The organism is Microbacterium sp. NPDC003461, from assembly GCF_053588335.1.
Genome location: NZ_JBSFPT010000017.1, coordinates 1 through 55,698 on the forward strand (window position 1 = coordinate 1; position 55,698 = coordinate 55,698).

At 73.4% G+C, this 55,698-nt stretch carries 50 protein-coding genes and 2 pseudogenes (1 of these 52 only partly in view); 28 read left to right on the forward strand and 24 right to left on the reverse strand.

Features of this window, described 5'->3' with window-relative positions; translation table 11 throughout:
• Nucleotides 1-465: 465 nt before the first annotated feature.
• On the forward strand, nt 466-1,407 hold the full coding sequence (locus ACWDR7_RS08255; RefSeq protein WP_449854442.1) for an NADP-dependent oxidoreductase: 942 nt from the start codon (nt 466-468) through the stop codon (nt 1,405-1,407).
• Nucleotides 1,408-1,420: 13 nt separating this feature from the next.
• Here ACWDR7_RS08255 and ACWDR7_RS08260 read toward each other — a convergent pair whose 3' ends face one another.
• Nucleotides 1,421-2,284: a hypothetical protein gene (locus tag ACWDR7_RS08260; RefSeq protein WP_449854443.1), complete on the reverse strand. Its 864-nt coding sequence runs from the start codon at nt 2,282-2,284 to the stop codon at nt 1,421-1,423.
• A gap of 105 nt (nt 2,285-2,389) precedes the next feature.
• On the opposite strand from ACWDR7_RS08260, the gene ACWDR7_RS08265 reads away from it, so the two are divergent.
• The 5 genes from ACWDR7_RS08265 (at nt 2,390) to ACWDR7_RS08285 (ending at nt 7,899) form a co-directional block, all read left to right on the forward strand.
• Nucleotides 2,390-3,703: an O-acetylhomoserine aminocarboxypropyltransferase/cysteine synthase family protein gene (locus ACWDR7_RS08265; RefSeq protein WP_449854444.1), complete on the forward strand. Its 1,314-nt coding sequence runs from the start codon at nt 2,390-2,392 to the stop codon at nt 3,701-3,703.
• Nucleotides 3,704-3,755: 52 nt separating this feature from the next.
• A complete protein-coding gene (locus ACWDR7_RS08270) occupies nt 3,756-4,781 on the forward strand; it encodes a Gfo/Idh/MocA family protein (RefSeq protein WP_449854445.1) in 1,026 nt (341 codons plus the stop codon).
• Between the two features lie 44 nt (nt 4,782-4,825).
• The gene (locus ACWDR7_RS08275; RefSeq protein ID WP_449854493.1) at nt 4,826-5,755 is read left to right on the forward strand and encodes an NYN domain-containing protein; all 930 of its coding nucleotides are present in this window, start codon (nt 4,826-4,828) and stop codon (nt 5,753-5,755) included.
• Between the two features lie 81 nt (nt 5,756-5,836).
• Complete coding sequence (locus ACWDR7_RS08280; RefSeq protein ID WP_449854446.1) at nt 5,837-6,232, forward strand: ArsR/SmtB family transcription factor; 396 nt, start codon at nt 5,837-5,839, stop codon at nt 6,230-6,232.
• Entirely contained in the window at nt 6,229-7,899 is a 1,671-nt protein-coding gene (locus ACWDR7_RS08285; RefSeq protein ID WP_449854447.1) for a SulP family inorganic anion transporter, read from the forward strand. The genes ACWDR7_RS08280 and ACWDR7_RS08285 overlap by 4 nt, the downstream gene beginning before the upstream one ends.
• A gap of 7 nt (nt 7,900-7,906) precedes the next feature.
• On the opposite strand, the gene ACWDR7_RS08290 is transcribed toward ACWDR7_RS08285, so the two are convergent.
• Both ACWDR7_RS08290 and ACWDR7_RS08295 read right to left on the reverse strand, forming a co-directional pair.
• Nucleotides 7,907-8,854, reverse strand: a complete 948-nt coding sequence (locus ACWDR7_RS08290; RefSeq protein WP_449854448.1) for a nucleoside hydrolase — start codon at nt 8,852-8,854, stop codon at nt 7,907-7,909.
• Nucleotides 8,855-8,961: 107 nt separating this feature from the next.
• Complete coding sequence (locus ACWDR7_RS08295) at nt 8,962-11,469, reverse strand: ATP-dependent Clp protease ATP-binding subunit (protein ID WP_449854449.1); 2,508 nt, start codon at nt 11,467-11,469, stop codon at nt 8,962-8,964.
• A 164-nt stretch (nt 11,470-11,633) separates the two neighbouring features.
• On the opposite strand from ACWDR7_RS08295, the gene ACWDR7_RS08300 reads away from it, so the two are divergent.
• The 3 genes from ACWDR7_RS08300 to ACWDR7_RS08310 are packed head-to-tail and all read left to right on the forward strand — an operon-like array spanning nt 11,634 to nt 14,166.
• Entirely contained in the window at nt 11,634-12,008 is a 375-nt protein-coding gene (locus ACWDR7_RS08300) for a PadR family transcriptional regulator (RefSeq protein ID WP_449854450.1), read from the forward strand.
• The gene (locus ACWDR7_RS08305; protein ID WP_449854451.1) at nt 12,008-13,375 is read left to right on the forward strand and encodes a permease prefix domain 1-containing protein; all 1,368 of its coding nucleotides are present in this window, start codon (nt 12,008-12,010) and stop codon (nt 13,373-13,375) included. The genes ACWDR7_RS08300 and ACWDR7_RS08305 overlap by 1 nt, the downstream gene beginning before the upstream one ends.
• Before the next feature lie 20 nt (nt 13,376-13,395).
• On the forward strand, nt 13,396-14,166 hold the full coding sequence (locus ACWDR7_RS08310) for an EI24 domain-containing protein (RefSeq protein WP_449854452.1): 771 nt from the start codon (nt 13,396-13,398) through the stop codon (nt 14,164-14,166).
• On the opposite strand, the gene ACWDR7_RS08315 is transcribed toward ACWDR7_RS08310, so the two are convergent.
• A complete protein-coding gene (locus ACWDR7_RS08315) occupies nt 14,120-14,515 on the reverse strand; it encodes a histidine kinase (RefSeq protein WP_449854453.1) in 396 nt (131 codons plus the stop codon). The two genes, ACWDR7_RS08310 and ACWDR7_RS08315, sit on opposite strands and share 47 nt — an antisense overlap.
• A 189-nt stretch (nt 14,516-14,704) precedes the next feature.
• On the opposite strand from ACWDR7_RS08315, the gene ACWDR7_RS08320 reads away from it, so the two are divergent.
• Entirely contained in the window at nt 14,705-14,953 is a 249-nt protein-coding gene (locus tag ACWDR7_RS08320) for a WhiB family transcriptional regulator (protein ID WP_067025888.1), read from the forward strand.
• A 100-nt stretch (nt 14,954-15,053) separates the two neighbouring features.
• On the opposite strand, the gene ACWDR7_RS08325 is transcribed toward ACWDR7_RS08320, so the two are convergent.
• The 3 genes from ACWDR7_RS08325 to ACWDR7_RS08335 form a co-directional block, all read right to left on the reverse strand.
• Complete coding sequence (locus ACWDR7_RS08325; RefSeq protein WP_449854454.1) at nt 15,054-16,529, reverse strand: sensor histidine kinase; 1,476 nt, start codon at nt 16,527-16,529, stop codon at nt 15,054-15,056.
• Nucleotides 16,530-16,600: 71 nt separating this feature from the next.
• The gene (locus ACWDR7_RS08330) at nt 16,601-17,845 is read right to left on the reverse strand and encodes an AAA family ATPase (protein ID WP_449854455.1); all 1,245 of its coding nucleotides are present in this window, start codon (nt 17,843-17,845) and stop codon (nt 16,601-16,603) included.
• The gene (locus ACWDR7_RS08335; RefSeq protein ID WP_449854456.1) at nt 17,842-18,438 is read right to left on the reverse strand and encodes an SAF domain-containing protein; all 597 of its coding nucleotides are present in this window, start codon (nt 18,436-18,438) and stop codon (nt 17,842-17,844) included. The genes ACWDR7_RS08330 and ACWDR7_RS08335 overlap by 4 nt, the downstream gene beginning before the upstream one ends.
• A gap of 98 nt (nt 18,439-18,536) precedes the next feature.
• Between ACWDR7_RS08335 and ACWDR7_RS08340 the strand changes: the two genes are divergently transcribed.
• On the forward strand, nt 18,537-18,821 hold the full coding sequence (locus ACWDR7_RS08340; protein ID WP_449854457.1) for a helix-turn-helix domain-containing protein: 285 nt from the start codon (nt 18,537-18,539) through the stop codon (nt 18,819-18,821).
• Between the two features lie 5 nt (nt 18,822-18,826).
• Here the strand turns inward: ACWDR7_RS08340 and ACWDR7_RS08345 are convergent, their stop codons facing one another.
• Nucleotides 18,827-19,420, reverse strand: coding sequence for a hypothetical protein (locus ACWDR7_RS08345; RefSeq protein WP_449854458.1), 594 nt, complete (start codon nt 19,418-19,420; stop codon nt 18,827-18,829).
• Between the two features lie 161 nt (nt 19,421-19,581).
• Between ACWDR7_RS08345 and ACWDR7_RS08350 the strand changes: the two genes are divergently transcribed.
• Nucleotides 19,582-20,013: an Rv3235 family protein gene (locus ACWDR7_RS08350; protein WP_449854494.1), complete on the forward strand. Its 432-nt coding sequence runs from the start codon at nt 19,582-19,584 to the stop codon at nt 20,011-20,013.
• A gap of 91 nt (nt 20,014-20,104) precedes the next feature.
• Here the strand turns inward: ACWDR7_RS08350 and ACWDR7_RS08355 are convergent, their stop codons facing one another.
• Entirely contained in the window at nt 20,105-20,434 is a 330-nt protein-coding gene (locus ACWDR7_RS08355) for a MerR family transcriptional regulator (RefSeq protein WP_449854459.1), read from the reverse strand.
• A gap of 196 nt (nt 20,435-20,630) precedes the next feature.
• On the opposite strand from ACWDR7_RS08355, the gene ACWDR7_RS08360 reads away from it, so the two are divergent.
• Nucleotides 20,631-21,782 (forward strand): glycosyltransferase family 4 protein, encoded by a 1,152-nt coding sequence (locus ACWDR7_RS08360; RefSeq protein WP_449854460.1) that lies wholly within the window; start codon nt 20,631-20,633, stop codon nt 21,780-21,782.
• An 85-nt stretch (nt 21,783-21,867) separates the two neighbouring features.
• Here ACWDR7_RS08360 and ACWDR7_RS08365 read toward each other — a convergent pair whose 3' ends face one another.
• The 3 genes from ACWDR7_RS08365 to ACWDR7_RS08375 form a co-directional block, all read right to left on the reverse strand.
• Nucleotides 21,868-22,896 (reverse strand): 6-phosphofructokinase, encoded by a 1,029-nt coding sequence (locus ACWDR7_RS08365; protein ID WP_449854461.1) that lies wholly within the window; start codon nt 22,894-22,896, stop codon nt 21,868-21,870.
• A gap of 133 nt (nt 22,897-23,029) precedes the next feature.
• Nucleotides 23,030-25,180 (reverse strand): DEAD/DEAH box helicase, encoded by a 2,151-nt coding sequence (locus tag ACWDR7_RS08370; RefSeq protein ID WP_449854462.1) that lies wholly within the window; start codon nt 25,178-25,180, stop codon nt 23,030-23,032.
• A gap of 262 nt (nt 25,181-25,442) precedes the next feature.
• Nucleotides 25,443-27,701: a heavy metal translocating P-type ATPase gene (locus tag ACWDR7_RS08375; protein WP_449854463.1), complete on the reverse strand. Its 2,259-nt coding sequence runs from the start codon at nt 27,699-27,701 to the stop codon at nt 25,443-25,445.
• 83 nt (nt 27,702-27,784) lie between these two features.
• On the opposite strand from ACWDR7_RS08375, the gene deoC reads away from it, so the two are divergent.
• A complete protein-coding gene (deoC, locus tag ACWDR7_RS08380) occupies nt 27,785-28,504 on the forward strand; it encodes a deoxyribose-phosphate aldolase (RefSeq protein WP_449854464.1) in 720 nt (239 codons plus the stop codon).
• 4 nt (nt 28,505-28,508) lie between these two features.
• Here deoC and ACWDR7_RS08385 read toward each other — a convergent pair whose 3' ends face one another.
• The 5 genes from ACWDR7_RS08385 to ACWDR7_RS08405 form a co-directional block, all read right to left on the reverse strand.
• Nucleotides 28,509-29,468 carry a bifunctional riboflavin kinase/FAD synthetase gene (locus ACWDR7_RS08385; protein WP_449854465.1) on the reverse strand — a complete coding sequence of 320 codons (960 nt, stop codon included), beginning with the start codon at nt 29,466-29,468 and terminating at the stop codon, nt 28,509-28,511.
• Nucleotides 29,465-29,899 (reverse strand): hypothetical protein, encoded by a 435-nt coding sequence (locus ACWDR7_RS08390; protein WP_449854466.1) that lies wholly within the window; start codon nt 29,897-29,899, stop codon nt 29,465-29,467. The genes ACWDR7_RS08385 and ACWDR7_RS08390 overlap by 4 nt, the downstream gene beginning before the upstream one ends.
• Nucleotides 29,900-29,964: 65 nt before the next feature.
• Nucleotides 29,965-30,333 (reverse strand): hypothetical protein, encoded by a 369-nt coding sequence (locus ACWDR7_RS08395; protein ID WP_449854467.1) that lies wholly within the window; start codon nt 30,331-30,333, stop codon nt 29,965-29,967.
• A complete protein-coding gene (gene truB / locus ACWDR7_RS08400; protein ID WP_449854468.1) occupies nt 30,330-31,220 on the reverse strand; it encodes a tRNA pseudouridine(55) synthase TruB in 891 nt (296 codons plus the stop codon). The genes ACWDR7_RS08395 and truB overlap by 4 nt, the downstream gene beginning before the upstream one ends.
• 32 nt (nt 31,221-31,252) lie before the next feature.
• Complete coding sequence (locus ACWDR7_RS08405) at nt 31,253-31,891, reverse strand: hypothetical protein (protein ID WP_449854469.1); 639 nt, start codon at nt 31,889-31,891, stop codon at nt 31,253-31,255.
• 267 nt (nt 31,892-32,158) lie between these two features.
• On the opposite strand from ACWDR7_RS08405, the gene ACWDR7_RS08410 reads away from it, so the two are divergent.
• From ACWDR7_RS08410 to ACWDR7_RS08425, 4 genes and pseudogenes are all read left to right on the forward strand, one after another.
• On the forward strand, nt 32,159-33,037 hold the full coding sequence (locus ACWDR7_RS08410; RefSeq protein ID WP_449854470.1) for an A/G-specific adenine glycosylase: 879 nt from the start codon (nt 32,159-32,161) through the stop codon (nt 33,035-33,037).
• A 45-nt stretch (nt 33,038-33,082) separates the two neighbouring features.
• Nucleotides 33,083-33,733 (forward strand): TetR family transcriptional regulator, encoded by a 651-nt coding sequence (locus tag ACWDR7_RS08415; RefSeq protein ID WP_449854471.1) that lies wholly within the window; start codon nt 33,083-33,085, stop codon nt 33,731-33,733.
• Nucleotides 33,730-34,401, forward strand: a pseudogene (locus tag ACWDR7_RS08420) (ABC transporter ATP-binding protein); the annotation flags it as partial. The gene ACWDR7_RS08415 and the pseudogene ACWDR7_RS08420, both read left to right, overlap by 4 nt.
• Before the next feature lie 83 nt (nt 34,402-34,484).
• Nucleotides 34,485-36,122, forward strand: coding sequence for an ABC transporter permease (locus ACWDR7_RS08425; RefSeq protein ID WP_449854472.1), 1,638 nt, complete (start codon nt 34,485-34,487; stop codon nt 36,120-36,122).
• 33 nt (nt 36,123-36,155) lie between these two features.
• Here the strand turns inward: ACWDR7_RS08425 and rbfA are convergent, their stop codons facing one another.
• From rbfA to nusA, 4 genes are all read right to left on the reverse strand, one after another.
• Nucleotides 36,156-36,602, reverse strand: a complete 447-nt coding sequence (gene rbfA / locus ACWDR7_RS08430) for a 30S ribosome-binding factor RbfA (RefSeq protein ID WP_449854473.1) — start codon at nt 36,600-36,602, stop codon at nt 36,156-36,158.
• A 72-nt stretch (nt 36,603-36,674) separates the two neighbouring features.
• On the reverse strand, nt 36,675-39,491 hold the full coding sequence (gene infB, locus ACWDR7_RS08435) for a translation initiation factor IF-2 (protein WP_449854474.1): 2,817 nt from the start codon (nt 39,489-39,491) through the stop codon (nt 36,675-36,677).
• Between the two features lie 59 nt (nt 39,492-39,550).
• A complete protein-coding gene (locus ACWDR7_RS08440) occupies nt 39,551-39,757 on the reverse strand; it encodes a YlxR family protein (RefSeq protein ID WP_449854475.1) in 207 nt (68 codons plus the stop codon).
• Between the two features lie 199 nt (nt 39,758-39,956).
• Nucleotides 39,957-40,943: a transcription termination factor NusA gene (nusA, locus tag ACWDR7_RS08445; protein WP_449854476.1), complete on the reverse strand. Its 987-nt coding sequence runs from the start codon at nt 40,941-40,943 to the stop codon at nt 39,957-39,959.
• A gap of 163 nt (nt 40,944-41,106) precedes the next feature.
• Here nusA and ACWDR7_RS08450 point away from each other — a divergent pair.
• Nucleotides 41,107-42,173 (forward strand): annotated as a pseudogene (locus tag ACWDR7_RS08450) (alanine/glycine:cation symporter family protein).
• A gap of 63 nt (nt 42,174-42,236) precedes the next feature.
• Here the strand turns inward: ACWDR7_RS08450 and ACWDR7_RS08455 are convergent.
• A complete protein-coding gene (locus tag ACWDR7_RS08455) occupies nt 42,237-46,805 on the reverse strand; it encodes an ExeM/NucH family extracellular endonuclease (RefSeq protein WP_449854477.1) in 4,569 nt (1,522 codons plus the stop codon).
• A gap of 193 nt (nt 46,806-46,998) precedes the next feature.
• On the reverse strand, nt 46,999-48,765 hold the full coding sequence (locus ACWDR7_RS08460; protein WP_449854478.1) for a proline--tRNA ligase: 1,767 nt from the start codon (nt 48,763-48,765) through the stop codon (nt 46,999-47,001).
• 55 nt (nt 48,766-48,820) lie between these two features.
• On the opposite strand from ACWDR7_RS08460, the gene pcp reads away from it, so the two are divergent.
• The 7 genes from pcp (at nt 48,821) to ACWDR7_RS08495 (ending at nt 54,707) form a co-directional block, all read left to right on the forward strand.
• Entirely contained in the window at nt 48,821-49,459 is a 639-nt protein-coding gene (gene pcp / locus ACWDR7_RS08465; RefSeq protein ID WP_449854479.1) for a pyroglutamyl-peptidase I, read from the forward strand.
• A gap of 93 nt (nt 49,460-49,552) precedes the next feature.
• Nucleotides 49,553-50,992 carry an RNB domain-containing ribonuclease gene (locus tag ACWDR7_RS08470; RefSeq protein ID WP_449854480.1) on the forward strand — a complete coding sequence of 480 codons (1,440 nt, stop codon included), beginning with the start codon at nt 49,553-49,555 and terminating at the stop codon, nt 50,990-50,992.
• 118 nt (nt 50,993-51,110) lie between these two features.
• Nucleotides 51,111-52,016 carry an LLM class flavin-dependent oxidoreductase gene (locus ACWDR7_RS08475; protein WP_449854481.1) on the forward strand — a complete coding sequence of 302 codons (906 nt, stop codon included), beginning with the start codon at nt 51,111-51,113 and terminating at the stop codon, nt 52,014-52,016.
• 110 nt (nt 52,017-52,126) lie between these two features.
• The gene (locus ACWDR7_RS08480) at nt 52,127-52,480 is read left to right on the forward strand and encodes an ArsR/SmtB family transcription factor (RefSeq protein ID WP_449854482.1); all 354 of its coding nucleotides are present in this window, start codon (nt 52,127-52,129) and stop codon (nt 52,478-52,480) included.
• Nucleotides 52,477-53,472: a cation diffusion facilitator family transporter gene (locus ACWDR7_RS08485; RefSeq protein WP_449854483.1), complete on the forward strand. Its 996-nt coding sequence runs from the start codon at nt 52,477-52,479 to the stop codon at nt 53,470-53,472. Before ACWDR7_RS08480 ends, ACWDR7_RS08485 begins: the two co-directional genes overlap by 4 nt.
• Nucleotides 53,473-53,476: 4 nt before the next feature.
• The gene (locus tag ACWDR7_RS08490) at nt 53,477-54,304 is read left to right on the forward strand and encodes a PhzF family phenazine biosynthesis protein (protein ID WP_449854484.1); all 828 of its coding nucleotides are present in this window, start codon (nt 53,477-53,479) and stop codon (nt 54,302-54,304) included.
• Nucleotides 54,305-54,341: 37 nt separating this feature from the next.
• Nucleotides 54,342-54,707 carry a DUF5655 domain-containing protein gene (locus ACWDR7_RS08495; protein WP_449854485.1) on the forward strand — a complete coding sequence of 122 codons (366 nt, stop codon included), beginning with the start codon at nt 54,342-54,344 and terminating at the stop codon, nt 54,705-54,707.
• Nucleotide 54,708: 1 nt separating this feature from the next.
• On the opposite strand, the gene ACWDR7_RS08500 is transcribed toward ACWDR7_RS08495, so the two are convergent.
• A complete protein-coding gene (locus ACWDR7_RS08500) occupies nt 54,709-55,176 on the reverse strand; it encodes a GNAT family N-acetyltransferase (protein ID WP_449854486.1) in 468 nt (155 codons plus the stop codon).
• Nucleotides 55,177-55,243: 67 nt separating this feature from the next.
• Here ACWDR7_RS08500 and ACWDR7_RS08505 point away from each other — a divergent pair, with 67 nt between their 5' ends.
• Together ACWDR7_RS08505 and ACWDR7_RS08510 are read left to right on the forward strand one after the other, a co-directional pair.
• Entirely contained in the window at nt 55,244-55,450 is a 207-nt protein-coding gene (locus ACWDR7_RS08505) for a ribbon-helix-helix protein, CopG family (protein ID WP_449854487.1), read from the forward strand.
• Nucleotides 55,450-55,698: the 5' portion of a type II toxin-antitoxin system death-on-curing family toxin gene (locus ACWDR7_RS08510; protein ID WP_449854488.1), read on the forward strand. 120 nt of this gene lie beyond the right edge of the window; 249 of the gene's 369 nt are visible here — the first part of the coding sequence; it begins with the start codon at nt 55,450-55,452; its stop codon lies beyond the right edge, outside the window. Before ACWDR7_RS08505 ends, ACWDR7_RS08510 begins: the two co-directional genes overlap by 1 nt.

Here is a 55,698-nt window from a genome sequence, read left to right on the forward strand (position 1 = left end):
CTGCTGGACGACGGGATCGTGCAGCGCGCGGCCGTCCCGTCCGGCGCGTCGCTCGCGCTTCGCGCTCGCACAGTGATCGGTTCGAGTTGATCGGTTACTGAACGGAGCGGCGCAGGCGCGGAGATGAAGCGACCGCCGCAACCATCAAGGACTTGCGGTGGTCGCTTCATCTTCGTTCGCTGGCACTCACTTCGTTCAGCAACCGTGGGGTCGCACCCGATCGGTTCCGCGGCGCCTTGCTGACCGGCTGAGCCCATCGGTTGCTGGGCAGGTGCGACGCGTCCGCGGCTGGCAGCGGGGACGGAGGGGGTCCGTGGCCCAGTAGGGGGTGAGGGCCGAAGGCCCGAACCGGGCCCCCGCTGGGCTGCGGACCCCCGCAGTCCCCGCGGAACCGCATCGCGCCGACCCGCACTCGAAGCCCGCCGGCGGATGCGGGAGGGGGGTGGATCGGCTTAGGCTCGGAGCATGGCGCGAGCGGTTCAGTACAGCGAACTGGGTGGTCCCGAGGTCCTGAGCGTGGCGGAGGTCCCCGATCCCGTCGCCGGCCCCGGCCAGGTGACGATCCGGGTCGAGGCGGCCGGGGTGAATCCCATCGACAGCAAGCTGCGGCGCGGCATCCGCCCCTCCGGTCCGCTCACGAAGCCGCGCGGCACGGGGCAGGACGGCGCGGGCCACGTCACGGGCGTGGGCGAGGGCGTCGACGGCTTCCGCGTGGGCGACGCCGTCGTGTTCACCTCCGCCGGCGGCTCCTATGCCACCGACATCGCGATCGACGCGTCGCGCGTCACCTTCCGCCCGCCGGGCGTCTCGGCCGCCCAGGGCGCGGGCGTGCCGATCCCCTGCGGCACGGCCTACCAGGCGCTGCGCTCGCTCGGGGTGCGCGCCGACGACACGCTGCTCATCCACGGCGGGTCCGGATCGGTCGGGCAGGCCGCCATCCAGTTCGCCGTGCTGTGGGGCGCGCGCGTCATCGCGACCACGAGCAGCGAGCGCGCCGACCGCGTCGCCGGGCTCGGGGCCGAGCCGCTCCCCTACGGCGCCGGCCTCGTCGACGCCGTGCGCGGGGCGGCTCCCGACGGCGTCACCGTGATCCTCGACTGCGCGGGCACCGACGAGGCCCTCGCGCAGTCGCTCGAGCTGCTCGACGACCGCTCCCGCATCGCGACGATCGTGGCGGGACCGAAGGCCCCCGACCTCGGCATCCGCGCCTTCAGCGGCGGATCCCCCGAGCCGCTCACCGAGAGCCAGAACGCGCTGCGCGCCGAGGCGATCCCCGTGACGCTCGCCCTCATGGCCGCCGGCCGGTTCAGCATCGAACTCGGCGAGCGCTACCCGCTCGAGCGGGCCGCCGACGCGCAGCGCGCCAGCGAAGAGGGCGCGCCGGGCAAGCTCATCGTCGTCCCCTGACCCGCGCGCGGGCTCATTGCGCCTGGTCCGGCGCGGGCGTCGGCGCGGGCTCGAATCGCCACACCTCCACGACGTCGCCGTGCAGCTCGAAGCGCACGAAGGTGCCCGACTCGAGGCCGTCGATCTCGGCGCTGCCCCAGGTCATCGGGCTCTCGCCCGCCCACACGCTCGCCGTCGGGGTCGCGCCCGGTGGCGCGCAGTCCATCGTCCCCATGCTTCCGCCGATCTGCCCGCTCACCGGATCGAGCACGTCGTACACGACGGAGAGGCAGCTCACGTCGGGCGTCCGCGATGACTCGACCCGCACCCCGTGGTACTCCTCGTGCGCCCGGCCGTCCGTTCCCAGACCGTAGAGCCCGTATCGCACCTCGTCGTCGACGATCCGCAACTCCGCGTCGGGGGCTCCGCCCGCCGCCACCGCGGTGGCGATCGCGGCGGTGACGAGCATGCCGGCCGCCGCGCCGGCGGCGAGGAGCACGGCCGGGCGCGACCAGAACCGCCGCGCCGCCGATGACTCCGCCGGAGCCTCCCCGGGGGTCGTCGCGTCGCCAGGCTCCCTGTCCCTCTCGGCGCCGTCGCTCGCGCGGCGCGGGTCGACCGGCCAGGGCGCCGCGGGCGCGGCGAAAGCGGACGCGGGCGGGCCGGCAGGGTCGGGATCGGGCGCGGGCCGCCTCACCGCATCGGCCGCCGCGGGAGCAGCGGCCTCGGACGCCTGCTTCGCACCGCCCGCGGGCGCCGCCACGACGGGGGCGTCGGCCCGCCGCCGCCTCTCCCGCTCCTGCAGCTCCGCCAGCCGGCGGGCGCCCTCGGGATCGATGTCGCCGGCGGGCCCGTAGGCCCGTCGCTGCAGCTCCGCGAGCTCGGCCTCTTCGTCCACGCGCTCATTCAACCGCATGCGGCCATCCCGCGAGCGGCGCGATCCCGTGTCGCCGTATGACGATCCGGTTCCGGCACCGCCCGCGGCATCCCCCAGGATGGAAGCATGAGCGACGCGCTGCCCGAGGGATTCGTCACCGCCCAGCTGGGCGCCGGATACGAGCCGGGCGTCGCGGCGCCGCAGACCGTCGCGGTGCCGATCCACCAGTCGTCGGCGTACCAGTTCGCCTCGCTGCGGCAGGCGCGCGAGCGCTTCGCACTGCGCGAGAAGGGCTTCATCTACAGCCGCAACGCCCATCCCACGCAGGCCGTGCTGGAGCAGCGCGTGGCCGCGCTCGAGGGCGGCGTCGCCGCGGCGGCCACCGGATCGGGGCAGGCGGCCACCGCGGTCGCGACCCTCGCGCTGGCCGGCCGCGGCGGCCACATCGTGGCGGCCGATCAGCTCTACGGCGGCACGGTCGACCTCTTCCACGACACCTTCGCCGACCTCGGGATCGAGGTCACGTTCGTGGATCAGGACGACCTCGACGCGTGGCGCGCGGCCGTGCGCCCGCACACCCGGGCGTTCTTCGCCGAGAGCGTCGCCAACCCCGTCGCGCAGGTGCTCGACATGACCGCCGTCGCCGACATAGCGCACGCCGCCGGCGTGCCCCTCGTCATCGACAACACCGTCGCGACGCCCGCCCTGCTGCGCCCGAAGGAGTTCGGCGCCGACATCGTCGTGCACTCGGCCACGAAGTTCCTCGGCGGGCACGGCACCTCCCTCGGCGGCGTGGTCGTCGATCTCGGCACGTTCGACTTCGGCGCGCAGCCGGAGCGGTGGCCCGCGCTCACCGCGCCGCACGGGCGGTTCGGCGGCGTCTCGCTGTGGGAGGCGTTCGGGCGCGAGGGCGCGTTCACGACCCTCGTGAAGTCCAAGTACATCGCCGACCTCGGGCCGGCGCTGTCGCCGTTCAACGCCTTCCAGATCCTCGAGGGCGTCGAGACGCTCAATCTCCGCGTGGACCGCCACGCCGCCTCGGGCCTCGAGGTGGCGCGGTTCCTCGCCGATCACCCGGCCGTCGCCGCCGTGCACCACCCGGGGCTGGAGGCCAGCCCGTGGCACGCGCTCGCGGCGCGGTACCTGCCGCGCGGCGTGCCGTCGGTGTTCGCGTTCGAGCTGGAGCGCACGGGCGACGACGAGGCCGACTACGCGCGCGTCGAGACGGTCGTCGACGGGCTGCGGCTCGTGCGGCTCGTGGCGAACATCGGCGACGCGCGCTCGCTCGCGTGTCACCCGGCCACCATGACGCACAACCACCTCACGCGCGACCAGCTCGCGGCGACCGGCATCTCGTACGCCACGATCCGGCTCTCCATCGGCCTCGAGGATCCGGCCGCCCTCATCGCCGACCTCGCCCAGGCCCTCGACCGGCTCTGAGTGCTTCGGCGCCCTGCTCTCGACCCAGCGCCGACCGCGTAGGCTCGGGGACATGACAGGACTTCGCTGGGGAATCCTCGCAACGGGCCGCATCTCCGGGGTGTTCGCGGGCGATCTGCGCATCTCGGGGCGGGATCTGCGCGCCGTCGGCTCGCGCTCCGCGGCCAGCGCCGAGGCGTTCGCGCGCGAGTTCGACATCCCGCGCGCCCATGCCTCGTACGAGGCGCTCGTGGCCGACCCCGACATCGACATCGTCTACATCGGCACGCCGCACCCCATGCACTACGCCGCGGCGCGGCTCGCGCTCGAGCACGGCAAGCACGCGCTCGTCGAGAAGGCCTTCACGGTGAACCAGGCCGAGGCCGCCGCCCTGCGCGACCTGGCCGCCGAGAAGGGCCTGCTCGTCATGGAGGCGATGTGGACGCGGTGGCTGCCCCACATGGTGCGCATCCGCGAGCTCGTCGCCTCCGGCGCCCTCGGCGAGATCCGCGCGATGCACGCCGACCACACCCAGAAGCTGCCGAGCGACCCCGCCCACCGCCTCAACGCGCTCGCGCTCGGCGGCGGGGCCCTGCTGGACCTCGGCGTCTACCCGATCTCGTTCGTGTGGGACGTGCTCGGCGCGCCCACGAGCATCACCGCCACGGCCCGCCTGGGCGAGACCGGCGCCGACACCGAGGTCGCGACGATCATGACGCACGCCGGCGGCGCCCTCTCCACCACGCTCTCGTCGTCGCGTGCCGCCGGCCCCACGACCGCGCACATCATCGGCACCGAGGCGCGCATCGACATCGACCGCGCGTTCTACGGGCCCACCTCGTTCCGCCTGACCGACACCTCCGGCGAGGTGCTCGAGACCTACGAGAGCCGGATCGAGGGGCGCGGCATGCAGTTCGAGGCGCTCGCCGCCGAGCGGCTCGTCGCCGAGGGGAACCTCGCCGGCGACATCCTGCCCATCGACGAGACCGTGGAGATCATGGGCGCCCTCGACGAGATCCGCCGCCAGATCGGCGTCACCTACCCGTCGGAGTCGGCCCTGCCGGCCGACGCCCTCAGCGACCGAACGGAGCCGAAGTGACCGACACCCGCGTCGCCGTCTACCTGGACTTCGACAACATCGTCATGAGCTGGTACGACCGCGTCCACGGACGCAACTCGTACTCCCGCGACCGCTCGCGGATCGCGGACGACCCGACGGATCCGGAGATCGCCGAGCGCCTGCAGCGCGCCACGATCGACGTCGGCGCCATCATCGACTACGCCGCGTCGTTCGGCACCCTCGTGCTCACCCGCGCGTACGCCGACTGGTCCTCGCCCGTGAACGCCGAGTACCGGCAGCAGCTCGTGGCCCGCGCGGTCGACCTCGTGCAGCTGTTCCCCGCCGCGGCCTACGCCAAGAACGGCGCCGACATCCGCCTCGCGGTCGACACCGTGGAGGACATGTTCCGCCTGCCCGACCTCACCCACGTCGTGATCGTGGGCGGCGACAGCGACTACGTCCCCCTCGCCCAGCGCTGCCGCCGGCTCGGGCGCTACGTCGTCGGCGTGGGGGTCGCGGGCTCCACCGCCAAGTCGCTCGCCGCCGCGTGCGACGAGTTCGAGGCGTACGACACGCTGCCGGGCGTCACCGTGCCCGAGAAGCCGAAGGCCGCTCCCAAGGCCCCCGCGCCCGAGAAGGCGCCGGCCGACAAGGGCGAGCCCGCGCCGAAGGCGGACGGCGAGCCCAAGCGCAGCCGGCGGTCCTCGCGCGCCAAGCAGGAGCCGGTCGCGGAGGAGGACACCATGGTGCCCTTCGACGAGATCCCGCCCGAGGACCTGCACGCGGCCGCCTCGCGCCTGCTCGAGCGCGCGCTGCGCCTGGGCCGCGACAAGGGCGACGACGCCGAGTGGCTGCACACCTCCGCTGTGAAGCAGCACATGCGCCGGATGGATCCCTCCTTCAGCGAGAAGACGCTCGGCTTCCGCTCGTTCACCGACTTCGTGAAGTCCCGCGAGCAGCTCGCCGAGGTGCAGGAGAGCGGGCACGAGCGCCTCGTGCGCCTGAAGGACTGAGCCCCGCCACGCGCTGCTCGGTCGACGCAGGCGCTTTCTCGAATGTTCGTGAGATCTTTCGAATAAGGTATCGTCGACGAGGTGATCCATCACGAGCTGCCCGTCGCACAGCTGAAGGCCGAGTTGTTCAAGGCCCTCGCTCACCCTCTGCGGGTACGGGCCCTCGAGCAGCTGGTGCGGGGCGAACGAGCCGTCGGCGCGCTGGCCGACCTGCTCGACGTGGAGCTCGGCCAGCTCTCGTCGCAGCTGGGTGTGCTGCGCCGCGCCGGCGTGGTCGTGACGCGACGGGAGGGCACGACGATCCTGTACTCCGTGCGCGATCCCCTCATGGCGGACCTGCTGGGAATCGGGCGGCGGATGCTGGTCGAGAACCTGCGCGACTCCCGCGCCCTCCTCGACGACCTCGAGAACGCCCCGTCGACCGCTGATGCTTCCCCGCGCGACGACGACGCGCGCCGCACCGGATCCGCACGGTGAGCGACCGCGCCGCACGGACCCGCGCTCTCGCCCGGCGCGGGCTGTCGTTCCTCCCGAGCCTCGGCGATCTCGCAGCGGCTCGGCGCGCCCCCGGCCGCGACCTGCTCGCGGGACTGACGGTGGCGGTCGTCGCCCTCCCCCTCGCCCTCGCCTTCGGCGAGGCCTCGGGGCTGGGAGCGGGAGCCGGCATCACGACCGCCGTGATCGCGGGTGCGATCGCCGCGATCTTCGGCGGCAGCAACCTGCAGGTCTCCGGACCGACCGGCGCGATGACGGTCGTACTCGTGCCCGTCGTCGCCCAGTTCGGGTCACAGGGCGTGCTGCAGGTCGGACTCCTCGCCGGCGTGATCCTCGTGATCCTCGCCGTCAGCGGCGTCGGGCGCATCGTGCGCTTTCTCCCGGCGACGGTCGTCGAGGGCTTCACAGCGGGCATCGCCGTCGTGATCGCGCTGCAGCAGGCGCCCAATGCGCTCGGCATCGAGCCCTCGTCCGCCCACGAGGTGTGGCGCGTGGCCGGCGACGCCGTCCTGACGTGGGCCGCGGCTCCCGATCCGGTGCCGCCGCTGACCGCCCTCGCCGTCGCCGCCGTGATCATCGCCGGCTCGCGTTGGCGGCCCGGCGTGCCCTGGTCGCTCCTCGCGATCGCCGCCGCCACGGCCGCCGCCGTGTGGGCGCCGGGCCTGGAGCGCATCGGGGCCCTGCCACCCGCGTTGCCGGCACCAGACGCGTCGTTCGTCGATCCCGGCACGTGGCTCGCCCTCGCGCCATCCGCCTTCGCCGTGGCCGCCCTCGCGGCGCTCGAGAGCCTGCTGTGCGCGACCGTCGCCGACGGGATGCGCGTGGGCGAGCGACACGATCCGGATCGCGAACTGTTCGGCCAGGGGCTGGCCAACCTCGCCGTGCCCTTCTTCGGCGGGGTGCCCGCCACGGCTGCGATCGCACGTACCGCCGTCAACGTGCGCGCCGGCGCCCGCTCGCGGCTGGCCGCGCTGACGCATTCCCTCGTGCTGCTGGCGATCGTGCTGGCGCTCGGCCCCGTGGTCGGGCTCATCCCGCTCGCCGCCCTCGCGGGGGTGCTGCTCGCGACCACCGTGTCGATGATCGAGCTGCGCTCGCTCGTCGCGATGGCGCGCGCCACCCGTGCCGACGCGGCCGTGCTCATCCTCACCTTCGGCCTGACGGTCGTGTTCGATCTCATCCTGGCCGTGGTCGCGGGGCTCGCGATCGCGGGGCTGCTCGCGCTGCGCGACGTCTCACGCGCGGCGACACTCGAGCGCGTGCCGCTCGACGACCACGACCACGCGGACGAGGAGAACGAGCTGTTGCACGAGGGCATCGTCGCCTACCGCTTCGACGGCCCGGTGTTCTTCGGCGCCGCGCCGCGCTTCCTCGTCGAACTGACGGAGGTCGCCGACGTCAGGGCGCTCGTCCTGCGCATGAGCCGCGTCAGCTCTCTCGACGCGACCGGAGCGCTCATGCTGGACGACGCGATCCGCAACCTGGAGCGGCGCGGCATCGCGGTGTTCCTCTCCGGCGTGCAGGATCGCCACCGCTCCGTGCTGCGGCCCATCGGATCGCTCGCCGAGCTGAGCGCCCGTGACCGCGTCTTCGCGCGCACCCCCGACGCGATCGCCGCGGCGCGGGAGCATGTGCGCGCCCCGGGATAGCCGCCGGTCAGGCCCCGGCGAGCAGGCGCGTCATCCGGTCGGTGAACCCCGGCTCGGTCGCGAGCACGGCGCGGTGGCGCGCGCCGGCGACGGCGGGCCAGTCGTTGTGGATGCCGCGCAGGTCGGCGCTCGTGCGGCCGCGGTTCGGCCCGTCGGTGGTGTCGATCTCGATCGGCACCACCGGGGCGAGCGTCGCGGTGGCCAGGCCGGCGGCGATGCCCACGGCGAGCGCGTCGTGGTTGCCGGCGCAGCGACGCCCCGTCTCGCCGAGGTAGAAGTCGTAGTACGCATCGAGGATCCGGGCGCAGTAGCCCCCGATCGCGCCGCCGGCGGCGAGCGCGCGCAGGTGGTCCTCCTCGAGCATGTCGCGCATCGTCACGTCGAGCCCGACGAAGGTGCACGCCCACCCGGCCTCGACGACGCGCTGGGCCGCCTCCGGGTCGTGCCAGATGTTCGCCTCGGCGGCCGGGGTAATGTTGCCGGGCGCCAGGAAGCTGCCGCCCATGATCGTGACCTCGCGGATCCGCTCGGGCAGCGTCGGATCGGCCGCGAGCGCGTCGGCGAGGTTCGTGAGCGGGCCCACCGCGACGAGGTGCAGCTCGCCCGGCCGCTCGTGGCTCAGGCGGATGATGAGCTCGGGGGCCGTCTCGGCGGTGAGCGCGGGCACGAACGACGTGTCGGCCTGGCCGCCCTGGCCGTCCTCCCCGTGCACGTTCGTCGAGAACGACGCCGTGGCGCCGTTCGAGGGCCCCTCGGCGCCGCGCGCCACGGGCACATCCGATCGGCCCGCCATGTTCAGGACGAACGCCGTGTTGCGGGCGGCGGTGTCGACGTCCACGTTGCCCCACGTGGTGGTGCAGGCGACGAGCTCGATCTCGGGCGAGAGCGCGGCGGTGAGGATGGCGAGGGCGTCGTCCACCCCGGTGTCGACGTCGAGGATGATGCTGGTGGTCACCGACCGATCCTAGTTTCCGCGGGCGAAGGCGCCGAACCCGCCCCCGTTCGCCGAACCCGCGCCGGATCGGGCGCGGGGTGGCGGATCGAGGGCGGGTTCGCGGAGGGTCAGGCCGCGACCGGGGCGTCGGCCGTGACCAGGAGCTCGCCCGCGACGGCGTCGAGGCGCACGCGGCCGCCGTCCGCCAGGTCGCCCGCGACGAGGAGGTCGGCGATCCGGTCGTCCACCTCGCGCTGGATGAGGCGGCGCAGCGGGCGGGCGCCGTACTCGGGCTCGTACCCGTGCTCGGCCAGCCAGTCGATCGCCGCCTCGGAGACCTCGAGCGAGATCTCGCGGGCCTGAAGACGCGAGCGCGTGGCGCCGAGCAGCAGGTCGACGATGCGCCGCAGCTGCTCGCGGTCGAGCTTGCGGAACAGCACGATCTCGTCGATGCGGTTGAGGAACTCCGGGCGCATCGACTCGCGCAGCCGGCCCATCACCCGGTCGCGCAGGTCCTTCTCGTCGTACTCCGCGCCGCTCGCGGAGAACCCGATGGCGCCGCTGCGCGAGGCCAGGAACTCCGAGCCGAGGTTCGAGGTCATCACGACCACGGTGTTGCGGAAGTCGACCGTGCGTCCCTGGCCGTCGGTCAGGCGGCCGTCGTCGAGCACCTGCAGCAGCAGGTTGAACACGTCGGGGTGCGCTTTCTCGATCTCGTCGAACAGCACGATCGAGTACGGGTTGCGCCGCACGCGCTCGGTGAGCTGGCCCGCCTCGTCGTAGCCGACGTACCCGGGAGGGGCACCGACGAGGCGCGCGACGGTGTGCCGCTCGCCGAACTCGCTCATGTCGAAGCGGACGATCGCGCCCTCGTCGTCGAACAGGCTCGCCGCGAGGGCCTTCGCCAGCTCGGTCTTGCCGACGCCGGTGGGGCCGAGGAACAGGAACGAGCCGACGGGGCGGCGGGCATCGCCCATGCCGGTGCGGCTGCGGCGCACCGACCGCGCGACCGCGCGCACGGCGTCGTCCTGGCCGATGACGCGCGCGTGCAGCTCGTCCTCCAGGCCGGCCAGGCGCGCCCGCTCGGTCTCGGTGATCCGGCTGGCGGGGATGCCCGTGGCGCGGCTCACGACGGCCGCGATCTCGGGCTCGTCCACGACCGCGCCCGCGGGCGCGCCGCTCGTGGCGGCCTCGTCGAGGCGGCGCTGGACGTCGGCGATCTCGTCGCGCAGGCGCGAGGCCTCCTCGTACCGCTCGGCGGCGACGGCGGCGTTCTTCTCGGACTCGAGCGTGGCGAGCCGCTCCATGAGCGCGGCGGTGTCGACCGGTACGCCCAGGCGCAGCCGCAGTCGGGCGCCCGCCTGATCGATGAGGTCGATGGCCTTGTCGGGCAGCACGCGCTCCGTGAGGTAGCGGTCGCTCAGCTCCACGGCGGCGCGCAGCGCGTCGTCGGTGTACGTCACACCGTGGTGCTCCTCGTACGCCGGGCGCAGGCCGCGCAGGATCTCGACCGCGTCGGCGATCGACGGCTCACCCACGCGCACCGGCTGGAAGCGGCGCTCCAGCGCGGCGTCCTTCTCGATCGTGCGGTACTCCTTCAGCGTCGTGGCGCCGACGAGGTGCAGCTCGCCGCGCGCGAGGCGCGGCTTGAGGATGTTGCCGGCGTCCATGGCGCCCTCACCGCCGCCGCCCGCGCCGACGAGCGTGTGGATCTCGTCGAGGAACAGGATCAGCTCGCCGCGGTGCTCGGCGACCTCGTCGATCGTCTTGGTGAGGCGCTCCTCGAAGTCGCCGCGGAAGCGCGTGCCGGCGAGCATGCCGGGCAGATCGAGCGCGATGACGCGCTTGCCGCGCAGCTGCTCGGGCACCTCGCCCGCCACGATCGCGCGGGCCAGGCCCTCGACGATGGCGGTCTTGCCCACGCCGGCCTCACCGACGAGCACGGGGTTGTTCTTGGTGCGGCGCGAGAGGATCTCGATGGTCTGCTCGATCTCGTCGGCCCGGCCGATCACGGGGTCGAGCTCCCCGGCCTCGGCGCGCGCGGTCAGGTCGACGCCGTACTTCTCGAGCATCGATCCGCCGCCGGACGGCGCCTCCTCCGGCGCGCCCTGCGGCGAGACGGCCTCGCGGGCGCCCTGCGTGAGCGCCTCGGGCGTCACGCCGGCGCGCGAGAGGATCTGCCCGGCGGGCGAGTCCTGCGCCAGCACGAGCGCGAAGAACACGTGCTCCGGATCGATGTAGGTCGCGCCCGCGGAGCGCGCCACCTGGTACGCGTGGAACATCGCGCGCTGCACGGCGGGGGTGATCACCGCCTCGTCGCTGTGGACGGGGAGGCTCTCCTGCGGCAGGCGCTGCTCCGTCTCGGAGCGCAGCGCGTCGAGTTCGGCGCCGACGCGCGCGACCGCCCGGGCGACCGTGTCGTCGTCGAGGAGCACGCGCAGCACGTGGAGGGCGTCCATCTCCTGCTGGCCGCGGGCGTGCGCGAACGCGGCGGCGCGCTGCAGCAGGCTCTGCGTGCGCGCGCTGAGGAAGCGGCTGAGGTCGATCGACCGCGCCGAGCGGGCGCGCTCACCCTGCAGGTAGCGCGCGAGGAACTCGTCGAACGCGCCGAGACCGTCCTGGGGGAAGTCGGCCATTCCTTGTCTCCTAAAACTTGAGCGGTTCGCCATCAACTTTAGAAGTTGAGTGCGGTTGTATCAAGTTGAACGGCGCCGCATCCCGGCCTATTCCCAGCCCGAATCCATACCTAGATGCGCTAGGTTCAATTACCTAGAGGTACAAGGGATGAACGGAGGCGCGCATGCGCATCGACAAGGACCTCGTGGCGGCCTCCGCCACCCCGCTCGTGCTCGGCATCCTCGCCGACGGCGAGTTGTACGGCTACGCGATCCTGAAGCGCGTGAGCGAGCTGTCGGGCGGCCGGATGGAGTGGACGGACGGCATGCTCTATCCGCTGCTGCACCGGCTCGAGCGGGCGGGCCTGCTGTCCGCCACGTGGGGCGCCTCGGAGACGGGGCGTCGCCGCAAGCACTACGCGATCACGGACGCCGGCTGCGCCCTGCTCGAGGAGCGCCGGGCGCAGTGGGAGGTCGTGGCCGACGTCATGCGGAACGTCTGGGAGGCCCGCCCCGCCGGCCCGAACGCGGCAGGCACGACCGCGGGAGCGTGGGCGTGATGGCGCCGCGGGCGGAGGTCGAGGAGCAGATCGCCCAGTGGCGCGGCTACCTGCAGCGGCACCGCGCGATCGCCGCCGCCGATCTGGACGAGCTCGAGGATCACCTGCGCGCGCAGATCGACGACCTCTCCGCGGCGGGACTGGCCGACGACGAGGCCTTCCTCGTCGCGATCCGGCGGATGGGCGGCACCGACGCGATCTCGCGCGAGTTCGCCCGCGAGCACACCGAGCGGATGTGGAAGCAGCTGACGGCGGCCGATGGGCTCGCGGCGGATCGCCGCGAGCCCGTCGTCGCGATCGGGCTCGGCGCCGCCGCCGGCCTCACCGTTCTCGCGCTCATCCAGCTGTTCTCCTACGGCGCGCCGCTCGGCGGCGTCGAGGCCAATGCGGCGCTGTTCCGCGTGCTGCCGACCCTGGTGCTCGCGTTCCTCGCGGCGTACTTCGTGTGGAAGCGCCGGCCGGCCCCGCGCACGACCGTGGCGCTGGCCGTCGTGTTCGGCGTGCTCGTCGCGACGCAGGCCCTGATGCCGTTCCCCAGCGCGACGGGGGTCGGGGCGACGGAGCTGCTCACGACCATCCACCTGCCGATCGTCGCGTGGGGGCTCGTGGGCATCGCGTATGCGGCGGGGCGCTGGCGCGACCACGCGGCGCGGATGGATTTCGTGCGGTTCACGGGCGAATTCGCCGTGTACTTCGTGCTGCTCGCCCTCGGCGGCGGCGTGCTGATCGGCCTCACGAGCGCCGTGCTCTCGCTGACCGGCACGGACACGACCGTCGCGATCGGCGCGATCCTGCGGGTGTGCGTGCCGGGTGCCGTGCTCGTGGCCGCGTGGCTCGTCGAGGCGAAGCAGAACGTGATCGAGAACATCGTGCCCGTGCTCACGCGCGTGTTCACGCCGATCGTCACGCTCGCGCTGCTGTGGATGCTCGCCGCCCTCGCCACGGCGGGCTCGCTCGCCCTCGTCGACCGGGAGCTGCTGATCCTCATGGACGGCGTGCTCATCCTCGTGCTCGCACTGACCCTCTACACGATCTCCGCGCGCGAGGCGCTCGCGCCGGCCGGGCCGTTCGACGCTCTGCAGCTGGGCATGCTCGTCATCGCGATCGCGGTCGACCTCGTCGCGCTGACGGCCATGATCACCCGGATCGCGGAGTTCGGCGTGAGCGCCAACAAGACCGCTGCGCTCGGGCTCAACCTGCTGCTGCTCGTGCACCTGGCCGGGCAGGCGTGGCTCACGCTGCGCTTCCTGCGCCACCGGGCGGGGTTCGCGGCGCTGGAGCGCTGGCAGACCTCGTTCCTGCCGCTCTACCCGGTGTGGGCGGCCGTGGTCGCCCTCGCGTTCCCGTTCCTGTTCGCCTTCGCGTGAGCCATTCCTAGACTGACCCCATGCGGGAGTTCTGGCGGGGCGTGGCGACGCTGGGCCGCGGCTTCGCCTGGTGGCGGGCGCGACCGGGGCTGATGGCCACCGGGCTCGTGCCCGCCGCCGTCGTGGCGGTGGTGTTCTCGGCCGCCCTCCTGGCGCTCGGCTTCGCGCTGCCGGGCCTCGTGGAGTGGATGACGCCCTTCGCCGCGGGCTGGGATGCGTTCTGGGCGGGCGCGCTGCGCGTCCTCGTCGCGCTCGCGGTGCTCGCCGGCGCGATCGCGCTCGCCATCGCGACGTTCACCGCCGTCGTGCTGCTCGTGGGCGAGCCCGCGTACCAGCGGATCTGGTCCTCCGTCGAGCGCGACACCGGCGGCGGCGTCCCCGAGTCCCGCTACTCGCTGTGGCGCGCGGCGGGAGACGCGGTCTCGCTCGTGGCCCGCGGCGCCGGCATCGCGCTGCTGACGCTGCTGCTCGGCCTCATCCCGGTCGCGGGCACGGCGCTCGCGGCCGTGCTCGGCGTCGGCCTCACCGGCTGGACGCTGGCCGACGAGCTCACGCAGCGCGGACTGACGGCGCGCGGCATCGGCGCGGCCGGCCGCCGTCGCCTGCGGCGCGGATCCCGCGGGCGGATGCTCGGTTTCGGCGTCGCGACGCAGCTGTGCTTCCTCGTGCCCGGCGGCGCGATCGCCGTGATGCCCGCGGCCGTGGCGGGTGCCGCGTTGCTGGCGCGCGAGCTGGCGGAGGGGGCTAGCGTCCCGCCTCGGGAGCGGCGGCCTTCGCCGCCCGCGCGATGAGCACGAGCCCGATCACCGCGGGCACGGCCAAGACGAGCGCGACGAGCGGATGGGCGTACTGACCGGTGAGCGCCCCCAGCGCCACCGCGAGCACGAGCAGCTGCGTCACGATGCCGCCGGATCGGCCCCAGGACCGGTCGGTGAGCACCGCGTAGGCGAACGCTCCGACGCCGCCCGCAGCCACGATCGTGAAGACCAGGAGCGCGATCGCCGTCGGCAGCGACGCCGTGTCGCCACCGAGCATCGCGACCACCTGCCAGCCCGCCAGCACCAGCAGGGCGAGGGCCTCCAGCGCGAGCAGCGCGGCCGCCAGGCGCGCGGGAACGGGGGTGCCGGAGGGGGTCGTCATGGGCGTTCCGATTCTTGATCCATTCAGAAACCGTTGACTCATGTCTCCATCTGTAAGAGACTTGTTAACGGTATGTTTCCCCACAACGTGGTGGGAGCGAGCAGCGCTCGCGGCATATCCCAGCGTAGTGCTCACCCGAACAGCCGCTGGAATCGCATCTGTTTTCCCACCACATCTAGGAGCACCACCATGGACTGGCGCGACAAGGCCGCCTGCCTCACCGTCGACCCCGAGCTCTTCTTCCCCGTCGGGAACACCGGGCCGGCCATCGACCAGATCGAGAAGGCGAAGTCCGTCTGCGCCCGCTGCACCGTCACCGAGGTGTGCCTGCAGTACGCCCTCGAGACCGGCCAGGACTCGGGCGTGTGGGGCGGCCTCAGCGAGGACGAGCGCCGCGCCCTGAAGCGCCGCGCCGCCCGCGCCCGCCGCGCCAGCTGACACCGCGGCACACCCGCGCGATCACGGCCCCTGTCGCCGGGGGCCGTTTTTCGCGCCCGGCGTCAGCTGCCTGGCCTCAGCGCCCGGTGCTCGCCCGGCGTCAGCGCCCGATCCAGCGCAGCGGGATGTCGACGATCACCTCGGTGCCTCCCCCGTCGGGTGAGGTCCAGTCGATCGAGCCGCCCAGCTCGCCCTGGATGAGCGTCCGAACGATCTGCGTGCCCAGTCCCCTGCCCACCTGACCGGCCGGCAGACCAGCGCCGGTGTCGCGCACCCGCACCTCGAGGCGCTCCTCGCTGCGGTCCGCGCTGATCTCCACGTCGCCGTCCGAGTCCTTCAGACCGTGCTCGACCGCGTTGGTGACGATCTCGGTGAGCGCGAGCGCCAGCGGCGTCGCGTACTTGCTCGGCAGCACCCCGAACTCGCCGCTGCGGTGCGTGCGCGCGAGCGTGTTCGGCGCCGCGGCCACCTCCGCCACCAGGCGCAGCACGCGATCGAACACCACGTCGAAGTCGACGTTCTGGCTCAGACCCTCCGAGAGGGTGTCGTGCACGACGGCGATCGACGCCACGCGGCGCATCGCCTGCCCCAGCGCGTCGCGCGCCTCGTCGGACGGCGTGCGGCGGGCCTGGATCCGCAGCAGCGAGGCCACCGTCTGCAGGTTGTTCTTGACGCGGTGATGGATCTCGCGAATCGTGGCGTCCTTCGTCAGGATCTCCTGCTCCTGGTTGCGCAGCTCCGTCACGTCGCGCGAGAGCACGATGGCGCCGGTGCGCCTGCCGTTCTCGCTGAGCGGGATGGTGCGCAGCGCCACGGCCACGCCGCGCGCGTGGATGTCGGTGCGCCACGGGGCGCGACCCGACGCCACGACCGGCAGCGACTCGTCGGCGTCGATCGAGGCGTCGGAGAGCGCCGCCGTGACCTCGGCGAGCGACTCGCCCTCGAGCTCGTCGCCGAAGCCGAGGCGGGTGAACGCCGAGAGCGCGTTGGGGCTCGCGAACGTGACGACGCCGTCGGCGTCGAGCCGGATCAGCCCGTCGTTCGCGCGCGGCGCGCCCCGCCTCGCGCCCGTCGGGGCGTCGGCATCGGGGAAGCCGCCGGTGGCGATCATCGCGAAGATCTCGTCGGCGCACTCGTTGAACGTCAGCTGCTGCCGCGACGGCGCGCGCAGCTCGCCGAGGTTGCTGTGGCGCGTGAGCACGCCGAGCACGCGCCCGCCGTCCTCGTCGCGGCGCACGACCGGGACCGCGCGCACGCGCGTGGGGGTCTCCTCGAACCACTCCGGCGACGACGAGTCGACGACGCTCTGCGTCGTGACGGCCTCGCGCACCTGGCTCAGCCACTGCGGGCGCACGCGCTCCCCCACGATGTCGCGGTAGAACAGCGTCGCCGCCCCGCTGGGGCGCACGTGGGCCACGGCGAGATACGAGTCGTCGGCCGTCGGCGCCCACAGCACGATGTCGGCGAAGGACAGATCGGCCAGTAGCTGGCCGTCGGCCGCCACCTTGTGGAGCCATTCGATGTCCGATTCGCTCTGGATGCCCTGGGCCGAGACGAGATCGCTGAGGGTCGACACCGCTTCAGTCTAGGCGGGCCGCCGCCGCTTCCCGGGGCGCAGTCGCCGGCGAGAGACGCCGGTCGCGTCGCTCAGGCCGCCCGGCGCCGCAGTGCGCGCCGACCCGGCCTCGCCTCGTCGGGAGCGTGCCGCGCCGCCGCGGTCGGCGCCTCGATCCGCTCGGCCACGCGCCGCACCGCCTGAGCCAGCGACGAGCGCGGCGCGACCTCGCCCACCGGCCTCGCGGCCAGCAGCGCGGCGTCGGCGGCGCGCCCGTCATGCGGGACGAACGAGACCTCGCCGAGGCCGGCGAAGCGCTCCAGCGTGCGGCGCACCTGCCCGCGGGCGTCGACGCCGAGGGCGCCCGTGCGCAGCCGGTTCACGACCACGTGCACGGGCGTGGGCCCGACGAGCGCGCGCAGCTCGGCGTGCGCGCGGATGAACCGGCCGATGCCGACCGGATCGGCCGACGCGACGGCGACGATCCGATCCGCGCGCTCGAGCGCCGTGAGCGTGGCGGCGTTGCGGCGCGGGCCCTCGAGGTCGCTCACGATCTCCTCGTCGCGCTCGAGCGCCGCCGCGACATCGACGACGGTGTGGGCGGACCAGCCTCGGCACGCGTCCAGCACCGCGCCGAGGCGCGCGCCCGACAGCTCCGGCCACCGCGAGGGGCGGTTGAGGCCGGTCAGCACGTCGACGTGGGCCGCCGTGCCGCCGATGGGCACGCTGATGCGGCTGAGCTCCGGCGGGTCGATCCCCTCAGCGGCCCGTCGACACGCGGCGGCGACGCCGGGGCTCTCCTCCGGCAGGCCCAGTGCCACGGCGATCGCGGGCGCGTGCGTGTCGGCGTCGACCAGCGCCGCCCGCCGGTCGCGCGTGCCCAGCGCCACGGCCAGCTCGATGGCGAGGGCGGTGCGGCCCGGCGCCCCGTGCGGTCCCCACACCGCGGTCACGGTGCCGCCCGTGCCGGATGCGCCGTGCCCGATGCCGCCGCGCGCCGCCGCCACGATCGCGTCGCCGCGGGACTCGATCGGGAGGGGTTCGGCCAGGCCGAACGCGCGCGCCAGCCGCGCATCGGCGCCGCGCCCGGCGAGGGCCACGATCCGCACGGCGTGCCGGTCGCACGCGCGCACGAGGTCGGGGGTGAGCGCGGCGCGATCGAGCGCCACCGCCAGCAGGTCGGAGCCCGCGAGCGCCTCGTGCAGCCGCGAGTGCTCGTCCGCGGCCTCCCGTGCCACGAGCGCCACGGGCACCCCGAGCGCCTCGTGCCCTCCGCGCCGCAGCTCGGCGGCGATGCGCGCGCCGTGCGGCTCCTCGAGCGCGACGACGACCCTCATTCGCCGCTCCCCGTCGGCACGACCGACAGCGCGGAACCCGCCGCCACCGCGGCGAGCACATCGGCGACATCGGAGCGATCGACGACGAGCTCCACGCTCGTCTCGCCCGTCGCCATCACGGCCTCCGCGCGCACCACGGCGGCGACGGTGGCGTCGGCGACGAGCACGCGCGGCGCGTCGAAGCCGTCGTCGGTGGCCGGCGCCTCCCACAGCTCGACAGCGGTGCCCGCGGTCACCGCGCCGGGCACCTCGGCGGCGCTGCGGACGACGACGGTCGTCACGGTCGCCGACGATCCCACCGCCTCGATCGGCACGAGCTCGCCCGCGCCGATCGTGCGCGCCGCCACGAGCCCGTCCCCCAGCTCGTCGGGCGTCAGGTAGAGGCCGTCGGCCTGGCCGAGGCCGACGTCCACGACGCGCAGGTCGGCGGCCGTCACGGCCTGGCCCGGGACGATCGTGGACGACGCGGCGAGCACGGGCACGGTGTGCCGCGACGCGGCCACCACGCCCCAGACACCCGCCACCGATGCGGCGATGAGCGCGACGCCCACGAAGAATCGGGCGTCGCTCCAGAAGGCGCGCTTGCGGATCATGGCGTTCATGGTGCCAGGAGCGATCCCGAGCGCGTCGAAGTTATCCACAGACCCGTGCAGTTCATGCCCCGACCCGGGTAGAGACGGATAATGACCTCATGGCGGAACCCGGTCTCGGCGACGCACCTGTGGCCCGCCATCTGGCGCCGGCCCAGGTGGCGGAGCTGCTCGCGCTCGATGTCGACGCGGTCATGTCGCTGGTCCACGAGGGCCGGCTGAGCGGGGCGCGCCTCGGGGCACCGGCCGTGTGGCGCATCGAGCAGGCGAGCGTCGAGGCGTACCTCGACGAGCAGGCCGAGGAGGCCCGCCGGATCGCGCTGTGGCACGAGTCGCAGATCGCGAGCTTCCCCGAGGTGTGGGGCGCCCGCGGTCCGCGGGCCTGACGTCCTCACGTCAGCACGGAGCCGGCGTCGGCGTCGGCGCGGAGCCACGCGAGCGCCGCGAGGGGGACGATCCGGAAGCCCGCGACGTCGGCCGCGCGCCGGGGCGCGTCGAGGGCGTGCAGCGCGAGGTCCAGGTGGTCGGCGCCGACCCGGTCGAGGGTCCCCGTCGCCGTCCGGCCTCCCGACAGGCCGAGCGTCACGGGCACCCGCCGGCGGGCGAGATCCCGCAGCGCGAAGCCGAGCGTGACGCGCGCGGCCAGCCGATCCGCCTCCGCGAGCGCCCGTGCGCTGCGCAGCAGCTCGGGCTCCGGCACCCCGATCAGGCGCACGGCGGCGAGCGGCACGATCAGCACACCCGCCGTCTCCGGGCGGGCGGCGATCCAGTCCGCCCCGACGGCCGCGATCGCGGCGTCGTGCCGCGAGCCGTCGGCCAGCTCGAACGCGACGGGACCCGCGCCCACGAGGCCGCGCAGGCGGTCCCGCAGCGCCAGCCCGGCGATGCGCAGCCGCTCGGACTCGGAGTCCAGCGCCGCGCGCTCGGCGTCCCACTCCGCCGCGAGCTGATCCTCGAGGTCCTGGAAGAACCGTTCCCATCGCACGCGACGACGGTAGGGGATCCGGCGCCGCCGCGCCCTCCGTTCTCCACAACCTGCTTCCTGCACAGGCATCTATGCCTCGTGCCCGCCGCGCGAGGACCGTGCTGAACTGCTGGCCATCTGACCGGAGCAGGCGGCGGACACCGAGGGGAGGCGCCATGTCGATGCCGATGACGTCGCGGAGCGAGCGACGCCGCGCCCGCAGCGCGCTCGATGTGAGCGAGCTGTTCGCCCCGCAGCGCACGCCCACCGCGGAGCTGCCCGATCCGACGCCCCTGCTCGACGGGCTGGCGCGCGGTGTGCTCGAGGTCCTCGCCGGCGTGCGCGACGTCGATCAGCTCGCGCGGTGGCTGGCCGAGGAGCCGTACCGCTCGCTGCTCACGCGCGCCAACCTCGCCAAGCGCGCCCGCAGCGCGCGGCAGCAGCCGGCCAAGCACCCCGCCTACGCCATCCGGTCGGTGCGCTGGTCGTCGCCGTCCGAGGGCGCCGTCGAGGGCGTCGTGATCGTCGCCGCCCCCGCCCGCACGCGCGCCGTCGCCGTACGGCTGGAGGGCATGGACCGGCGCTGGCGCGCGACGTCGCTCGCGATCCTCTGATCCGCGAGACAGCAACCGCGCGCCGAGACCGTGGCGTCACGCCGCTGTCTCGGCGCGGGAATGCTGTCTCGCGGGTTTCCGGCGATGCGCCTCAGGACGCGGCGGACGGTGGCGCGTCGTCGGTCTGCCGGGCGAGGCGGTCCTCCAGCTCATCGACCCGGCGCCGCAGCTCGAGGATCTTGCGGACTCCGGGCAGGGTCACGCCCTCCTCCCCCAGCGCGAGCACCTCGCGGAGCCGCTCGATCTCGTCGGCCGAGTAGCGGCGCTGGTTGCCCCGCGAGCGGTCCGGCTGCACGATCTCGAGCGCATCCAGCCGGCGCAGCTGCGCGGCGGGCACACCCAGCAGGGTGGCCACCTGCCCGATGGTGTAGAACGGCTCATCCGAGAGGATGCGGTCCGTCGTCCTGGCGTCGTCGCCCACGGTGCTCCCTCGTCCCTCGTCGTCCGGCGCCGCCTCCGTCGCGCCGTTTCTTGCACTTTGATCGCGGCTATCTTATAACTTCACTTGCAGGTTTGCTTCGCTCCGATTCGGAGGCCGGCCTGCGCGATCCGCGGCGCCGCGCAAGCGGTTCTCGCTGTGCCCGCTGCGGCCGGCCTCCCCACCGCAGGGAGGTTCCATGTCGTTCACGACCACGTCCGCGCTCACGGCACCGACACCCGAGGCCGCCGCCTCGCCGCGCACGTCGTTGCGCATCGGGATGGTGGCCCCGCCCTGGTTCTCGCTGCCGCCCGCCGGCTACGGCGGGACGGAGGCCGTGGTCGCGGGCCTCGTCGACGCGCTGGTCGCGCGCGGACACGAGGTCGTGCTCGTGGGCGCGGGCGACAACGGCACGTGCGCGCAGGAGTTCCACGCCGTCTACGACGCTCCGCCCACAGGGCGACTGGGCGAGCCCATCCCCGAGGCGATCGCCGCCGCCTTCGCGCGCCGCACGCTCGAGGACGCCGGCGTCGACGTCGTGCACGACAACACGCTGTGCGGGCCGCTGCTGGCGGGGGGCCGCGCGGCTCCCACCGTCGTCACGATGCACGGCCCCGTCGCCGGCGAGAACGGCCGCTACCACGAGCTGCTCGGCCGCAGCGTGTCGGTCGTGGCGATCTCGGACGCGCAGCGCCGCGCCAACCCGCGCATCAACTGGTGCGGCACCGTGCACAACGCGGTCGATGTGGCGTCGTTCCCGATGCGCGAGCGCAAGGACGACCTCGTCCTGTGGATCGGGCGCTTCAGCCCCGACAAGGCCCCGCACCTCGCGATCGACGCGGTACGGGCGGCCGGCCGGCGGATCGTGCTGGCGGGCAAGCTCAACGAGCGCGCCGAGCACGCGTACTTCGACGCCGAGGTCCGCCCGCGCCTGGGCGCCGACGCCGAGTACGTCGGCGAGGCCGATGCCGCGCTGAAGCGCGAGCTGTTCGCCGCCGCGCGGGCACTGGTGTTCCCGATCCAGTGGGAGGAGCCGTTCGGCATGGTCATGGTGGAGGCCATGGCGTGCGGCACGCCCGTCGTCGCCACGCGGCGCGGCAGCGTGCCGGAGGTGGTCGCACACGGACGCACGGGCGTCGTCGTCGATCCGGACGCCGATGCCCGCGAGCTCGCGGCGGCGATCGTCGCGGCCGAGGAGCTGGACCCCCGGGAGTGCCGCCGCCACGCCGAGCGCCGCTTCGACCTCGCCGTGATGGCCGAGGGCTACGAGCGCGTCTACCGCTCCCTGCTCGAGCCGATGGAGCTGTACGAGGACGAGGGCCGCGACACGGCCGGCCTCGTCGCCGCCTGAAACCGGCGAGAAAGCAGCTGCGCGCCGAGACAGCGGCCAGAAGCCACTGTCTCGGCGCGCGAATGCTGTCTCGCGGGGCGCCGGATCAGCCGAACAGCGCCGCGGCCTCCTCGTAGCGCGCGAGCGGCACCGTGTTGAGCTCGCCGAGGGCGTCCTGGAACGGCACCCGCACGATGTCCGTCCCCTGCATCGCCACCATCTGGCCCCACGCGCCGTCCACGACGGCGTCGATCGCGTGCAGGCCGAGGCGCGTCGCGAGCACGCGGTCGAAGCCCGACGGCGCGCCGCCGCGCTGGATGTGCCCCAGCACGGTCGCGCGGGTCTCGATCCCCGTCTTCTGCTCGATCAGCGGCGCGAGCTGCTCGCCGATGCCGCCCAGGCGCGGGCGGTTGAAGGCGTCGAGGCCCTTGTCGCTGTAGGCCTCGTCCTGGCCCTTCATGATGAAGCCCTCGGCGACGACGACGAGCGGCGCGCGGCCACGCTCGTGGGCCGACATCACCTGCTCGCAGATCTCGTCGAGCGACAGCGGCACCTCGGGGATGCAGATGATGTGCGCGCCCGCGGCCATGCCGGAGTGCAGCGCGATCCAGCCGACGTGGCGGCCCATCACCTCGGCGACCATGCACCGCTGGTGCGAGTCGCCCGTCGTGCGCAGGCGGTCCATCGCCTCGGTCGCGATGTTCACGGCCGTGTCGAAGCCGAACGAGTAGTCCGTGGCGCGCAGGTCGTTGTCGATCGTCTTCGGCACGCCCAGCACGTTGATGCCGTCGTTGTAGAGGCGCTGGGCGGCCGCCAGGGTGCCCTCGCCGCCGATCGCGATGATGCCGTCGAGGCGGTGGCCGTACAGCGTCTTGGCGATGTTCTCCGGGCCGCCGCGCTCCCCCTCGTACGGGTTCGTCCGGCTGGTGCCGAGGATCGTGCCCCCGACCTTCGACAGGCCCTTGACCTCGTGACGCGTGAGCGGGAAGAAGTCCGCGTCCACGAGGCCGCGCCATCCGTCGCGGATGCCGACGAACTCGATGTCGTAGGTCTCGGTGCCCTTCAGGACCGCACCGCGGATGACCGCGTTCAGGCCGGGGCAGTCGCCTCCGGAGGTCAGGATTCCGATCTTCATGCGCGCCCCACAGCCGTTCGGGTCGACTGCCGCACGCAGGTGACGTTTCCGATCTTCATGGCGCCAGCCTAGAGCCTCCGACGCCGCGGCGGGCGCGGCCTGCCGGGCCGCGGCCCGGCTCGCCGCGCGCCCGTCACTCGCCGCCGAGCGCCTCGCGCGTGAGGTGCATGAGCGCGGCCAGCTGCACCGACTCGCTCGACGCCTCGTCGGCCGCCTCGCCGTCCAGGGCGCGGGCCGCGAGGCCCTGCTTCTGGTCGATGAGCTCCGCGATCTTCGTGTCGATCGTGTGCGCGGCGATGATCCGCCACGCGGTGACCGGCTCGTCCTGGCCGATGCGGTGCACGCGGTCGATCGCCTGCGTCTGCTCGGCCGCCGTCCAGCTGAGCTCCGCCAGCACGACGTTCGACGCGACCTGCAGGTTCACGCCCACACCGGCGGCCGTGAGTGAGCAGACGGCGATGCCGACCTCGGGATCGTTCACGAACGCGTCGATCGCCTCCTGGCGTGCCGCCGACGTCTGGTCGCCGCGCACCGACACCGAGCGGATGCCGTTCGCCGCGAACAGCGCCTCGGCCTGGTCCATGACGTCGATGTGCTTGGCGAAGAACACGACCTTGCCCACCGAGCGCTGCAGCTGCGCGGCGTAGTCGGCCGCGAGGCCCGCCTTGGCCTGGCCGATGCGGCGGACCATGGCGAACACGTTGTCGCCCTCGGCGCCCGCCGCCTTCGACTCGTCCAGCTCGCCCTGCGCCACGAGGCGCACGATGTCGTCGTCGATCTCGCCCGGCTCGAGCCCGCGGTCGCCGCGCGCCTCGATGATCCGGCGGTACCGCGCGGCCAGGCGCTCGGCGAGCTGGCGCTCCGCCTCGCGGATGCCGCGGCCGAACTCGTCATCCAGCTCCACGGGCATGTCGGCGATGAGCTTGTCGGGCAGATCGCTCGCGACGTCCTTCTTGCGGCGGCGCACGATGCCCATCGAGATCACGGCGTCGCGCGCCTCGGGGTAGAACGCCTTGTCGGCGGGGGTGAGTCCCGTCGCGTCGAGCTTCTCCATGAGCTCGGGGCCCGGCTTCTCGCCGTTGGTCCAGCCGAGGAAGCGCCAGATGGCGTCGAAGTCCTCGACGTCGTTGATCAGGGGCGTGCCCGTGAGCGCCATCATGAGCGGCCTGCCGCCCGGCGTCGTCTCGCGGATGCGCTGCGCGAGCGCCAGCACGTTCTGCGAGCGCTGCGACGAGAGGTTCTTGATGAAGTGCGCCTCGTCGACGACCATCCCCCGCAGCCCGATGGCCGCGAGCCAGCCGAGGTGACGATCGAGGATCTCGTAGTTCACGATGAACACGTCGGCGAACGCGTCGACATCCTGCCCGTCGCCGCTGATCACGGTGGCGCGGCGGTGAGGCGTCCAGCGCTCCACCTCGCGCGCCCAGTTCATCTTCACGACGTTCGGGACGACGACGACGAGCGGGTACGCGCCGGCGACCGAGGCCGCGAGCACCGACTCCGCCGTCTTGCCCAGGCCCGGCTCGTCGGCGAGCAGGAACGAGCGGTGGCCGGCGCGCACGGCCTCGAGGAAGCGGGCCTGGTGCACCATCACCTCGAGTCCCTTGGGCGAGACGCGATCGAACTCCGGCACCGGCGGCAGCGGCATCGTGGCCGCTCCCCCGCCCGCGCCCGTCTCGAACGCCTTGTACAGGGGGCCCATCAGCTCCCAGCCGTCGAGCCGACGGCGCGGCGCGGGCGCCGGCACACGCGAGAGGTCGGGCGCGAGGAACGGGTTCGCCGCGATGCGCGACTCGATCTGCGGCGGCACGACCGCGCGCTCCGTGGCGATCTGGGGCACCATCGGCGGCGTGACGACCGGCTTGGCATCCGAGATCACGAGCTCCTCGGGCGGCAGCTCGGCGCCCGACTCGAGCAGCCAGTCGCGGCGCATGCGCTGCGCGACGGGCGTGGTCGCGTGGTCGGCCTCGAGCAGCTGGATCAGCGAGGTGTCGCGCGCGGCGGTCTTGGCGAGGATCGTCGCGACGCCGTCGAGGCGCTTGAGCAGCTCGGCGCGCGCGGCGTCGGTCAGCTCGGCGTCGGCCTTGACCCTGGCGCGCTCCTCGCGCACGAGGAACGCGATCACCTGGAACTTCACGCGGTTGGTCGGACCCAGCTTGTTGCGCTGGGCCTTGGCCTCGACCTCGCGCACCTTGCGGGCGAGGATCGGGATGAGGGGTGCCTCGTCGTCGCGTCGTGCGGACGAGGACGTCTTGCGCTGTCGCGCGGGTGCCGTGGTCGGCATGCTCCTCCTGAGCGTCGATGCGGCCGATCGAGCGGCCGTTCGAAGGATCTGCGCGCCCCACGCGTGCCGAGGGATTCGGACGACCAGGACGGGTCCGGCCGGGAGGCGCCAGGCTCGCTCACCCGGCGCAGAGCGTCGAACGGATGGCGGCGAGCCGCATCCAGTCTAGGGCATGCTCCCCGCAGATCCCCAGAGAGCGCTCCGGCGCGCCCCGCCGGCGGACCGGCGGGGCGCGGACGGATCGGGCGCGTGCGCCGGCGGCTCAGCGGAAGGCGCGCAGGCGCAGGCTGTTGAGCACGACGAACACGCTCGAGAAGGCCATGGCGGCCCCGGCGATCATGGGGTTCAGCAGGCCGAGCGCGGCGAGCGGGATGGCGGCGACGTTGTAGCCGAACGCCCAGAAGAGGTTGCCGCGGATGATCGACATCATGCGGCGCGAGAGCCGGATGGCGTCGGCCACGGCCGCGAGCGACTCGCGCACGAGCGTCACGTCGCTCGCGTGCCGCGCCGCGTCGGTGCCGCCGCCCATCGCGATGCCGAGATCGGCGGCGGCGAGCGCCGCGGCGTCGTTGATGCCGTCGCCCACCATCGCCACGCGGCGGCCGTCGGCCTGCAGCGCGCGGATCCGCGCGATCTTGTCCTCGGGAGACGCCCCCGCGATGACGCGGTCGATGCCCACGCGCCCGGCGACGTCGCGCGCGACGCGCTCGTTGTCGCCCGTGAGCAGCACGACCTGGAGCCCGAGTGCGCGCAGCTCGGCCACGGCGCCGGCGCTGTCCTCGCGCACGGTGTCGGCCACGACGAGCACGCCGCGCGCCGTCGCCGTCATCCCGGCCGACGACGACCAGCCGACCACCACGACCGTGCCCGCCGCCTCCTCGGCCGCACGCACGAGCTCGTCCGGCACGCGCGCGCCGCGCTCGCGCGCGAAGGCCAGGCTGCCGGCGAAGACCTCGCGGCCCTCCACCCGCGCCGTGACCCCGCGCCCCGCGTGGCTGCGGAAGTCCGTCGCGGCGGGCACCTCGCTCGCCGCCGCAACGATCGCGGCGGCGATGGGGTGCTGCGAGCCGGACTCGACCGCCGCGGCGAGCGCGACCAGCTCGTCCCGGCTCTCACCCTCGGCGGCGACGACCGCGTCCAGCGTCATGCGCCCGCTCGTGACCGTGCCGGTCTTGTCGAGCACGAGCGTGTCGATCCGGCCCGCGGTCTCGATCGCCTCGGGGCCCGTCACGAGCACGCCCAGCTGGGCGCCGCGCCCGGTGCCGACGAGGATCGCGACGGGCGTGGCGAGCCCGAGCGCGCAGGGGCAGGCGATGATGACGACGGCGATCGCCGCCGTGAGCGCCGCGTCCACGCTCCCGCCCGCGAGCAGCCACACGGCGAGCGTCAGGATCGACAGGCCGATGACGACCGGCACGAACACGGACGAGATGCGATCCGCCAGGCGCTGCACGCGCCCCTTGCCGGCCTGCGCGTCCTCGACCAGCCGCGCCATGTGCGCCAGGCGCGTCGCCGATCCCACGGCCGTCGCCCGCACGACGAGGCGGCCGTCCGTCGCGATCGTCCCGCCCGTCACGTCGTCTCCCGCCCCGGCGTGCACCGGCGCCGACTCGCCCGTGATCATGCTCGCGTCCACCGCGGCGTCGCCGCGCACGATGACGCCGTCGGCGGCGACGCGCTCGCCCGGGCGCACGACGAACAGGTCGCCCTCGCGCAGCCGGTCGGTCGGCACGGTCTCGCCGTCGCGCCCGTCCTCGCGCGCGAGCGTGACCTCGTCGGCGCCGAGCTCCATGAGCGCGCGCAGCGCCGCCCCCGCGCGCCGCTTCGACCGATGCTCGATGAATCGCCCGAGCAGCAGGAAGACCGTCACGACGGCGGCGACCTCGACGTACACGTGCCCGCCGGTCGCGGCCGCCCACACGCTCCACAGCAGGGCGGCGAATGTGCCCAGGGTGATGAGCGTGTCCATCGTCATGGCACCGTGGCGCGCGTTCGCAAACGTCGCCCGGTGGAAGGGCCATCCGGCCCACAGGACGACGGGGGCGGCGAAGGCCAGGGCGACCCACTCCCAGCCGGGGAACTGCAGCGGCATGATCATCGACAGCGCGACCACGGGGACCGACAGGATCGCGCCGACGATGAGGCGGGTGCGCAGCGGCGTGGCGCCGCGGACGTCCTCGACGTCGTGCACGTGGCCGCCGGCGGAGCCGTGGTCGTGGTCACGGTGCTCGTGCCCGTGGTCGGTTCCGTCTCCGCCGTGGCCCTCCGGCATGGGGGCCGGCCTCGCGGCCGCATCGCTGCGCACGCGCGCCTGGTACCCGGCCGAGCGCACGGCGTCGACGAGCTGCTCCACCTCGACCGCCTCCGGCGCGGTCACCCTCGCCGACTCCGTCGCGAGGTTCACCGACGCCTCGACGCCCGGCACGGCCCGCAGCCGCTTCTCGACGCGCGCCACGCAGCTCGCGCACGTCATGCCCTCGATGTCGAGGACGACGCCCCGGGTCTCGCTCATCTGATCCATCCTGGCCTCCCTGGCTTCTCCCCGACGCCAACAGCATACCCCCCGGGGGTATTCCCGCGCGAGCCGCGGCGTAGGCTGGAGCCATGCCGGGCACCTACACCGAAGCGCAGATCGCCGCCACCATCGACCACGCCGTGCTGAAGCCGGACTTCACGCGCACCGACGTGGACCGCGAGCTCGACATCGCGGCCGAATGGGGCGTGTGGAGCGCGTGCGTGCGCCCGTCGGACGTCGGCTACGCCGTGAAGCGCCTCGACGGCTCCGGAGTGCGCGTGTGCACCGTGATCGGCTTCCCGCACGGCACGACGTCGACGGCGACGAAGGTCGCCGAGCTGCGGCGCGCGCGGGACGACGGCGCGACCGAGTTCGACATGGTCCTGCACATCGGCGCGCTGCGCTCGGGCGAGGACGCCTACGTGCGCGACGACATCGCGGCCGTCGTCGAGGCGGCCGGCTCCTTCGTGAGCAAGGTGATCCTCGAGACGAGCTACCTCGACGACGAGCAGATCGCCCGCGGCAGCCGGCTCACCGAAGCCGGCGGCGCCACGTTCGTGAAGACCTCGACGGGCTTCGCCGGCGGCGGCGCCACCGTCGAGCACGTGCGGCTCATGCGCGAGAGCGTCTCGCCCGCCGTGCAGGTGAAGGCCTCGGGCGGCGTGCGCGGCCTCGACGCGGCCGTCGCGATGCTCGACGCCGGCGCCACGCGCCTCGGCACGAGCGCGAGCGCCACGATCCTCGGCGAGCTGCGCGCGCGGCTCGCGGGCGAGGAGGCCTCGGGCGCGGAGGACGCCGGCTCGTACTGAGCGCTCAGCCGCGCAGGATGGCGCGCGTGCGGGCGACGTCGTCGTTCATCTGCGCGATGAGCGCCTCGACGCCCTCGAACGCCACCATGCCGCGCAGCCGCTCCTGGAAGAGCACGTCCACGCGCAGGCCGTACAGGTCGAGGCCGCTCTCGTCCAGCACGTAGGCCTCCACCTGCGGCGCGTCGACGTCGCCGAACGTCGGGTTGGCGCCGACCGAGATCGCGGCCGGGTAGCGCGTGGTGGCCAGCTCGCCTTCGGGCGCGCGCACGATCAGCCAGCCCGCGTACACGCCGTCCGCAGGGACGAAGCCCTCGGCTTCGGCCGACAGGTTCGCGGTCGGGAAGCCCAGCTCGCGCCCGCGCTGCAGCCCGCGCACCACCTCGCCCGAGACCGCGGGGAGGCGCCCGAGCAGCTTGGCGGCCGCGCTCACGTCGCCCTCGGCCAGCAGCTCGCGGATCCAGGTGGACGACACGCGTCGTCCGTCGCCGGCGCTCGCGATGTCGTCGACCACGTCGACCTCGAAGCCGTGCTCGGCCCCCAGCCGCTCGAGGAGGGCGACGTCGCCGGCCCCGCCGCGCCCGAAGCGGAAGTCGCGGCCCACGAGCACGCGGCGCGCGCGCAGGGCCGAGACGAGCACGCGCCGCACGAAGTCGGCCGCGCCCTCGGCCGCGAGGGCCTCGTCGAAGCGCAGCAGCAGCGCGGCGTCCAGACCGGTGCGCGAGAGCAGCTCGATCTTCTGCCGGTTGCCGACGAGCGGCCGCGGGCAGCGCTCGGGCGCGAGCAGCGCGAGAGGGTTGCGGTCGAAGGTGACGGCCACCGTGCGCAGCGCGCCGCCGGCCGAGGCCAGCATCATGCGCTCGATGATGGCGCGATGCCCGGCGTGCACGCCGTCGAACTTGCCGATCGCGACGATCGACTCGCCGAAGTCCGCCGGGATCTGCGACGGATCCTCGAACAGGATCATCCCGCCGCCCCGACGGCGACGCGCGCGGGCCGGTGGGTGGCCAGCCACCAGATGCCGAGGAACGGCAGCACGAGCGGGATCCAGAAGTAGCCCGATCCGTAGCGCGACCACACGGTGTCGTCGGCATGGAACAGCTCGGGGGCCAGCACGCTGAGGGTGCCGACCACGAGCACGCCGGCGAGCTCGAACGACACCGCGGCCCACGCGACGCGATACCAGGTCTCGCTGCGCGAGACGACGAGCGCGACGGTCGCGAGCACGTAGACCACCGCCGCGAGCGCGGAGAGCAGGTACGCCAGCGGCGCCTGCGAGAAGTGGGCGATCATCTGGTAGACGGATCGGCCGGTCGCGGCGAGCGCGAGCACGCCGTAGACCCAGACGAGGAGGGTGCCGATGCCGGTGATGCGGCGGGAGCGCGCGGGTTCAGTCATAGCGGATCGATTCTAGTTCGCGGGCGCCGCGATGCCGCTGGGCGGGTCGCGGCGGACCCGCGCGCTCACGCGACCTGGATCGTCCAGATCACCTGCATGCGCCACACCATGACGGCGATCGACAGGCCGACCACGCCCATCACCACGACGCTCCAGCGGCCCCGCTCCACGAGCGCCCACCCCACGGCGGCCAGCGGCAGCAGCACGGCCGACACGAGGTACATCCAGAACTCGAGCAGGTCGCCGGTCGGCGGGTTCCCCGCCAGCGGCGCGACGATGGCGACGACCACCTGGGCGACGAGCAGCAGCTCGACGAGGGCGAGCGCCCCGACGCTGAGGTCGCTGGGGCGGCGGCCGGCGAGGCCCAGCACGAGGCACAGGAGCCCGGCGGCGACGGCGGCGATCACCTGCACGACCGTGAACCACAGGATCATGCGCGCACCTCTGGCATGTTCATGGCGCTCTTCAGCGCGGACCCGCGCGCCTCGACGATGCCGACGAGGCGCCCATCCGGATCGACGGCCGCGGCGACGGCGCCGGGCAGCCGAGCGGCCGCGCCCTCCAGCCGCTTGCCGTGGCGCAGGTCCCTCGCCTCGTCGGCGCTCACCTCCACGCGGCCGACCGCGCGCTCGGCGGCCGCGGCGGGGCCGATCAGCGCGTCGCCTTCGATCGCATCGACGGCGACCGCCTCCGCGACGTCGAAGCGGCCGATGCGCGTGCGCCGCAGCGCCGTGAGGTGCCCGCCGACGCCCAGCGCCTCGCCCAGGTCGCGCGCGAGGGCGCGGATGTACGTGCCGGAGGAGCAGTCCACGACCACGTCGAGGTCGATCCCGTCCGCGCCGCGGCGCGTCTCGAGCACCTCGAAGCGCGAGACGGTCACGGTGCGCGCCTTGAGCTCGACCTGCTCCCCCGCGCGCGCGAGGTCGTACGCGCGGCGGCCGTTCACCTTGATCGCCGAGACGCTGCTGGGCACCTGCGAGATCTCCCCCGTCAGCGACGCGATCCCGTTCGCGATGCGCTCGTCGGTCGCGGCCTCGAGCGCCGCCGGCTCCGCGACCGAGGCGATCTCGCCCTCCGCGTCGTCCGTGGTGGTGGCCGCGCCGAGCCGGATCGTCGCGAGGTACGTCTTGTCGAGGCCGACGAGGTAGGTGAGCAGTCTGGTCGCGCCCTCGACGCCGAGCACGAGCAGCCCCGTGGCCATGGGGTCGAGCGTGCCGGCGTGCCCGATCTTGCGGGTGCCGAGCGCGCGGCGCGCACGCGAGACGACGTCGTGGCTGGTCATCCCGCCCGGCTTGTCGACCAGGAGGACGCCCGCATGCATGCCGTCCAGCCTACCCGCGGGCGGCCGGGGCCTCAGGCGCAGGGCTCGTACGGCGGCTCGTCGCGCTGGGTCATCGTGACGGACGAGACGCGATCGTCGCCGGCGGCGACCTCGAAGAACAGCGCGCCGTCGGCGGCATCCGCCTCGGCCTGGCGCAGGTACGTGGCCTCGCCGATCGTGGCGGGCACCTCCTCCGCCGCGGGATAGGCCGCGCGCACCTCGTCGCGCGTCGAGCCCAGCCCGATGCCGACGGGCGTGCGCGGGCCGCCGGCGGGATCGCCGAGGCCGCCCTCGACGGCGATCGTCTCGATCGCGCCCGACGAGCCGGCGACGAACCAGATGGAGAGGTCCTCGCCGCCGCTCCACGAGGCGACGTTCTCGCAGCCCTCGACGGGCGCCCAGTCCTCGGGCAGCTCGGCGAGCGTCGCCTCGAACGGGTCGCCCATCGCGACGAGCCCCACGGCGCCGCCGTGGATCACCCAGGTCGACGGATCGGCCGGGTCCTGGTCGTCCATCGTCACGGCGGCGTCCGACGGGAACGTCGTCGTCGAGGCACTGGAGGAGACGGTCGGGGACGGCGTCGCGTCGCTCGTCGGGCTGGCGCAGCCCGCGACGGCGACGGTCGCGAAGACCCCGGCGAACAGGGCGAAACGGGGGTCGATCCGAGGCATGACCCCGACGCTACGCAACGCAGATCACGGTCGGGCCGCGGACGGATCACGGTTCGGTCGCGATCCGCACGGAGTTCCCTCGACGTGGCCTCCTAGGGCGTGTCTGACAATCGACGCCGTCGCGAGCATGGCCGGGCGTGCGTGGCTCGCAAGACCGAGGAGGGAGGCGATGCCGAAGCATCGTCGACCGACGAGGGCGCAGCGAGACGCGTGCGAACGGCCAGCGCAGTAGGCGAGAGATTGTCAGACGCGACCTAGGCTGGTGGGATGCCCGCCGCCGTCGCGACCGCCCTCGCCGAGAGGCTGCTGCCGTGGTACCGGGAGAACGCGCGGGCGCTGCCGTGGCGCGCGCCCGGCTTCGGCGCGTGGGGCGTGCTCGTGAGCGAGTTCATGCTGCAGCAGACGCCCGTCGCACGCGTGATCCCGCTGCTCGAGGCGTGGCTCGCGCGCTGGCCGACGCCGGCGGCGCTGGCGGACGACGCGCCGGCCGAGGCCGTGCGGGCGTGGGCGAACCTCGGCTATCCGCGCCGCGCGCTCTGGCTGCACCGCGCGGCGACCGAGATCCGCGACCGGCACGGCGGCGTGGTGCCGCGCGACGTCGACGAGCTGCTCGCACTCACCGGGATCGGCGACTACACCGCGCGCGCCGTCGCGGCGTTCGCGTACGGCGAGCGCCACCCGGTCGTCGACACGAACACGCGCCGCGTGCTCGCGCGCGCGGTCGCCGGTGTGGAGCACCCCGCGCCGCCGCACCGCCGCGACCTCGACGCCATGGCCGCGCTGCTTCCGGAGCCGCCGGAGGACGCCGCGCTCATGAACGCCGCGATGATGGAGCTCGGCCAGGTGGTGTGCGTCGCGCGCGCCCCGCGCTGCGGCGCGTGTCCCCTGCGCGACGCGTGCGCGTGGGTCGCGGCCGGCTCGCCCGCGACCCCGGACCTGCGCCGCCGGCAGGCGCGCTACGAGGGCAGCGACCGCCAGGCCCGCGGGGCGGTGCTCCGGCGGCTGCGCGAGGCCGACGGTCCCGTCGCGGCGCGGCAGCTGCTCGCGGACTGGCCGGACGCCGCCCAGCGCGACCGCGCGATCCTGTCGCTGCTGCAGGACGGCCTCATCGAGACCGACGGCGAGCACGTGCGCCTGCCCCGTTGAGCGGCCCCTTGACCCCACACTGAACGCGCGTTTAGTGTGTTGAACATGAGTTCAGCCTCCGATCTGACGACGCGCGCACGGATCCGCGACGCCGCGGTCGCGCGATTCGGCAGGGACGGATTCGGAGCGTCCGTGCGCCAGATCGCACACGACGCCGGCGTGAGCCCGGCCCTCGTCATCCACCACTTCGGATCGAAGGCCGCGCTGCGCGAGGCGTGCGACGCGCACGTGATGAGCGCCTACGCGGCGGGCAAGGACGAGGGCCAGCGCACGATGCGCGACGGCGGCCCCCTCTCGCTGTTCGCCGACCTCGGCCGGTACGAGCCGCTGCTGCGGTACTTCCTGCAGACGATCCGCGAGGGCGGCGAGCCGGCGCGGCGCATCGTGCGCGCCATGATCGCCGACGCGGACGACCGCACCCCCGACGCGATCCGCGACGGCCTGATCCGCCCGAGCCGCGACCCGGCGGCGCGCAACCGCGTGCTCGTGCTCGCCGTGCTCGGCGCGCTCGCGCTGTCGGACCTCGCCGAGCCGGGCCCCGCCGAGCCGGACGGATCGGGCGGGGAGACGGCCGACGCCGGGGCGCTCGCGATGCGCCTCTACGTCCCCCTCCTCGAGGTGCTGACCCACGGCTATCTCGCCTCGCCCGACGTCTACGAGGCCTTCCTGCGATCCCACGAAGGAGACCGCGAATGAACCCCATCGAGATCACCGGCCTGCGCAAGAGCTTCGGCCGCACTCGGGCGCTCGACGGGCTGGACCTGACCGTCGCCCCCGGGGAGGTGGCGGGGTTCCTGGGGCCGAACGGCTCCGGGAAGTCCACGACGATCCGCGTGCTGCTGGGGCTGCTGCGCGCGTCGGGAGGCAGCGCCCGGCTGTTCGGCGGCGACCCGTGGCACGACGCCGTGGCGCTGCATCGGCGCCTCGCGTATGTGCCGGGCGACGTCTCGCTGTGGCCCAACCTGACCGGCGGCGAGGCGATCGACCTGCTCGCGCGCTTCCGCGGCGGTCGGGCCGAGACACGGGACGCCCGCTTCCGGCGCCGGCGCGAGGACCTCCTCGAGCGCTTCCAGCTCGATCCGCGCAAGAAGGCGCGGACCTACTCGAAGGGCAACCGCCAGAAGGTCGCGCTCGCGGCCGCCTTCGCCTCGGACGCCGAGCTGCTCGTGCTCGACGAGCCGACGAGCGGCCTCGATCCGCTCATGGAGGCGGTGTTCCAGCGGGAGGTGCGCGCCGCCCGCGAACGCGGGGCGGCCGTGCTGCTGAGCTCGCACATCCTCTCGGAGGTCGAGCGGCTGTGCGACACCGTCACGATCATCCGCGGCGGCCGCACGGTGGAGCAGGGCCCGCTGGAGCGGCTGCGCATCGCCTCGGCGGCGGGCACCGAGGGCGCCGAGCAGAGCCTCGAGGAGCTCTTCCTGCGGTTCTACGACCGCGAGGACGCCCCGTGAGCGGGTTCTCGGGCACGGCGCGCCTGCTGGCGCTGGCGCTGCGGCGCGACCGGATCCGCCTGGCCGTCTGGCTCGCGGTGATCGTGGCCTGCTGGGTCGCCTTCGTCGGCGAGCTCGCCGTGCTGCAGGACGAGGGCACGCTCGCCGACCGGGCGCTCGTGCTGCGCAGCCCGGCGATGATCATGATGACCGGGCCCGGCTACGGGCTCGACGACTACACGCTCGGCGCCGCCCTCGCGGCGGAGGTGACCGTCTGGATCGCCGCCGCGCTCGCGGTGCTGTCGATCCTCGAGGTCGTGCGGCACACGCGCGCCGAGGAGGAGTCGGGCCGCGCGGAGCTGCTGCGCGCCGCGCCGATCGGCCGGCACGCCCCGGCGACCGCCGCCCTGCTGCTGGCGCTGATCGCCCAGGCGGCGATCGCGATCGCCTCGACGGCGGTGGTGGTCGGCCTCGGCGGAGTGGCGCTCTCCGACACGCTGGCGCTGACGGGCGGGCTCGCGCTGCTCGGCGCCGTCTTCGCCGGCGTGGCGCTCGCGGCGGCCCAGCTGGTGGAGCACGCCCGCACGGCGATCGGCGTCTCCCTCGCGGTGTTCGGCGCGGCGTTCGCCCTGCGGGCGATCGGCGACGCCCAGCAGAGCCCCGCGACGGGGGACGACGACACGTCGTGGCTGTCGTGGCTGTCTCCCCTCGCGTGGATCCAGCAGACCCGCGCGTTCGTCGACCTGCGGTGGTGGCCGCTCGCGCTGCTCGTCGCGGCGGCGGCGCTCGCGCTGCTCGCGGCGTACACCCTCGCTGCGCGACGCGACTTCGGGGCTGGCCTCGTGCCGAGCCGCCCGGGCCGCGCGCACGCATCGGCCCTGCTCTCCTCCCCCGCGGGCCTGGCGTGGCGGGCGCAGCGCACCGGCCTGATGTGGACGGCGCTCGGCCTCGGGCTGGTGTGGCTCGGCTCCGGCTCGGTCATGGGCTCGCTCGGCGACATGCGCGCAATGCTCGAGCAGAACGCGCTCTACGCGGCGGTGCTCGGCAGCGACCTCGTGAACGGCTTCTTCAGCCTGCTCGCGCTGCTCGCCGCGCTCGGCGCGGCCTCGTGGGGCGTCGCGTCACTCACACGGCTGCAGGCCGAGGAGACATCGGGACGAACGGAGACGGTCCTCGCCACGCGCGTCTCGCGCGGCGGATGGCTCGGCGGGCAGCTGACCGTGACGGCGACCGGCGTCGCGCTGCTCGCGCTCTCGGGCGCCGCGCTGCTGTGGCTGGGGGCGGCCGCGAGCGGGACGGACGATCTGCCCGACGCCGCGGAGCTGATCGGGCTCGGCGCCGCGTACCTTCCGGCGATCGCGGTCGTGGCCGCGCTGGCGGCCGCCGCCTACGCGTGGGCGCCGCGGATCACGTGGTTCGCGTGGCTGCCGGTGCTGTGGGGCGTCGTCGTCGGCATGTTCGGCGACCTCTTCGACCTGCCGGATGCGGCCCGCGCGCTGTCGCCGTTCTGGTGGACGCCGAATCCGCTCACGGGCGCGGGCGGCGCGGGCGATCAGGCCGCGGCCGCGCCCGCCCTGTGGGGGCTGTCGGCCGTCGCCGCCGCGCTCGGGGCGCTCGCGTTCTGGGGCTTCCGCCGGCGGGGCGTGCCCGCCTGAGCGGATGCCGGCGCCGCGGAGCGGCCCGGCGAGTCAGTCGTCGCGCTCGCGCTCGTCCGCGCCCTCGTCGTCGTGACGGTACGGGTCGGCCTCGCCCGCGTACCGCCCCTCCTTCGCGAGGCTCGCGACGGCCTCGTCCTGCTCACGCGCGCGCCGCAGCAGCTCGCTGAGGTGCGAGGCCTCCTCGGGCAGCGCGTCGGGGATGAACTCGAGCGTCGGGGTGAGGCGCGTGTTGAGCTTGCGGCCCACCTCGCTGCGCAGCAGGCCGGTCGCGGCCTTGAGCGCCGCGGCGGTGTCCGCGCGCTCCTCATCGGTGCCGTAGACGGTGTAGAACACCGACGCATTCTGCAGGTCGCCCGTGACGCGCACGTCCGTGATCGTCACGAAGCCGAGCCGCGGATCCTGCAGCCCCTTCTGCAGTCGCTCCGACAGCACCACGCGGATGCGGTCGGCGACGCGGGCCTGACGCTCGCCAGCCATTTTCCCTCCCTGGGAATGCCTCTGCCGGGCGGTCGAAGGACCGCCCGGCAGAAGCCATTGAATCACTCCGGATCAGGCGCGAGGCTTCTCGACCATCTCGATGGTCTCGATCTCGTCACCGACCTGGATGTCGTTGAACTTGCCGAGGCCGATACCGGCCTCGTAGTCGGTCTTGACCTCGGTGACGTCGTCCTTGAAGCGACGCAGCGACTCGATGGCCAGGCCATCGGCGAGCACCACGCCGTCGCGGATGACGCGCGCCTTGGCGTTGCGCGTGATCGTGCCGCTGCGGACGATGACACCCGCGATGTTGCCGAACTTCGAGGAGCGGAAGACCTCGCGGATCTCCGCGAGACCCGCCTGGGCCTCCTCGTACTCCGGCTTGAGCATGCCCTTGAGCGATGCCTCGACGTCGTCGATCGCGTTGTAGATGACGTTGTAGAACCGGATGTCCACGCCCTCGCGCGCCGCGGCCTCGCGGGCCTTGGTGTCGGGGCGCACGTTGAAGCCGATCACGATCGCGTTGTCGATCGTGGCCAGGTTCACGTCGGACTCCGTGATGGCACCCACACCGCGGTGGATGATCCGCAGCTGCACCGAGTCGTCGACCTCGATCTTGAGGAGCGACTCCTCCAGCGCCTCGACGGCACCGGACACGTCGCCCTTGATGATGAGGTTGAGCGACTCGACCTTGCCCTCCTCGAGCGCCTTGGTGAAGTCCTCGAGCGACATGCGCTTGCGGGCCTTGGCCAGCTGGGCGTTGCGCTCGACGGCCTCGCGCTTCTCGGCGATCTGGCGCGCGGTGCGGTCCTCGTCCGTGACGATGAACGTGTCACCGGCACGCGGAACAGAGTTCAGACCCTGCACCTGCACCGGACGCGACGGAGCCGCCTCGGTGACGGCGTCGCCGTTCTCGTCGATCATGGCGCGGACGCGGCCGTAGGCCGTTCCCGCGACGATCGCGTCGCCGACGCGCAGCGTTCCCGACTGGATGAGGACGGTCGCCACCGATCCGCGGCCCTTGTCGAGCTTCGCCTCGATCGCGACACCGCGGGCGGCCTTGTTCGGGTTCGCCGTGAGGTCGAGACCCGCATCGGCCGTGAGCAGCACGGCGTCCAGGAGGTCCTGGATGCCGATGCCCTCGCGGGCCGACACGTCGACGAACATGACGTCGCCGCCGTACTCCTCGGCCACGAGACCGTACTCGGTCAGCTGCTGACGCACGCGGGCCGGGTTGGCGTCGGGCTTGTCGATCTTGTTGACCGCGACCACGACCGGCACGCCGGCCGCCTGGGCGTGGTTCAGCGCCTCCACCGTCTGCGGCATGATGCCGTCGTCGGCGGCGACCACGAGGATCGCGATGTCGGTCACGTCGGCACCGCGGGCACGCATGGCCGTGAAGGCCTCGTGACCGGGGGTGTCGATGAACGTGATCGCGCGCTCGATGCCGTCGTGCTCGGTCCAGATCTGGTAGGCGCCGATGTGCTGCGTGATGCCGCCGGCCTCGCCCGCGACGACGTTCGTCTGCCGGATCGAGTCGAGCAGTCGCGTCTTGCCGTGGTCGACGTGACCCATGACGGTCACCACCGGAGGACGGATCTCGAGGTTCTCCTCGTCCTCCTCGAGCTCCTCCTTCTCGAGGTCGAGCCCGAAGCCCTCGAGGAGCTCCTTGTCCTCGTCCTCGGGCGAGACCATCTGCACCTTGTAGCCGAGCTCCGCGCCCAGCACCTCGAAGGTGGCCTCGTCGAGCGACTCGGTGGCCGTGGCCATCTCGCCCAGGTGGAACAGCACCGTCACGAGGTTGCCCGGGGGCACGCTCATGCCGCTGATGATCTCGAGCTTGTCGGCGAAGTCCGCGATGGATGCGCCGCGGCGCATGCGGATGATCGTGTTGCCGTCGCCGCGGGGCACCTTGACGCCACCGACGATCGGCGCCTCCCGCATCTCGAACTCTTGACGCTTCGCCCGACGCGACTTGCGCTGCTTCGACTTGCCGCCGCCCTTGCCGAAAGCGCCGGCCGTGCCGCCGCGTCCGCGGCCACCGGGGCCGGGACGACCGGGGAAGCCACCGCCGGGGGCCCCGCCGGGGCCGCCGGGGCGGAAGCCGCCGCCACCGGCACCGCCGGGACGACCGGGACCGCCCGGGCGCTGCTGGAACGGCGCGCCGGGACGACCGGCGCCGCCGGGACGGCCGGGGCGACCAGGGCCGCCCGCGCGGGGAGCACCCGGACGCGGGGCGCCGGGGCGCGGCGGCTGCGGCTTCGGGATGTTGCCGGGCGTGGGGCGCTGCCCCATGCCCTGCGCCGAGGCGAAGGGGTTGTTGCCCGGCCGCGGGCCGGCCGGGCGCTTCCCCATGCCCTGCGCCGTGCTGAACGGGTTGTTTCCGGGGCGGGGGCCGCCGGGGCGCGGACCGGCACCGGGGGCCGTGCCACCGGGCGAGGGCGCCGCGCTTCCGGGCGAGGGAGCCGCGCTGCCCGGCGAGGGAGCCGCGCTGCCGGGCGAGGGCGCCTTGCTGCCCGGCGACGGGGCCGAGCTGCGGGGCGCGGGCGCCGTCTCGGCGGCGGGCGCCGCTTCGGCGGCGGGCGCCTCGGCCGGCTTCGGCGCGGGCGCCGGGGCCGCCGGCTCGGCCTTGGGGGCCGGAGCGGCGGGGCCGGGCTTGGCCGCCGGGCGCGCCGGGGCCTTCTTGCGGGCGTCGGCGGGCTTCGCACCGCCGGCGGGCTTGGCGACACCCTCGGCCTCCAGCGCGGCGCGCAGCTTGCGCGCGACGGGCGGCTCGATGGTGGATGACGGGCTCTTGACGAACTCGCCGAGATCCTTCAGCTTCGCGAGCGCGACCTTGCTGTCGACTCCCAGCTCCGCTGCGATCTCATGTACGCGTGGTTTAGCCACAATTCTCCTGTCTGGGCGGCCTGCCCAGACAGGGGCAGACCATCAAAGGCGGACGGGTCTCATTTCGAGCCGTTCACTTGGTTTCCATAGCTGTTCAGCCATTCCTCGAAGGTCTGCGTCTCGAGCGGGCCCGACACGCGCAGAGCTCGTACGAAGGCGCGGCGCCGGATGGCGTTCTCCACACATTCGCGCGTCGGATGCACCCACGCGCCGCGCCCCGGCATCGACGCCCGCTCGTCCAGGACGAGTTCGGACCCGACGGCCACCGCTCGGAGGAGGGAGGACCGGGGAGCACGCATGCGACAGCCGACGCACGTTCGTACGGCTTCCATCGTACTACTCTTTCCTCGCCCGCTCGTCGGCGGACGGATCGTGCACGGACACGAGATTTCGACTCGGTCGCTGCGCTCCCTCGCTCAATCTTGAACCGCGCCGCATCAACGCCGCATCCGCGGCATTGATCCGTCACGCTTCAAGAATGCTGTCGGGCTGGATGTCGATCTTCGCGCCCGTGAGCTTGGCGGCGAGGCGGGCGTTCTGCCCCTCCTTGCCGATCGCGAGCGAGAGCTGGTAGTCGGGCACGAGGGCGCGCACGGCCTTCGTCGACGCGTCGAGGACGAAGCTCGACGACACCTTGGCGGGCGAGAGGGCACTGGCGACGAACGTCGCGAGGTCCTGGTCGTAGTCGACGATGTCGATCTTCTCGCCGCTGAGCTCCTCGGTGACGGCGCGCACGCGGCGGCCCATCTCGCCGATGCAGGCGCCCTTGGCGTTGATCGACGGGTCCTTGGCGACCACCGCGATCTTCGTGCGGTGGCCCGCCTCGCGCGCGAGCGACGCGATCTCGACGAGACCGCTCGCGATCTCCGGCACCTCGAGCGCGAACAGCTTGCGCACGAGGCCGGGGTGAGTGCGCGACACCGTGATGGCGGGCCCCTTGGTGCCCTTCGACACGCTCGTGACGTACACCCGCAGGCGCTGTCCATGCGAGTAGTCCTCGCCGGGCACCTGCTCCTCCGGCGGCAGGATGGCCTCGACGGTGCCGAGGTCGACGTGGATCATGCGCGGGTTCGGCCCCTGCTGCACGACGCCGGCGACGATGTCGCCCTCCTTGCCGCGGAACTCACCCAGCACGGCGTCGTCGGCGATGTCGCGCAGGCGCTGGCTGATGACCTGCTTGGCCGCGTACGCGGCGATGCGCCCGAAGTCCTCGGGGGTCGACTCCTCCTCGCCGATGACGGCGCCCGACTCGTCGGTGACCGGCACGTAGATGCCGACGTGACCGGTCTTGCGGTCCAGCTCGGCGCGGGCGCCCTCCGGCACCTCACCGCCCTGGGAGACGTGCTTGCCGTAGGCGGTGAGCACCGCCTGCTCGATGATCCGCACGAGCTCGTCGAACGGGATCTCCTTCTCACGCTCGACGGTGCGCAACAGCCCGAGATCGATGTCCACAGCGGCCTCCCTATTCAGCTCTCATCGGCAATCCGGCTCGCCGATATCCCTCCGACATTACCGGATGGGAACGCGAGCCCGCTGTGAGCGGCCCGCCCCGCGCGGCCCGCGCCCGGCGCGCGGGCTCGCGCCGGGCATGCCGCTCGGAGCACACTGACACTGGATGGGCGTGACGTTCGCCGTCATCCTCCTCTTCTGCTTCCCCTTCGCATTCAGCGCGCTGCAGGCCAACACCATCGCCGCGTCGAGCACCGCCGCGGTCGGCTCCCTCGTCGGCGCGGACGTCTCCGGCTGGATGCCGCTCGTCTCCGGCGTCGTCGTCGCCGTGCTCACCGGCGCGGTCATCTTCGGCGGCGTGCGCCGCATCGCGCACGTGTCTCAGGCGATCGTGCCGCTCATGGCGCTGCTGTACCTGCTGCTCGGCTCGCCGTCGTCGTCATCGAGATCGACCGGCTGCCGGCGGCGTTCGCCTCCATCTACACCGAGGCGTTCGGCTTCAACGAGGTGGTCGGCGCCGCGCTCGGCACCATCGTGCTGCAGGGCGTCAAGCGCGGCATGTTCTCGAACGAGGCGGGCCTCGGATCGGCCCCGAACGCGGGCGCGTCGGCCGCCGTGACGCACCCCGTCAAGCAGGGACTCGTGCAGTCTCTCGGCGTGTACTTCGACACGTTCCTCGTGTGCTCGATCACGGCGTTCACCGTGCTCGTGGCCGTGCCGGATCTCGGCGGCGCCGAGCAGGGCATCGCGCTGACGCAGACGGCCCTGGCCGCCACGCTCGGCGACTGGTCGCTCACCGCGCTGGCCGTGATCGTCTTCCTGCTGGCCTTCAGCTCGATCATCGGCAACTACTACTACGGCGAGTCCAACCTCGAGTTCATCACGACCCGCCGCGGCTGGCTCACGGTCTTCCGCGTGCTCGTCGTCGTGGCCATGCTCGCCGGGGCCGTCGCGTCGGCCGCGGTCGTCTGGAACCTCGCCGACGCGCTGATGGGGCTCATGGCGCTCATCAACCTCATCGCGCTGGCGTTCCTCTCGGGCATCGGCTTCCGCCTGCTGCGCGACTACACGAGGCAACGCCGCGAGGGTCGCGATCCGGTCTTCACGCGCGAGCTGCTGCCCGGCGTCGGCGGTATCGAGTGCTGGGAGGACGAGGCCACCGTCACCGGCCCCCTCGACCTGCCCACGCGTCGCCGGCAGGCGTCGAAGCACGCCGACCACCTGCGCGGCTGAGACGCACGGGGCACGACGAAAGGCCGGGCGGGAACATCCGCCCGGCCCTTCGTCGATCGCGCGTCAGGCCGTGCGCACCGGCCGGCGGCGCAGCACCATCAGCAGGCCGCCCGCCACGAGCAGCACCGCGGCACCGAAGGCGATGCCGAGCGGCAGCTCCGCGCCCGTGACCGCCAGCGATCCGTCGGCCGTGATGGTCACGTAGACCCAGCCGACCACCTCGCCGGAGGCGTCCGTCACGGCGAGCCGGTGCACGCCGGGCGCGATGCCCTCGGGGATCACGTAGGTGAGCGCCCCGTCGGCGGTCGCCACGGCGGTGCCGAGCGAGGTCGGCTCCGAGAACAGCCACCCGCTCAGCGTCTGGCCGGCGTACGACTCGTCCACGTAGACCGTGATGCGACCGCCCGGCTCGAGCGCGCCCGACACGGTGAGCCCGCCCCGCCGCTCGGGAGTGAGGTCGTCCGCGGACGGCGCCGCGCCCCGGCCGTTCCCGTTGCCGATGCCGTTCCCGTTGCCGTTGCCGTTGTTCCCGTTTCCGTTTCCGTTGCCGTTCCCGTTCCCGTTGCCCGGCTCGGTGTCGGCGACGACGGCACGTCCCAGCGCCGGCGGATCGACCACCTCGTGCGCGGCGAAGTAGTCCACGCTCGCGCTCAGGTCGATGAGACCCGTGTCCGCCGTGCCCGTGCCCTCGGCGAAGGTGCCGAAGTTGTCGCCGCCGCCCGCGAGGAACGAGTTGGTCACGACGAGGATCTCGTCGTCGGCCGCGATCTCCTCGCCGTTCAGCGTCATCTCGAGGATGCGCTCGCCCCGCGCCGCCTCGGGGTCGTACTCGTACGAGAATCCGTCCGAGACGCCCAGGTGCAGCTTGGGCCGCGACGATCCCTCCGGCTGCCACTGCTCCTCGAGCACCTGCTCGAGCTGCGCGCCGGTGAGGGTGGTCGTGACCAGCGTGTTCGCGAAGGGCTGCATCGCGGCCGCCTCCGCGTACGTCACGATCCCGTCCTCGCCGTACAGCAGATCGGCACGGACGCCGCCCGGGTTCATCAGGCCGATCGCCGCATCCTGCGAGCCGCCGTACGAGGGGTTCTCGCTCGACGCGGCCCACAGGTAGACGTCGGCGATGAAGTTGCCGGCCGTCGACTCGACGCCGCGATCCTCCGCGCCGGTGGCCGTCTTGCCGCGGGTGATGTCGTCGCTGATCTGTCCGACCTTCTCGGCTCCCCGCACGTCGGCCTCGGCAACGGCCGCGTCGACGATCGCCTGCACCTCGGGGGCGGCCTCGGCGTACGGCACGCCGTCCGGGTCGACGAGGTCGAGGTGCGACGCCGAGATCGAGAGGAGCTCGTCGGCCTCGGTGTCGTACTCCAGGTCGAGCACGCCCAGCGTGGTGCCGTACTGGTGCGACTGGACGACCGGGCGGTCCTGCCCGTCGGGGCCGGGCAGCTCGCACAGGTACTGCTGGTGCGTGTGGCCGGACACGATGGCGTCGATCTCCTCCGACGCACCGCGAACGAGCTTGCCGTAGTCGGTGTCCTCCGTGCCGATGGTGGCGCAGTCGGCACTCGCCGATCCGTCGTGCGTCAGCAGCACGATCACGTCGGTCTCGTCCGCGATCTCCCCCGCCACGCGGTTCGCGGCCTCCAGCTGATCGCCGAACTCGATGTCCGCGATGCCCGTGGGGCTCACGAGCGTCGCCGTGTCGGCCGTCACCGTGCCGATGAAGCCGACGCGGACGCCGTCGATCTCGCGGATCGCATACTCCTGCAGTGCCGGCGTGGTGGTGCCCGCCTCGTACACGTTGGCGCCGAGCGCGAGATCCTCGCTGCCGTACGCGGGGATGACCCGATCCGTCAGATCGGCGAAGCCGTGGTCGAACTCGTGGTTGCCCACGGCGCTCACCGCGAGGCCCGCGGCCTTCAGCGCGTCGATGGTCGGCTCGTCCTGCTGGATGAACGAGGTGAACGTCGATGCGCCGATGTTGTCTCCCGCCGAGACGAACAGCGTGTTCGGGTTGTCGGCCGTGAGGGCGTCGACGGCGCCCGCGAGCACGCCCGCGCCCGCCGAGTCGCCGTCCGCCGCGATCCGGCCGTGGAAGTCGTTGATCGAGAGCAGCTGCAGGTCGACGACGCCGTCCGTGTCGAGCCCCACGACGATCGGGTTGTGGTCGCTCGTGCGGAAGACCGAGTCGTCGTACAGCAGCGTGGCGTTGTAGTTGTAGCGGCTGTATTCGAAGGCGACCTGCTCCTGCCCGTTGATCTGCCACACGTCGACGTCGGCCACCAGACTCAAGGCATCGGCGTTCGCGTACACGTGGTCGAGCGAGCCCGACATGCCGTCGTACACGTAGGTGGCCTCGCCGCCGTTGAGGGCGTAGTTCAGGTTGGTGAACCCGGCGCCCTCGATGATCATCGCGGGATCCTCCATGGCGTACGAGTTGAAGTCACCCGTGAGGAAGACGGCGTCGATGCCCGTGAGCTCCTGCACCTCGGCGGTGTAGGCGACCAGTGCCTCGGCCTGCTCCTTGCGGTCGGCGTTGTAGCAGCTCTGCTCGTCGAGGTCGCCGTTCTCCCCCGTCGCGTCCGAGCAGCCCTTCGACTTGAGGTGGTTCGCCGAGATGAGGAACGCGTCGGCGTCGGCGGCGCCCGCGGGCTTGAAGGCCTGGAACAGCGGCTCGCGCGCGTTCACGAACGCCGGGTCGTCGATCAGGATGTGCGACTCGCCGACCGTCTCGATCTCGTCCACCTGGTAGATGAAGGCGTTGCGGATGACGTCCTCATCGGCGGGCAGCGTCGCGGGGCTCTCGACGTAGGCCCAGACGTCCTCGCCCGCGTACTCGTTGAGCGCGTCGACGAGGGTCGCGACGGCGAAGTCGCGGTCCTTGCCGAACGCGGCCGAGTTCTCGACCTCCTGCAGCGAGAGGATCGACGCGTCGAGCTCGGTGATCGCCTTCACGATCTTGATCTCCTGGCGCTCGAAGCTCTCGGTCGTCGCCGCGCCGCGCGGTCCGTCGGGGTCGCAGCGGTTGGCGCCGATCCGGTTGCCCTCGCGGTCGGTGTAGTACGTGCAGGTGCCCAGCCCGAGCTCGACGAACTCCTCGGCCGTGGTCGGGAAGTAGTTCAGCACATTGAAGTTGGCGATGCTGATGTCGCCGAGGACCGGCTCCGGCGAGGCGTTCGGGGTGCGCTCGTCGCTGAACGCGACGTGCTCGGCGCCCGCCCCCTCGATCGGCGTGGTGGGCTGCAGGCTCCACCCGTCGAAGCGGTAGTCGAGCACGAACGGCTTCTGGAACGACACGTCCGCGCCGACCCGCACGGGGTTGTCCGGCGTGAGGTACGACAGCGGCACGTCCTTCTGGTTGTTGAAGTTGGTGCTGCGGCCGTCGTCGAGCGTGATGGTGCGCGCCGCGTCGGCAGCCTTCTGCTGCGCGATCGCCGCCTCGTCGTGCGGATCGATGTAGGCGGTCAGCTGCGGGATCGGCTCGCCGCCCTGCACGAGCGAGAACGAGCCGTAGTAGTTCGCGTCGTAGTTGTCGGTGACGGTGAACTCGTCCTCGAACAGGACGAGCTCGCTCATGTGGGCCTGCCTGCCCTCCTCCGTGGCGACGGCCTCCCACGACGCGAGCGGCACGACCTCGCCGAGGTCGGCGTCGGTGATGTCGATCAGGTCGCCGTAGATCTGGCGCAGGCCGTTGTACTCGCCGCGGTCGCCCGTGACCAGCACGCTGTCGCCGACCGCGGGGGTGACCGCGGCGCTGGGGTTGTAGACGAAGATGGCGTCGGAGACGGCGTCGGACGGGTCGCCCGCCGGGTCCTGGATCGTGAAGCCGTTGAAGCCGCCCTCGCGGTAGTCGGCGGTCACGACGCCCTCGACGGTGACCTCGGTGCCCGTGGCGGCCTGGTTGGCCTCGGCGATCGTGATCGGCTCGCCGGGCTCGGTCGGCACCTCGGGCTCACCGGGCACCTCGGGCTCCTCGGGGTCGGTGGGCTCCTCCGGCTCGGCCGCCGTCTCGCCGGCGGCGTTCGTCGGCGTCGGGGCGGCGACCACGAAGTCCGTCGCGTTGTTGTCACTGTCCGCGCCGACGGTCGCGCGCTGAGCGCTCGTCGCGTTGGTCGTGCCCGCCGCCGGGGCGCCCTCGAACGCGACGGCGCCGCTGCCCCAGCCGATCATGTCGACGAGGCCCTCGGCGCCGGCGAGATCGCCGGTCGTCGAGGCGTACTGACCGGTTCCCTCGTGGAGGTAGACGCGCCCCGTCGAGCCCGACAGGTTCGGCGACGTCGCCACCTGGTCGGCGGCCGGAAGCGGCTGCCCGTTGCCGTTGCCCGCGGCGAGCTGGACGAGGAAGTAGCCCCCCGCCACGATCGTGCCCTCGAGCGCCACCGTGCCGCCCGAATCCCCGCCTGCCGACTTGTAGTCGATCGTCAGGCCCGCCAGATCGACCTCCGCGGTCGTGGGGTTGTACAGCTCGATGAAGTCGTTCTGGAAGGCGGCGCCGCTGTTGCCGCCGCCCCCGTAGACCTCGTTGATGACGATGTTCGACCCGTCGGGCGCCGCGGTGGCCGCCGCGGGGGTGAGTGCGACGATGCCGCCGGTGGCCAGGGTCGCCGCGGCGACGGCCGCGAGGCGTCGTTGCATCGTGGGCAGGGTTCGTTGCATGGATGACTCCGTCAGAGAGGGGGCGTGTACGGGCATGCGACATCCTCGCGACGGCCAGATGACGCGCTCCTGAACGACCCCCATCACCGCCTGGGCACCTGCGGGCAGCCGCCCCGCGGATGCGGAGAGGCCGCCGCGGGCGATGCCCGCGACGGCCTCTCCGACGGTCGGCTCAGGCGGTCAGACGCACCACGGCCTCGGCCGCCGGCACCGTCTCGCGCTCGCCCGTGCGGCGATCCCACAGCTCGACCTCGCCGTCCGCCGCCCCGCGGCCGACCACGAGCAGCTTCGGCACGCCGATCAGCTCGGCGTCGCCGAACTTCACACCGGGAGAGGCCTTCGGGCGGTCGTCGTAGAGCACATCCATCCCCGCCGCCTCGAGGTCGGAGACGACCGACTCGGCGAGCCGGTACGCGTCGTCTCCCTTGCCCGTGGCGACCACGTGCACGTCGAACGGCGCGACGGAGGCGGGCCAGATCAGCCCGCGCTCGTCGTTGGACAGCTCGGCGATGATCGCGAGGATGCGCGTCACGCCGATGCCGTAGGAGCCCATCGTGACGGTGACCTGCTTGCCGTTCTCGTCGAGCACCTTGAGCCCGAGGGCCTCGGCGTACTTGCGGCCCAGCTGGAAGACGTGCCCGATCTCCATGCCGCGTGCCAGTGTGACCGGCCCCGACCCGTCGGGCGCGGGGTCGCCGTCGCGCACGGTCGCGACCTCGAGGAAGCCGTCGGCGATGAAGTCGCGGCCGGCGACCAGGCCGTACACGTGCGCGTCGTCGGCGTTGGCGCCGGTGATCCACGTCGTGCCGTCGACGACGCGCGGGTCGAGGAAGTAGCGGATGCCGGTGGCCGAGTCCTCGCCGAGCAGCGGGCCGGTCGCTGTCCACGGGCCGATGAAGCCGCGCACGAGGAGCGTGTTGCGCTCGAAGTCCTCCGCGGTGGCGGGCTCGACCTCGGCCGGCGCGAAGGCGACCTCGACGCGCTTCATGTCGACGTCGCGGTCGCCGGGAAGGCCCACGACGACGACCTCGCGCGTGCCGTCGAGGTGACGCAGCGCGAGCACGACGTTCTTCAGCGTGTGCGCCGCCGTCCAGCCGCCCTCCGGCGCGCCGGGGACGACCTCGTTGGCGTGCGCCACGAGGGTCTCGATCGTCGTCGTGCCCGGCGAGTCGAACACGACCGGCTCGGGCTTGCCGTCGAACGGGATCGGCTCGGGGACGAGGGTCGTGAACGCCTCGACGTTGGCGGCGTACCCGCCCGCGCTGCGCACGAACGTGTCCTCGCCCACCGGCGTGGGGTGCAGGAACTCCTCGCTGCGCGAGCCGCCCATCGCGCCGGCGTCGGCCTGCACGATGACGTACTCGAGCCCCAGGCGCTGGAAGATGCGCTCGTAGGCGTCGCGCTGCGCCTGGTACGACGCGTCGAGTCCCTCGTCGGTGTAGTCGAACGAGTACGCGTCCTTCATCGTGAACTCGCGGCCGCGCAGCAGGCCCGCGCGGGGGCGCGCCTCGTCGCGGTACTTGTCCTGGATCTGGAAGATCGTCAGCGGCAGGTCCTTGTACGACGAGTACAGATCCTTCACGAGCAGGGTGAAGACCTCCTCGTGCGTCGGCGCCAGCAGCATGTCGGCGCCCTTGCGGTCCTGCAGGCGGAACAGCGCGTCGCCGTACTCCTCCCACCGGCCGGTCGCCTCGTAGGGCTCGCGCGGCAGCAGCGCCGGGAAGTGCACCTCGTAGGCGCCGGCGGCGGCCATCTCCTCGCGGATGATGGTCTCGAGCTTGGCCTTGACCCGCAGGCCCAGAGGCAGCCACGCGAACACGCCTGGCGCCTGGCGCCGGATGTACCCGGCGCGGACGAGCAGCCGGTGGCTCGTGACCTCGGCGTCGGCCGGGTCCTCACGGAGCGTGCGGAGGAAGAAGTGCGAGAGACGGGTGACCACGCGTCAAGTCTAGGGTTCCCGCGGGCGCGGGCCGGGCGGGGCCTACGCTGAGACGATGGTCACGATCCTCCTCACCGGGTTCGAGCCGTTCGGCGGCGACGCGCGCAACCCCTCGGGCGACGCCGTCGCCGAGGTCGGCCGCGCCTGGAGCGGACCGGAGCGGCTGATCACCGCGATCCTCCCCGTCGCCTTCGACGCCGCCGCCGAGCGGATGCGCGCGCTGATCGCCGAGCACACGCCGGACGTCGTGATCGCGACGGGGCTCGCGGGCGGGCGCACGCACATCACGCCCGAGCGCGTCGCGATCAACCTGCGGGACGCGCGCATCCCCGACAACGCCGGCGCGCAGCCGATCGACGAGCCGAGCGTGGCGGGCGGGCCGGCGGCGCACTTCGCCTCGCTGCCCGTGAAGGCCATGGCGCGCGCGATCGGCGACGCCGGCGTCCCCGCGGCCGTCTCGCACACGGCCGGCACGTTCGTGTGCAACCACGTGATGTACGTCGCCGCGGACGAGGCCGCGCGCCGGCCGGGCATGCGGGCCGGATTCGTGCACGTGCCGTGGTCGGACGAGGTCGCCCCGGAGGGCGCGCCGTCGCTGCCGGCCGGCGACATCGCGCGGGCGCTGGCCATCGCCGTCCGCACGGCGGCGGACGTGCGGGCCGACGACGCGGCGAGCGCGGGCGCCCTGCACTGAGGCGGCCCGGCGCCCTGGGCCTCGACCGCGCGGATGCGCCGCTCCGACGGCCGGAGTCGAAACCGCCGCGCAGCCCACCCGTAGGCTGGCGGCATGCCGGCCCGACACGCGCACCTGTCCTCGACCGCCGTGCGGGGCGCACTCGCCGAATCGCTCGCCGAGCTGCGCCGCGATCTGGAGCTGCCCACGGCCTACCCTGCCGAGGCGGAGGCCGAGGCCGCCGCCGTCGTCGACGGTCCCCCGGTGGACGGATCCGACGACGAGCGCGAGGAGCTCGCCGACGTCCCGTTCCACACGATCGATCCGGCCGGCTCGCGGGATCTCGACCAGGCGCTGCATCTGGAGCGCGCCGGCGAGGGCCTGCTCGTCCGCTACGCGATCGCGGACCTCGCGGCCTTCGTGCGCCCGGGCGGCGCGCTCGACGCCGAGACCCGCCGGCGCGGCCAGACGCTGTACGCGCCCGACGGATCGGTGGCGCTGCATCCGCTCGTCCTCTCCCACGGCGCCGCGTCGCTGCTGCCCGGCGAGCGCCGGCGCGCGTACGTGTGGACCTTCCGCCTCGACGGCAGGGGTGCCGTGCGCGAGACGCGGCTCGTGCGCGCGTGGATCCGGTCGGTGCGGCAGTGGACGTACGCCGAGGCGCAGGCGGCGATCGACGACGGATCGGCCCCCGCCGCGGTGGCGCTGCTGCGGGAGTTCGGCCCGCTGCGCATCGCGCTCGAGGCTGAACGCGGCGGCGCGAGCCTGAACTCCCCCGAGGAGGAGGTCGTCGAGGGCCCGGACGGCTACGAGCTGCGCCGGCGCACTCCCCTGCCCGTGGAGGAGTGGAACGCGCAGCTGTCGCTCATGACGGGCATGGCGGCGGCCGATCTGATGCTGTCGGCCCGGGTGGGCATCCTGCGCACCCTGCCGCCGGCGGAGCCCGAGGCGCTCGCGGAGTTCCGCCGCAAGGTCGCGCTGCTCGACCGCCCGTGGCCGGAGGGGATCGCGTACGGCGAGTACCTGCGCCGGCTCGATCCGGCCGACGCCGCGACCCCCGCGGTGCTGCAGGCCGCGTCGGCGCTGTTCCGCGGCGCCGGCTACGCGCCCTTCGACGGCGAGCCGCCCGCGCAGGCGGAGCAGGCGGCGATCGGCGCGCCGTACGCGCACGCCACCGCTCCCCTGCGGCGGCTCGTCGACCGGTGGGCGCTGGCGATCTGCGAGGCGGAGGCGAACGACCGCCCGATCCCCGCGTGGGCACGCGAGTCGCTCTCGGAGCTGCCGCGGATCATGCAGGAGTCGGGCGCGCTCGCCAGCCGCCTGGAGGGCGGCGCGGTCGACCGGATCGAGGCGGCCGTGCTGCACGGCCGCATCGGCGACGTGCTCGACGCGGTTGTGCTGGCCGAGACGAAGGGCGGCGCGCGCGTGCAGATCGCCGATCCCTTCGTCACCGCGACCATCCGAGACAAGCCGGACCCGGGATCCCGCATCCGCGTGCGCGTGGTCGACACCCGCATCGCCTCGGGCGAGGTCGACCTCGAGCTCGTGCTCTGACGCCGAACCCGCGCCCGTTCGCCGAACCCGCGCCGGATCCGGAACGGGCTCGAGGATCGGGCGCGGGTTCGCGGGAGACGGGGCGTGGACCGTGTGCGCGGTGATCTAGCGTGGTGCCATGAAGTTCTCGCTGTGGCTGCCCGCCGATCTGCCCTGGTCCGACCTCCACGCCGCCGCGACGCACGCGGCCGATGCCGGATGGCGGGGCGTGTGGCTCGAGGACCATTTCATGGACAACACCGACGAGCCCAACGACGGCGCGCGCGGCGAATGCCTGACGCAGCTGACGGCGCTCGCCGCGACGGTGCCGGGCATCCGGCTCGGATCGATGGTGCTGGGCAACACCTACCGGCACCCCGGCGTCGTCGCCAAGCAGGCCGCCGCGCTCAGCGACATCAGCCAGGGCCGCTTCGTGCTCGGCGTGGGCGCGGGCTGGCAGGAGAACGAGCACCGCGCGTTCGGGATCGAGTACGGCGACGTGCCGAGCCGCATCCGCTGGCTCCGCGAGGCCCTCGCGATCTGGAAGGGCCTGCGCGACAGCGCTCACGACGGCCGCGAGTTCGTGGACTTCTCCGGCGAGCGCTACACGCTCGAGCACGCGTCGCTGAACCCGAAGCCGCACCCGAGCCTGCCGATCCTCATCGGCGGCAAGGGAGAGAAGGTCATGCCCAGGCTCGTGGCGGAGTTCGCCGACGAGTGGAACTTCTGGTCGACGCCGGAGCAGTACGGCCCGAAGAACGAGATCTTCACGGCCGCGCTCGAGAGGGCCGGGCGCGACCCCAAGAGCCTCTGGCGCACGACGCAGGCGCTCACGTTCCAGCAGCCCGACGCCGCCGAGAAGGCCGCGCAGCTGGGCCGCCCCGCGATCGGCGGCACCCCGCAGCAGCTCGTCGACACGATGGCCGCGTACGCCGCCGCCGGGGTCGACGAGTTCGTCCTGCCGCTCACGTCGATCCGCGACGTCGCGAAGATCAACGACCTCGGCGATCGCTTCCTGGCCGAGGTCGCCGCGCACGTGGACTGACCGGCCCCGACGCCCCCGGAGGCGTCGCGCCCCGTGCGTTCCCACCGCGTCGCGCGGTGACATCGACGCGAACGCGCCCATCGGCCGCCTCCGCATGATATCATCTGCGTATGGATGCAGATACGCAGGCTTGCGGATTGGACCCGGACGGCACCTTCGTGGAGCTGGCGGTCGAGGTGTTCCAGATGCTCGCGGACGCGACCCGCGTGCGGATCATCCTGGCGCTGCGGCGGTCGGGCGAGCTGTCGGTGAACCACCTCGCCGACATCGTCGACAAATCCCCCGCCGCGGTCTCGCAGCACCTCGCGAAGCTGCGCATGGCGCGGATCGTCGCCGCGCGGCAGGAGGGCCAGCGCGTCTTCTACCGCCTCGAGAACGAGCACGCCTCGCAGCTGGTGACCCAGGCGATCCAGCAGGCCGAGCACACGATCGGGCGCCCGCACCACCACGGGGCGGCGCGATGAGCGGGCACGCGCACGATCCGGACCACGGCCACGCGCACGCGCACCCGCGCGGGCTGCGCGGCTTCCTGCACGAGGTGCTCGTGCCCCACACGCACGATGCCGCCGACGCGATCGACGACGCCCTCACCTCGCACGCGGCGGGCATCCGCGCGGTGCGGGTGAGCCTCGCGATCATGCTCGCCACCGCCCTGGCGCAGGCGGTGATCGTCGCCTTCAGCGGCTCTGTCGCCCTGCTGGCCGACACGATCCACAATCTCTCCGACGCGCTCACGGCCGTGCCGCTGTGGATCGCGTTCTCGCTCGCGCGGCGGCGCCCCTCCCGCATCTACCCGTACGGCCTGGGCCGCGCGGAGGACGTCGCAGGCCTCGTCATCGTGGCGGCGATCGCCGCCTCGGCCATCGTGGCCGCCTGGCAGGCGATCGAGCGGATCATCGACCCGCAGCCGATCTCGAACGTCGGGTGGGTGATGGCCGCCGGGGTCGCCGGCTTCGTCGGGAACGAGGCGGTGGCGATCTACCGGATCCGCGTGGGCCGGCGGATCGGATCGGCGGCGCTGATCGCCGACGGCGTGCATGCCCGCGCCGACGGCTTCACCTCTCTCGCGGTCGTGCTCGGCGGGCTCGGCGTGCTGCTCGGCTTCCCGCTCGCCGACCCGATCGTGGGCCTGCTGATCGCGGCCTTCATCCTCGTGCTGCTCGTCGGCACCGTGCGCTCCGTCGGCCGCCGGCTGCTCGACGGCATCGATCCGCGCCTGCTCGATCGCGCCGCGCACGCGCTGGAGCACGTCGACGGCATCGCGTCGGTGGAGCGGCTCCGCCTGCGCTGGGTCGGCCACCGGCTGCACGGGGACGCCGTCGTCACGGTCGCGGCAACGACGCTCGCCGAGGCCGACGCGATCCGCATCGCCGCACGGGCGCAGGCCGCCGCGCACCTGTCGCACCTCGACGAGTTCTCGGTCGAGATCCACCCCGCCACCGCCGTGACATCCTGAGAGGATGCGCCTCCCCTTCCGCCAGGTCGACGTCTTCAGCGCCGAGCCGCTGCTCGGCAACCCCGTCGCGGTCGTCCACGACGCCGACGGCCTCACGGACGCGCAGATGGCGGCGTTCGCCCGCTGGACCAACCTGTCCGAGACGACGTTCCTGCTGCGTCCCACCGACCCGGCAGCCGACTACCGGCTGCGCATCTTCACCCCGGGCGGCGAGCTGCCGTTCGCCGGCCACCCGACGCTCGGCTCGGCGCACGCGTGGCTCGAGGCCGGCGGCTCGCCCGCCGGCGAGGGCATCGTGCAGGAGTGCGGCGTGGGGCTCGTGACGCTGCGCCGCGTGGCCGGGCGGCTCGCATTCGCCGCGCCGGAGCTGCGACGCTCTGGTCCGGTGGAGGAGCCGCTCGTCGCCGGGATCGGCGCGGCGCTCGGCCTGGCGCGCGAGGAGATCCTCGACGCGGCCTGGTGCGACAACGGCCCGGGCTGGGTCGGGATCCGGCTGGCCGACGCGGCGGCCGTGCTCGCCCTCACACCGGACTTCGCGGCCCTGCCGGCCGACGTCGGCGTCGTGGGCCCCTACGCCGCCGGGTCGGAGTGCGCAATCGAGGTCCGCGCGTTCTGCCGCCCCGAGATGGGCCTCGGCGAGGATCCCGTGACCGGCTCGCTGAACGCCGCGCTCGGGCAGTGGCTCGCCGGCACGGCGCTGCCCGCTTCGTACGTGGCCTCGCAGGGCACCGCCCTGCAGCGCCGCGGACGCGTGCACGTCTCGCGCGAGGGCGAGGCCGTGTGGGTCGCCGGCGACACGCTCACGACGATCCGCGGTGAGCTCGCGCTCTGACGCCCGTCGTGTCGGCGGTGCCCGCTACGGTCGTGCCATGACCGAATGGACCGTGGACGAGCACCTGCGCGACAAGCCGGAGGCGGCGATCGCGATCTACCGTCGATTCGAGGAGCTCGTCGCGGCGTGCGGTCCGTACACGCTCTCACCGTCGAAGTCGTCCATCACCTTCAAGGGCACGCGACGCGGTTTCGCGGGCGCGCGCCCCGCGGCGACGGGGCTGCGGGTGTACCTCGACCTGCAGCGGGCGGTCGACGATCCACGCGTCCGGAGCGTCGCGCCGTACACGAGCCGGCTCTTCGTCCACCACCTGACGATCACCTTGCCCGAGCAGATGGACGAGACGTTCGCGGGCTGGGTCGCCGAGGCGGACGCCGTGGGGGCCGGCGCGCATATGGCCTGACTCAGGCGCTCGCGGCGAGCTCGCGCGTCATGAACACGCTGTTCGGATCCTCCGCGTAGTCGGCGAACGGCGGGCACTCCGCGAATCCGTGCCGCGCGTAGAGCCGCCGGGCGGGCGCGAAGTGCTCCTCGCTGCCCGTCTCGAGGCTGAGGCGCCGGTAGCCGCGCGCGGATGCCTCCGCGAGGATCGTCGCGAGGATCGCGGCGCCGACACCACGGCCACGGGCCGCGGCGCGCGTGCGCATCGACTTGATCTCGCCGTGCGTCTCATCGAGCTCCTTGAGGGCACCGCATCCGAGCGCCTCGTCGCCGTCCCACGCGCTCCACACCGTCACATCGGGCGACTCGAGCGCCGCGAGCGGCAGGGCGTGCACGCTCTCGGCGGGGCTCGTCGCGTACATCTCGTCGAGGTGCTCGGCGATGAGGTCGCGCACCGCCGGCGCCGTGAGGTCGTCGGGAACGATGCGCATGCTTCGAGGATATCCGAGCGGCCGTGCCGGTCTCGACTGCGCGATACCACGTCGATACCATCGCACCATGGCGATGACATTGCGGATCCCCGAGGAACTGGATGAGGCGCTCACCGCGATCGCGGAGGCCGAGCACACCTCGAAGCACGCGCTCATCCTGAGCGGGCTGGAGCAGCTCGTGCGCGAGCGGCTGCAGGCCGCTCAGGTCACCGCGGGGCTCGAGGTCATCCTCGCGCGCGACAAGGGTCTGCTGAAGCGGCTCGAGGACGCGTGATGGTCCGCTATCTGACGCTCGAGAACGCGCTGAGCGTCATCGAGCGGCTGGGGCTGCACGTGCGCGACGCCGGCCTGCTCGCCTCGGCGCTGTCGCGCCCGCAGGCGGGATTCGGCGGAACGGACGTCTACCCGGAACTGTCGGGGAAGGCGGCGGCCCTCATGGAGTCGCTCGCCCGGAATCACCCACTGTTCGACGGCAACAAGCGGACCGCCTGGGTGCTCACCCAGCTGTTCCTCTGGCTCAAT

What these genes read in the sequence shown, in the direction of transcription:
- ACWDR7_RS08255 (WP_449854442.1), top strand. Translation starts at nt 466, where the DNA reads ATGGCGCGAGCGGTTCAGTACAGCGAACTGGGTGGTCCCGAGGTCCTG.
- ACWDR7_RS08265 (WP_449854444.1), top strand. Translation starts at nt 2,390, where the DNA reads ATGAGCGACGCGCTGCCCGAGGGATTCGTCACCGCCCAGCTGGGCGCC.
- ACWDR7_RS08270 (WP_449854445.1), top strand. Translation starts at nt 3,756, where the DNA reads ATGACAGGACTTCGCTGGGGAATCCTCGCAACGGGCCGCATCTCCGGG.
- ACWDR7_RS08275 (WP_449854493.1), top strand. Translation starts at nt 4,826, where the DNA reads ATGAGCTGGTACGACCGCGTCCACGGACGCAACTCGTACTCCCGCGAC.
- ACWDR7_RS08295 (WP_449854449.1), bottom strand. Translation starts at nt 11,469, where the DNA reads ATGGCCGACTTCCCCCAGGACGGTCTCGGCGCGTTCGACGAGTTCCTC.
- ACWDR7_RS08300 (WP_449854450.1), top strand. Translation starts at nt 11,634, where the DNA reads ATGCGCATCGACAAGGACCTCGTGGCGGCCTCCGCCACCCCGCTCGTG.
- ACWDR7_RS08305 (WP_449854451.1), top strand. Translation starts at nt 12,008, where the DNA reads ATGGCGCCGCGGGCGGAGGTCGAGGAGCAGATCGCCCAGTGGCGCGGC.
- ACWDR7_RS08310 (WP_449854452.1), top strand. Translation starts at nt 13,396, where the DNA reads ATGCGGGAGTTCTGGCGGGGCGTGGCGACGCTGGGCCGCGGCTTCGCC.
- ACWDR7_RS08315 (WP_449854453.1), bottom strand. Translation starts at nt 14,515, where the DNA reads ATGACGACCCCCTCCGGCACCCCCGTTCCCGCGCGCCTGGCGGCCGCG.
- ACWDR7_RS08320 (WP_067025888.1), top strand. Translation starts at nt 14,705, where the DNA reads ATGGACTGGCGCGACAAGGCCGCCTGCCTCACCGTCGACCCCGAGCTC.
- ACWDR7_RS08330 (WP_449854455.1), bottom strand. Translation starts at nt 17,845, where the DNA reads ATGAGGGTCGTCGTCGCGCTCGAGGAGCCGCACGGCGCGCGCATCGCC.
- ACWDR7_RS08335 (WP_449854456.1), bottom strand. Translation starts at nt 18,438, where the DNA reads ATGATCCGCAAGCGCGCCTTCTGGAGCGACGCCCGATTCTTCGTGGGC.
- ACWDR7_RS08340 (WP_449854457.1), top strand. Translation starts at nt 18,537, where the DNA reads ATGGCGGAACCCGGTCTCGGCGACGCACCTGTGGCCCGCCATCTGGCG.
- ACWDR7_RS08350 (WP_449854494.1), top strand. Translation starts at nt 19,582, where the DNA reads ATGCCGATGACGTCGCGGAGCGAGCGACGCCGCGCCCGCAGCGCGCTC.
- ACWDR7_RS08360 (WP_449854460.1), top strand. Translation starts at nt 20,631, where the DNA reads ATGTCGTTCACGACCACGTCCGCGCTCACGGCACCGACACCCGAGGCC.
- ACWDR7_RS08365 (WP_449854461.1), bottom strand. Translation starts at nt 22,896, where the DNA reads ATGAAGATCGGAATCCTGACCTCCGGAGGCGACTGCCCCGGCCTGAAC.
- ACWDR7_RS08370 (WP_449854462.1), bottom strand. Translation starts at nt 25,180, where the DNA reads ATGCCGACCACGGCACCCGCGCGACAGCGCAAGACGTCCTCGTCCGCA.
- ACWDR7_RS08375 (WP_449854463.1), bottom strand. Translation starts at nt 27,701, where the DNA reads ATGGATCAGATGAGCGAGACCCGGGGCGTCGTCCTCGACATCGAGGGC.
- deoC (WP_449854464.1), top strand. Translation starts at nt 27,785, where the DNA reads ATGCCGGGCACCTACACCGAAGCGCAGATCGCCGCCACCATCGACCAC.
- ACWDR7_RS08385 (WP_449854465.1), bottom strand. Translation starts at nt 29,468, where the DNA reads ATGATCCTGTTCGAGGATCCGTCGCAGATCCCGGCGGACTTCGGCGAG.
- ACWDR7_RS08390 (WP_449854466.1), bottom strand. Translation starts at nt 29,899, where the DNA reads ATGACTGAACCCGCGCGCTCCCGCCGCATCACCGGCATCGGCACCCTC.
- ACWDR7_RS08395 (WP_449854467.1), bottom strand. Translation starts at nt 30,333, where the DNA reads ATGATCCTGTGGTTCACGGTCGTGCAGGTGATCGCCGCCGTCGCCGCC.
- truB (WP_449854468.1), bottom strand. Translation starts at nt 31,220, where the DNA reads ATGCATGCGGGCGTCCTCCTGGTCGACAAGCCGGGCGGGATGACCAGC.
- ACWDR7_RS08405 (WP_449854469.1), bottom strand. Translation starts at nt 31,891, where the DNA reads ATGCCTCGGATCGACCCCCGTTTCGCCCTGTTCGCCGGGGTCTTCGCG.
- ACWDR7_RS08410 (WP_449854470.1), top strand. Translation starts at nt 32,159, where the DNA reads ATGCCCGCCGCCGTCGCGACCGCCCTCGCCGAGAGGCTGCTGCCGTGG.
- ACWDR7_RS08415 (WP_449854471.1), top strand. Translation starts at nt 33,083, where the DNA reads ATGAGTTCAGCCTCCGATCTGACGACGCGCGCACGGATCCGCGACGCC.
- rbfA (WP_449854473.1), bottom strand. Translation starts at nt 36,602, where the DNA reads ATGGCTGGCGAGCGTCAGGCCCGCGTCGCCGACCGCATCCGCGTGGTG.
- ACWDR7_RS08455 (WP_449854477.1), bottom strand. Translation starts at nt 46,805, where the DNA reads ATGCAACGACGCCTCGCGGCCGTCGCCGCGGCGACCCTGGCCACCGGC.
- pcp (WP_449854479.1), top strand. Translation starts at nt 48,821, where the DNA reads ATGGTCACGATCCTCCTCACCGGGTTCGAGCCGTTCGGCGGCGACGCG.
- ACWDR7_RS08470 (WP_449854480.1), top strand. Translation starts at nt 49,553, where the DNA reads ATGCCGGCCCGACACGCGCACCTGTCCTCGACCGCCGTGCGGGGCGCA.
- ACWDR7_RS08475 (WP_449854481.1), top strand. Translation starts at nt 51,111, where the DNA reads ATGAAGTTCTCGCTGTGGCTGCCCGCCGATCTGCCCTGGTCCGACCTC.
- ACWDR7_RS08480 (WP_449854482.1), top strand. Translation starts at nt 52,127, where the DNA reads ATGGATGCAGATACGCAGGCTTGCGGATTGGACCCGGACGGCACCTTC.
- ACWDR7_RS08485 (WP_449854483.1), top strand. Translation starts at nt 52,477, where the DNA reads ATGAGCGGGCACGCGCACGATCCGGACCACGGCCACGCGCACGCGCAC.
- ACWDR7_RS08490 (WP_449854484.1), top strand. Translation starts at nt 53,477, where the DNA reads ATGCGCCTCCCCTTCCGCCAGGTCGACGTCTTCAGCGCCGAGCCGCTG.
- ACWDR7_RS08495 (WP_449854485.1), top strand. Translation starts at nt 54,342, where the DNA reads ATGACCGAATGGACCGTGGACGAGCACCTGCGCGACAAGCCGGAGGCG.
- ACWDR7_RS08500 (WP_449854486.1), bottom strand. Translation starts at nt 55,176, where the DNA reads ATGCGCATCGTTCCCGACGACCTCACGGCGCCGGCGGTGCGCGACCTC.
- ACWDR7_RS08505 (WP_449854487.1), top strand. Translation starts at nt 55,244, where the DNA reads ATGGCGATGACATTGCGGATCCCCGAGGAACTGGATGAGGCGCTCACC.